The organism is Caballeronia sp. LZ032 (assembly GCF_031451315.1).
Taxonomy (GTDB): domain Bacteria; phylum Pseudomonadota; class Gammaproteobacteria; order Burkholderiales; family Burkholderiaceae; genus Caballeronia.
In genome coordinates this window covers 2,456,665-2,513,425 of sequence record NZ_JARUXP010000001.1, presented here as the reverse complement: position 1 = coordinate 2,513,425, position 56,761 = coordinate 2,456,665, and the positions used below count along the sequence as shown (strand labels likewise).

General features: G+C 66.0%; 49 protein-coding genes and 1 pseudogene (1 of these 50 cut by a window edge). 23 read left to right on the top strand and 27 right to left on the bottom strand.

The genetic code is table 11. The features are described 5' to 3' along the window. Positions 1–120: 120 nt before the first annotated feature. Positions 121–1,554, bottom strand: coding sequence for a multidrug transporter subunit MdtD (mdtD, locus tag QCE69_RS11715; RefSeq protein WP_309918199.1), 1,434 nt, complete (start codon positions 1,552–1,554; stop codon positions 121–123). Between the two features lie 7 nt (positions 1,555–1,561). After that, on the bottom strand, positions 1,562–2,308 hold the full coding sequence (locus QCE69_RS11710) for a GntR family transcriptional regulator (protein WP_309809590.1): 747 nt from the start codon (positions 2,306–2,308) through the stop codon (positions 1,562–1,564). 159 nt (positions 2,309–2,467) lie between these two features. Here QCE69_RS11710 and QCE69_RS39525 point away from each other — a divergent pair. Next, positions 2,468–2,623, top strand: a pseudogene (locus QCE69_RS39525) (DNA-binding protein); the annotation flags it as partial. Positions 2,624–2,712: 89 nt separating this feature from the next. On the opposite strand, the gene QCE69_RS11700 reads toward QCE69_RS39525, so the two are convergent. After that, positions 2,713–3,933 (bottom strand): MFS transporter, encoded by a 1,221-nt coding sequence (locus tag QCE69_RS11700; protein ID WP_309918195.1) that lies wholly within the window; start codon positions 3,931–3,933, stop codon positions 2,713–2,715. 334 nt (positions 3,934–4,267) lie between these two features. On the opposite strand from QCE69_RS11700, the gene xdhA reads away from it, so the two are divergent. Genes xdhA through xdhC form a run of 3 tightly spaced genes read left to right on the top strand, consistent with a single transcriptional unit; the run spans position 4,268 to position 8,673 of the window. After that, complete coding sequence (xdhA, locus tag QCE69_RS11695; protein ID WP_309918192.1) at positions 4,268–5,791, top strand: xanthine dehydrogenase small subunit; 1,524 nt, start codon at positions 4,268–4,270, stop codon at positions 5,789–5,791. A gap of 15 nt (positions 5,792–5,806) precedes the next feature. Then, a complete protein-coding gene (xdhB, locus tag QCE69_RS11690; protein ID WP_309918189.1) occupies positions 5,807–8,170 on the top strand; it encodes a xanthine dehydrogenase molybdopterin binding subunit in 2,364 nt (787 codons plus the stop codon). Next, positions 8,167–8,673, top strand: coding sequence for a xanthine dehydrogenase accessory protein XdhC (gene xdhC, locus QCE69_RS11685; RefSeq protein ID WP_309809582.1), 507 nt, complete (start codon positions 8,167–8,169; stop codon positions 8,671–8,673). Before xdhB ends, xdhC begins: the two co-directional genes overlap by 4 nt. 9 nt (positions 8,674–8,682) lie before the next feature. On the opposite strand, the gene QCE69_RS11680 is transcribed toward xdhC, so the two are convergent. The 4 genes from QCE69_RS11680 to QCE69_RS11665 form a co-directional block, all read right to left on the bottom strand. Then, positions 8,683–9,615, bottom strand: coding sequence for an AraC family transcriptional regulator (locus QCE69_RS11680; protein ID WP_309918186.1), 933 nt, complete (start codon positions 9,613–9,615; stop codon positions 8,683–8,685). A 94-nt stretch (positions 9,616–9,709) separates the two neighbouring features. Next, positions 9,710–10,723 (bottom strand): LysR family transcriptional regulator, encoded by a 1,014-nt coding sequence (locus QCE69_RS11675; protein ID WP_309930812.1) that lies wholly within the window; start codon positions 10,721–10,723, stop codon positions 9,710–9,712. A 250-nt stretch (positions 10,724–10,973) separates the two neighbouring features. Next, a complete protein-coding gene (locus QCE69_RS11670) occupies positions 10,974–11,633 on the bottom strand; it encodes a 2-hydroxychromene-2-carboxylate isomerase (RefSeq protein WP_309930810.1) in 660 nt (219 codons plus the stop codon). Positions 11,634–11,768: 135 nt separating this feature from the next. Then, entirely contained in the window at positions 11,769–13,292 is a 1,524-nt protein-coding gene (locus QCE69_RS11665; RefSeq protein ID WP_309930808.1) for a TAXI family TRAP transporter solute-binding subunit, read from the bottom strand. Positions 13,293–13,899: 607 nt separating this feature from the next. Here QCE69_RS11665 and QCE69_RS11660 point away from each other — a divergent pair. After that, positions 13,900–14,256 (top strand): BON domain-containing protein, encoded by a 357-nt coding sequence (locus QCE69_RS11660; RefSeq protein ID WP_309918174.1) that lies wholly within the window; start codon positions 13,900–13,902, stop codon positions 14,254–14,256. A gap of 257 nt (positions 14,257–14,513) precedes the next feature. Continuing rightward, positions 14,514–16,640 carry a 3-hydroxybutyrate oligomer hydrolase family protein gene (locus QCE69_RS11655; protein WP_309930806.1) on the top strand — a complete coding sequence of 709 codons (2,127 nt, stop codon included), beginning with the start codon at positions 14,514–14,516 and terminating at the stop codon, positions 16,638–16,640. On the opposite strand, the gene QCE69_RS11650 is transcribed toward QCE69_RS11655, so the two are convergent. Together QCE69_RS11650 and QCE69_RS11645 are read right to left on the bottom strand one after the other, a co-directional pair. Next, positions 16,624–17,364, bottom strand: coding sequence for a DUF2242 domain-containing protein (locus QCE69_RS11650; RefSeq protein ID WP_404987315.1), 741 nt, complete (start codon positions 17,362–17,364; stop codon positions 16,624–16,626). The two genes, QCE69_RS11655 and QCE69_RS11650, sit on opposite strands and share 17 nt — an antisense overlap. A 216-nt stretch (positions 17,365–17,580) precedes the next feature. Next, the gene (locus QCE69_RS11645) at positions 17,581–17,919 is read right to left on the bottom strand and encodes a DUF4148 domain-containing protein (protein WP_309918168.1); all 339 of its coding nucleotides are present in this window, start codon (positions 17,917–17,919) and stop codon (positions 17,581–17,583) included. A gap of 463 nt (positions 17,920–18,382) precedes the next feature. Here QCE69_RS11645 and QCE69_RS11640 point away from each other — a divergent pair, with 463 nt between their 5' ends. Both QCE69_RS11640 and groL read left to right on the top strand, forming a co-directional pair. Beyond that, on the top strand, positions 18,383–18,673 hold the full coding sequence (locus tag QCE69_RS11640) for a co-chaperone GroES (RefSeq protein ID WP_006999126.1): 291 nt from the start codon (positions 18,383–18,385) through the stop codon (positions 18,671–18,673). Positions 18,674–18,768: 95 nt separating this feature from the next. Then, positions 18,769–20,409 (top strand): chaperonin GroEL, encoded by a 1,641-nt coding sequence (groL, locus tag QCE69_RS11635; protein WP_309809566.1) that lies wholly within the window; start codon positions 18,769–18,771, stop codon positions 20,407–20,409. A gap of 117 nt (positions 20,410–20,526) precedes the next feature. On the opposite strand, the gene QCE69_RS11630 is transcribed toward groL, so the two are convergent. From QCE69_RS11630 to QCE69_RS11620, 3 genes are read right to left on the bottom strand one after another with little or no spacing between them, the layout of a single operon-like run. Next, positions 20,527–20,958 (bottom strand): hypothetical protein, encoded by a 432-nt coding sequence (locus QCE69_RS11630; protein ID WP_309918166.1) that lies wholly within the window; start codon positions 20,956–20,958, stop codon positions 20,527–20,529. Positions 20,959–20,986: 28 nt separating this feature from the next. Further along, positions 20,987–21,766: a DUF72 domain-containing protein gene (locus QCE69_RS11625; RefSeq protein WP_309918163.1), complete on the bottom strand. Its 780-nt coding sequence runs from the start codon at positions 21,764–21,766 to the stop codon at positions 20,987–20,989. Between the two features lie 54 nt (positions 21,767–21,820). Further along, positions 21,821–22,696, bottom strand: a complete 876-nt coding sequence (locus QCE69_RS11620) for a hydroxymethylpyrimidine/phosphomethylpyrimidine kinase (RefSeq protein ID WP_309931635.1) — start codon at positions 22,694–22,696, stop codon at positions 21,821–21,823. 308 nt (positions 22,697–23,004) lie between these two features. Here QCE69_RS11620 and QCE69_RS11615 point away from each other — a divergent pair, with 308 nt between their 5' ends. Both QCE69_RS11615 and QCE69_RS11610 read left to right on the top strand, forming a co-directional pair. Beyond that, positions 23,005–23,196, top strand: a complete 192-nt coding sequence (locus QCE69_RS11615) for a rubredoxin (RefSeq protein ID WP_309809560.1) — start codon at positions 23,005–23,007, stop codon at positions 23,194–23,196. A 288-nt stretch (positions 23,197–23,484) separates the two neighbouring features. Then, the gene (locus QCE69_RS11610; protein WP_309930804.1) at positions 23,485–24,900 is read left to right on the top strand and encodes a hypothetical protein; all 1,416 of its coding nucleotides are present in this window, start codon (positions 23,485–23,487) and stop codon (positions 24,898–24,900) included. Here the strand turns inward: QCE69_RS11610 and QCE69_RS11605 are convergent. Beyond that, positions 24,897–26,393 (bottom strand): deoxyribodipyrimidine photo-lyase, encoded by a 1,497-nt coding sequence (locus QCE69_RS11605; RefSeq protein ID WP_309930802.1) that lies wholly within the window; start codon positions 26,391–26,393, stop codon positions 24,897–24,899. The genes QCE69_RS11610 and QCE69_RS11605 overlap by 4 nt on opposite strands. Before the next feature lie 30 nt (positions 26,394–26,423). On the opposite strand from QCE69_RS11605, the gene QCE69_RS11600 reads away from it, so the two are divergent. Genes QCE69_RS11600 through QCE69_RS11575 form a run of 6 tightly spaced genes read left to right on the top strand, consistent with a single transcriptional unit; the run spans position 26,424 to position 31,112 of the window. Further along, positions 26,424–27,002, top strand: a complete 579-nt coding sequence (locus QCE69_RS11600) for a YqgE/AlgH family protein (RefSeq protein ID WP_309809555.1) — start codon at positions 26,424–26,426, stop codon at positions 27,000–27,002. Beyond that, entirely contained in the window at positions 26,999–27,445 is a 447-nt protein-coding gene (gene ruvX / locus QCE69_RS11595; protein ID WP_309809553.1) for a Holliday junction resolvase RuvX, read from the top strand. The genes QCE69_RS11600 and ruvX overlap by 4 nt, the downstream gene beginning before the upstream one ends. Continuing rightward, on the top strand, positions 27,432–27,947 hold the full coding sequence (pyrR, locus tag QCE69_RS11590) for a bifunctional pyr operon transcriptional regulator/uracil phosphoribosyltransferase PyrR (protein ID WP_309930800.1): 516 nt from the start codon (positions 27,432–27,434) through the stop codon (positions 27,945–27,947). The genes ruvX and pyrR overlap by 14 nt, the downstream gene beginning before the upstream one ends. A gap of 43 nt (positions 27,948–27,990) precedes the next feature. Next, entirely contained in the window at positions 27,991–29,016 is a 1,026-nt protein-coding gene (locus QCE69_RS11585; RefSeq protein WP_309902624.1) for an aspartate carbamoyltransferase catalytic subunit, read from the top strand. Between the two features lie 9 nt (positions 29,017–29,025). Continuing rightward, positions 29,026–30,303: a dihydroorotase gene (locus QCE69_RS11580; protein WP_309918146.1), complete on the top strand. Its 1,278-nt coding sequence runs from the start codon at positions 29,026–29,028 to the stop codon at positions 30,301–30,303. Positions 30,304–30,305: 2 nt separating this feature from the next. Next, positions 30,306–31,112, top strand: a complete 807-nt coding sequence (locus QCE69_RS11575; protein ID WP_309918143.1) for a lysophospholipid acyltransferase family protein — start codon at positions 30,306–30,308, stop codon at positions 31,110–31,112. Here the strand turns inward: QCE69_RS11575 and QCE69_RS11570 are convergent. From QCE69_RS11570 to QCE69_RS11535, 8 genes are all read right to left on the bottom strand, one after another. Further along, positions 31,081–31,935 carry a symmetrical bis(5'-nucleosyl)-tetraphosphatase gene (locus QCE69_RS11570; protein WP_309930798.1) on the bottom strand — a complete coding sequence of 285 codons (855 nt, stop codon included), beginning with the start codon at positions 31,933–31,935 and terminating at the stop codon, positions 31,081–31,083. The two genes, QCE69_RS11575 and QCE69_RS11570, sit on opposite strands and share 32 nt — an antisense overlap. Positions 31,936–32,007: 72 nt before the next feature. Next, on the bottom strand, positions 32,008–33,195 hold the full coding sequence (locus QCE69_RS11565) for a glycosyl transferase (RefSeq protein ID WP_309930796.1): 1,188 nt from the start codon (positions 33,193–33,195) through the stop codon (positions 32,008–32,010). Further along, complete coding sequence (locus QCE69_RS11560) at positions 33,176–36,970, bottom strand: polysaccharide pyruvyl transferase family protein (RefSeq protein ID WP_309930794.1); 3,795 nt, start codon at positions 36,968–36,970, stop codon at positions 33,176–33,178. Before QCE69_RS11560 ends, QCE69_RS11565 begins: the two co-directional genes overlap by 20 nt. After that, positions 36,967–38,265: an ABC transporter ATP-binding protein gene (locus QCE69_RS11555; protein ID WP_309918132.1), complete on the bottom strand. Its 1,299-nt coding sequence runs from the start codon at positions 38,263–38,265 to the stop codon at positions 36,967–36,969. The genes QCE69_RS11560 and QCE69_RS11555 overlap by 4 nt, the downstream gene beginning before the upstream one ends. Before the next feature lie 87 nt (positions 38,266–38,352). Further along, the gene (locus QCE69_RS11550) at positions 38,353–39,603 is read right to left on the bottom strand and encodes a glycosyltransferase (RefSeq protein WP_309930792.1); all 1,251 of its coding nucleotides are present in this window, start codon (positions 39,601–39,603) and stop codon (positions 38,353–38,355) included. Next, positions 39,590–40,231 (bottom strand): acyltransferase, encoded by a 642-nt coding sequence (locus tag QCE69_RS11545; RefSeq protein WP_309809533.1) that lies wholly within the window; start codon positions 40,229–40,231, stop codon positions 39,590–39,592. Before QCE69_RS11545 ends, QCE69_RS11550 begins: the two co-directional genes overlap by 14 nt. A gap of 54 nt (positions 40,232–40,285) precedes the next feature. Next, positions 40,286–41,707, bottom strand: a complete 1,422-nt coding sequence (locus QCE69_RS11540) for a mannose-1-phosphate guanylyltransferase/mannose-6-phosphate isomerase (RefSeq protein ID WP_309918128.1) — start codon at positions 41,705–41,707, stop codon at positions 40,286–40,288. A 102-nt stretch (positions 41,708–41,809) separates the two neighbouring features. Further along, positions 41,810–42,637, bottom strand: a complete 828-nt coding sequence (locus QCE69_RS11535) for an ABC transporter permease (protein WP_309918125.1) — start codon at positions 42,635–42,637, stop codon at positions 41,810–41,812. A gap of 519 nt (positions 42,638–43,156) precedes the next feature. On the opposite strand from QCE69_RS11535, the gene QCE69_RS11530 reads away from it, so the two are divergent. Together QCE69_RS11530 and QCE69_RS11525 are read left to right on the top strand one after the other, a co-directional pair. Further along, positions 43,157–44,596 carry a hypothetical protein gene (locus QCE69_RS11530; RefSeq protein ID WP_309918123.1) on the top strand — a complete coding sequence of 480 codons (1,440 nt, stop codon included), beginning with the start codon at positions 43,157–43,159 and terminating at the stop codon, positions 44,594–44,596. A gap of 47 nt (positions 44,597–44,643) precedes the next feature. Further along, entirely contained in the window at positions 44,644–45,072 is a 429-nt protein-coding gene (locus QCE69_RS11525) for a GtrA family protein (RefSeq protein ID WP_309918119.1), read from the top strand. Between the two features lie 31 nt (positions 45,073–45,103). Here the strand turns inward: QCE69_RS11525 and QCE69_RS11520 are convergent, their stop codons facing one another. From QCE69_RS11520 to QCE69_RS11510, 3 genes are read right to left on the bottom strand one after another with little or no spacing between them, the layout of a single operon-like run. Further along, the gene (locus QCE69_RS11520; protein WP_309930790.1) at positions 45,104–45,844 is read right to left on the bottom strand and encodes an SDR family oxidoreductase; all 741 of its coding nucleotides are present in this window, start codon (positions 45,842–45,844) and stop codon (positions 45,104–45,106) included. Next, a complete protein-coding gene (locus tag QCE69_RS11515; RefSeq protein WP_309918116.1) occupies positions 45,841–47,157 on the bottom strand; it encodes an FAD-binding oxidoreductase in 1,317 nt (438 codons plus the stop codon). Before QCE69_RS11515 ends, QCE69_RS11520 begins: the two co-directional genes overlap by 4 nt. 3 nt (positions 47,158–47,160) lie before the next feature. Next, positions 47,161–48,582 carry a UbiA family prenyltransferase gene (locus tag QCE69_RS11510; protein ID WP_309930788.1) on the bottom strand — a complete coding sequence of 474 codons (1,422 nt, stop codon included), beginning with the start codon at positions 48,580–48,582 and terminating at the stop codon, positions 47,161–47,163. Between the two features lie 275 nt (positions 48,583–48,857). On the opposite strand from QCE69_RS11510, the gene QCE69_RS11505 reads away from it, so the two are divergent. The 5 genes from QCE69_RS11505 to QCE69_RS11485 all read left to right on the top strand — a co-directional run bounded on the left by QCE69_RS11505 (position 48,858) and on the right by QCE69_RS11485 (position 54,857). After that, positions 48,858–49,721, top strand: a complete 864-nt coding sequence (locus QCE69_RS11505) for a glycosyltransferase family 2 protein (RefSeq protein WP_309930786.1) — start codon at positions 48,858–48,860, stop codon at positions 49,719–49,721. Then, complete coding sequence (locus tag QCE69_RS11500) at positions 49,718–50,686, top strand: NAD-dependent epimerase/dehydratase family protein (protein ID WP_309930784.1); 969 nt, start codon at positions 49,718–49,720, stop codon at positions 50,684–50,686. Before QCE69_RS11505 ends, QCE69_RS11500 begins: the two co-directional genes overlap by 4 nt. Before the next feature lie 162 nt (positions 50,687–50,848). Continuing rightward, the gene (locus QCE69_RS11495) at positions 50,849–51,880 is read left to right on the top strand and encodes a glycosyltransferase family 4 protein (protein WP_309930782.1); all 1,032 of its coding nucleotides are present in this window, start codon (positions 50,849–50,851) and stop codon (positions 51,878–51,880) included. A gap of 10 nt (positions 51,881–51,890) precedes the next feature. Continuing rightward, positions 51,891–53,789 (top strand): nucleoside-diphosphate sugar epimerase/dehydratase, encoded by a 1,899-nt coding sequence (locus QCE69_RS11490; RefSeq protein WP_309918102.1) that lies wholly within the window; start codon positions 51,891–51,893, stop codon positions 53,787–53,789. 18 nt (positions 53,790–53,807) lie between these two features. Then, positions 53,808–54,857, top strand: coding sequence for an ADP-heptose--LPS heptosyltransferase (locus QCE69_RS11485; RefSeq protein WP_309930780.1), 1,050 nt, complete (start codon positions 53,808–53,810; stop codon positions 54,855–54,857). A gap of 4 nt (positions 54,858–54,861) precedes the next feature. Here QCE69_RS11485 and QCE69_RS11480 read toward each other — a convergent pair whose 3' ends face one another. The 3 genes from QCE69_RS11480 to QCE69_RS11470 all read right to left on the bottom strand — a co-directional run. Next, positions 54,862–55,791 carry a LysR family transcriptional regulator gene (locus QCE69_RS11480; RefSeq protein WP_309918097.1) on the bottom strand — a complete coding sequence of 310 codons (930 nt, stop codon included), beginning with the start codon at positions 55,789–55,791 and terminating at the stop codon, positions 54,862–54,864. 171 nt (positions 55,792–55,962) lie between these two features. After that, positions 55,963–56,550, bottom strand: a complete 588-nt coding sequence (locus QCE69_RS11475) for a phosphatase PAP2 family protein (protein WP_309918095.1) — start codon at positions 56,548–56,550, stop codon at positions 55,963–55,965. Positions 56,551–56,617: 67 nt separating this feature from the next. Beyond that, positions 56,618–56,761 carry the 3' portion of a helix-turn-helix domain-containing protein gene (locus QCE69_RS11470; RefSeq protein WP_309918093.1) on the bottom strand. The gene runs 939 nt beyond the window's last position, so only the last 144 of its 1,083 coding nucleotides appear in the window; its start codon lies beyond the right edge, outside the window; it ends in the stop codon at positions 56,618–56,620.

Here is a 56,761-nt window from a genome sequence, read left to right as displayed (position 1 = left end):
GCGGCGCAATGCCCGCGACAATTCGTGTGCAGATACGCGAATCATGCTGCGCGCCCGGGAGCGCACGCCGCGCCGCTGTGCGCGCGGGCACCGGCGCGGTGCGCGGTCCCGGTGCGCAGTCTAGTTGGCTTCCGATGGATCGGGCTTGCGTGGCGCCGAACGCACTTCGGGCGCCAATTGGCCGAAGATCCACGCCGTCGCCGCCGTGATGACGCCGACGCACAGGAACGTCGCGTGAAAGGCCGGCAGCGAATTCGACGCGGTCACCTGCGGCAGCAGACTGGTGAAGGTCGAGAGAATCGCGCCGGCGACGGTCACGCCCAGGCTCATCGAAAGCATTTGCACGAGCGAGAACAGGCTGTTGCCGCTGCTCGCGCCACCCGTGCCGAGATCCTTCAGCGTGAGCGTGTTCATCGCCGTGAACTGCACCGAGTTGACCGCGCCGAACACCGCCAGCTGCACGAGCCGCAGCCACAGCGGCTGATGCGCGCTGGCGAGCGAGAAGCTCGCCATCATCAGCCCGACGAGCACCGTGTTCACCACCAGCACGCGCCGGTAGCCGCGCCGCTCGATCAGCCGCGTCACCACGCGCTTGGACAGCATGCCGGCGGCAGCCACAGGCAGCATCATCATCCCCGCCTGGAACGCCGTGTAGCCGAGACTCACCTGCAGCAGCAGCGGAATCAGATACGGCATCGCGCCGCTGCCGATCCGCGCGAACAGATTGCCGAGCAGCCCGACGCTGAAGGTGTGGATCTTGAACAGATCGAGCGAGAAGATCGGCTGGGCGGCGCGTGTCGCGTGCAGGCCGTAGGCGACGAAGCAGCCGAACGACAGCACCAGCAGCACGATGACAACGGCGTGCTGCAAGCCGAGATCGGCGAGCCCGTCGAGCGAGATCGTGAGCGACACCATGCCGATCGCCAGCAGCAGGTAGCCGGCGAGATCGAAGGGCGCAACGGCGGGATTGCGGCTGTCGGGCATGTACATGTTGGTGGCGATGCAGCCGACGATGCCCACCGGCACGTTGATCAGGAAGATCCAGTGCCACGAGGCGATCTGCACGAGCCAGCCGCCGAGCGTCGGACCAATGAGCGGACCGATCAGCCCCGGAATCGCGACGAAGGCCAGCGCCGACAGATAGCGTTCGGCGGGAAACACGCGCAGCACCGCGAGCCGGCCGACCGGCAGCAGCATCGCGCCGCCGATGCCCTGCACGACGCGGAACGCCACCAGCGCCTGCAGCGACTGGGCCTTGGCGCAGAGCAGGGAGCCGATGGTGAACACGAGGATCGCGCTGAAGAACACGCGCCGCGTGCCGAGCTTGTCCGCGAGCCAGCCGGAGACGGGGATCATCATCGCCATCGTGAGCGAATACCCGATCACGACGCCCTGCATGCGCAGCGGCGCTTCGCCGAGGCTGCGGGCCATCGCGGGGAGCGCGGTGTTGACGATCGTCGAGTCCAGCGTCTGCATGAAGAAGCCCGTCGCGACGATCCACAGCATGACTGAAAGCGAGCGGTCGGACGGCGTGCGTGTGGCGATATCGGTCATGGGGCGCTTATTTGCGGAGTTCCGCGACGAAGTCGTAGTAGTCGTTGCGACAGTAGGTGTCGGTGAGTTCGATGGCGCGCTGGTCCGCCGTATAGCCTACGCGCGTGATGAGCAGCAGCGCGTCGTGCGGCGCGATGCCCATTTGCGCGGCGATCTCCTGGCTCGCATTCACCGCGCGGAAGTGCTGGAGCGCGCGCACGATCGAGAGGCCGCGCGAGTCGAGATAGCTGTAGAGCGAGTCGCCGATGGCCTGCGGCTCGGGAATGCAGGCGGCCGGAAAGGTGGAGTTCTCGACGGCCATGACGATGTCGTCGGCGAGACGCAGGCGCTTCAGGCGCGTCACCGCGGCGGCGGGCGAGAGGCCGAGCTGGATGACCTCTTCGCGATTGGCGGGCTCGATGCTGCGCGAGAGCCACTTGGAACTGGGGGTGAAGCCGCGCCGCCTGAGCATCTCCGAAAAGCTCGACAGACGCGAGAGCGGGTCTTCATAGCGCGGCGTGATGAAGCTGCCCGCGCCTTGCTCGCGCCGGATCAGCCCTTGCTCGACGAGCAGCGCGATGGCCTTGCGCGAGGTGATCCTCGATACGCCGAGTGCATCGGACAGGACGCGTTCGGAGGGCAGTGCCTCGCCTGCGTTCCAGCGATTCTCGTGGATGGCGTTGGCGAGCTTGCGGGCGAGCTGGAGATAGAGCGGGGTGTCGCTGTCCGGGTCCGGGCGCAAGTCGCGCCAACGGTCTTCCGATGTCGAGTTCATAAGCGGACGCAGAGGGGCCAAGCGGCGATTTTAAGACAAACCTCGATGACGAAGGTCGCGCGGATTCTTATCCTGTCTGCGATCACGTGGTTTCGGAGCGGCTTTCGGCACGTCCGTCGGTTCACTCGATCCACACTTCGCCTTCACATGGAGCAGGCAATGACGTCAGGCAGGATCAGGACAAGACCGTGGGAGTCCGCCGGTCATCTGCGTACCGAAGAGGACATCGCCGGGTATTCGGAAGCCTGCCTTCGGGACAGCGGCGACGATCCGGCGTTCATCGCTCATGCGCTGGGCGTCGTTGCCTGTGCGCGGGATCGGAATCGCCCGGGAGGGCCTTGCCGGAATACGGTGATCCCCGCATCGGAATCAGGATTGCAGCCGCTTGCCGATCGCAGAAGCCGTCAAGCCGTCGCCGGCCCGCCCACGCCGCGTCCCGTGCGCACATACAGCGCCACGGAAAGCGCCACCGCCGCGGCCGCCGCCAGCGCGGCGAACAGGAACACCGAGCCGTAGCCGAATTCACCCGCGACATACCCGGCGAGCGGCCCGGTCAGCCCGAGCGACAAATCCAGGAACACCGAATAAGCCGACAATGCCGCGCCCCGGCTCGCCGGCGGCACGAGTCCGACCGCTTCCACGCCGAGCGCTGGAAACACGAGCGCGAAGCCGAAGCCGGTCAGCGCCGCGCCCGCGAGCGCGAAGGTCGGTTCCGCGGCGAGCCACAGCATCAGCAGGCCGGCGCATTCGAACGCGAACGACACGATCGCCACCCGAAAGCCGCCATAGGCCTTGATCGTGTTGGCAAACAGCAGGCGCGCGCCGATGAACATCGTGCCGAACACGGTGAGCGACAGCGCCGCGTTCGGCCAGTTGTGCGCCGCGTAGTACAGCGTGATGAAGGTGGCGATCGAACCGAAGCCCGCCGAACCGAGCGCCAGGCCGAGGCCATGCGGCAGCACGCGAAAGAACACGCTGCGATACGACATGCGCTCGCCATGCACGACCGGTACGCTGGCCATGCGCGTCGCGAGCCAGTAGCCGAAGCCGCCCAGTGCGATCACGAGCAGCCCGAGCACCGCGAACCCCAGCGCATGATCGATCGCCACGCCCAGCGGCGCGCCGATCGCCAGCGCGCCATACGTCGCGATGCCGTTCCACGAGATCACCTTCGCGTTGTTCGTCACGCCCACGCGCCCGATGCCCCACGTGATCGAACCGGTCCCCACCCAGCTTTCGCCGAAGCCGAGCACGAGCCGCGCGATCACCAGCAGCACCAGGCTCGCCACGTGCCATTGCGCCGCGAGCGCCGAGCCCAGCAGCAGCACGCCGCTCACGGCACACGCCGCGAGTCCGTACAGCACGGTCTTCTTGGGACCGAGGGTGTCGGCGGTGCGGCCCGCGAGCGGTCGCGACATCAGGGTGGCCAGATACTGCACGCTGATCGCCGCGCCGGCCATCACCGAGCCATAGCCGAGATCCGTATGCACGAAGCCCGGCAGCACCGCCAGCGGAATGCCGATGGTCAGGTAGCACAGGAACGTGTACAGCACGACAGGCAGGATGCGCAGCGTGACGGCGAAGTCGCTTTGTGACGCGGCGGCGGAGCGGGGCTCGGTGGACATAGGGAAAGTGCGGACTTGTATTCGGCGCGAAGGCGTGATTGTTACATATGTTGCGTCGCAGCGTCGCACCGGTTTTGTAACCAGGTAGGACAAACCGCCTGTCCGAACGATCGGAAGGCATCGGCCGACGCCTTGTCGCGTAAGGCTTTGACGGCATATCGGGACAGGAGTATGCCCACCATGCAATGTCACCTATGGGATGCGGATTTTGGCAGTGATAGCTTTTGAACCATCGAGGCGACAGGACCGGCCCGACCGTTCGTCCCTGTCGCGCATGCCACCGGCTGCGCACCCCGCGCAACCAGCAGAACAGCATCGAAGAGCCCACATCCCCATGAGCCAGCCGATCCGCTTCTATCACCGCAACGCGATCCAGGAAGTGAGCGACGCAGCGACGACGCGCACCGTCCTGCAATACCTGCGCGAAGACGCGCGCTGCACCGGCACCAAGGAAGGCTGCGCGGAAGGCGACTGCGGCGCGTGCACCGTGGTCATCGGCGAGCCGGACGGCCGGGGCGGCGTCGCGTTCAAGGCCGTCAATTCGTGCGTGCAGTTCCTGCCGACGCTCGACGGCCGCGCGCTGTTCACCGTCGAAGACCTGCGCCAGCCCGACGGCACGCTGCATCCGGTGCAGCGCGCCTTGGTGGACTGCCATGGCTCGCAGTGCGGTTTCTGCACCCCGGGTTTTGCCATGTCGATGTTCGCGCTGTACGAAAAGCACGGTCATGCGACCACCGGTTGTGCAGGCGCCTGCGAGAAGTCGAAGCCCTCGCGCCAGGAAATCAGCGACGCGCTGACCGGCAACCTGTGCCGCTGCACGGGCTATCGGCCGATCATCGACGCCGCCGAGCAGATGTTCGATCACGCGCCGCTCGCGCCCGTCAACGTCCCGGCGCTCGCGCGTTCGCTCGACAGCATCCGGCGCACCGATACCTTCCATTACGAACACGCGGGCCGCCGTTTCGACGCGCCCCGCACCGTCGAGGCGCTCGCCGCGCTCAAGGACAGCAATCCGGACGTGCGGATTCTCTCGGGCAGCACGGACGTCGGTCTGTGGGTGACGAAGCAGTTGCGCGATCTCGGCGACATCGCCTATGTCGGGCAGATCGACGCGCTCAAGCGCCTGGAGACGACCGGCGAGTGGATCGAGATCGGCGCGGGCGTGTCGCTCGAACGCGCCTACGCGGAACTCGTCAAGACGTATCCGGAACTCGAGGAAACGCAATTGCGCTTCGCGTCGCTGCCGATCCGCAATGCGGGAACGCTCGGCGGCAACGTCGCCAACGGCTCGCCGATCGGCGATTCGATGCCCGGTCTCATCGCGCTGAACGCGCGCGTCGTGCTGCAGAGCGTGAACGGCACGCGCGAGATGCCGCTCGAAGACCTGTATATCGCGTATCAGAAGAAGGACATGGCGGCGAATGAATTCGTCGCGGCCATCCGGGTGCCGACCCGCGCGGGCCAGCATGCGAAGCGCCAGTTCCGCGCGTACAAGCTCTCGAAGCGCTTCGACTCCGACATTTCCGCCGTCTACGCCGCGTTCTCGTTCATCGCCGATGGCGAATTCATTCGCGAGCCGCGCCTGGCCTACGGCGGCATGGCCGCGACGCCGAAGCGCGCCGCGCACGCCGAAGCCATTCTCGCCGATGCCCAGTGGCACGAAGCCACCGTCCAGGCCGCGATGATCGCATTGAGCAAGGACTACCAGCCGCTCACCGACATGCGCGCGAGCAGCGACTACCGTCTCGACACGGCCAAGAGCCTGTTGTATCGGTTCTGGCTGGAGACGCGTCCGAACGATCCGCTGGACAAGTCGAAGCTGGATGTGCGCGCCATCGAACTGGTCGAAGCGAAGTAAGAAGGGGACACGAACATGAATCAGCAAGCAGAAGCTTTCCTCGCCGAAGCCAAGTCGCTCGCGAACGAAGCGGACGATTTCAAGCAGGTCCACGTGTCGCGTCCGCATGAGTCGGCGCATCTGCACGTGAGCGGGCGCGCCAGCTACACCGACGACATTCCGATCGTCGCGGGCACGCTGCACGCGGCGCTCGGCACGAGTCCGAAGGCGCACGCGAAGATCGTGTCGATGAACTTCGACGCCGTGCGCGCGACGCCGGGCGTTGTCGCCGTCTTCACCGCCGACGACATTCCCGGCGTCAACGACTGCGGCCCGATCATCCACGACGATCCGGTGCTCGCGCAGGGCATCGTGCAGTTCGTCGGCCAGCCGATGTTCATCGTCGTCGCGACGTCGCACGACACCGCGCGTCTCGCCGCGCGCCGCGCGAAGATCGAGTTCGAGGATCTCGTGCCGGTGCTCACGCCGGCCGACGCGCGCAAGGCCGAGTCCTACGTGCTGAACCCGCTGAAGCTCTCCCGTGGCGACGCCGCCGGCCGCATGGCGCAGGCCGCGCATCACGAGCGCGGCGCGATGAAGCTGGGCGGCCAGGAACAGTTCTATCTGGAAGGCCAGATTGCCTACGCCGTGCCGAAGGACGACGACGGCATGCACGTCTACTGCTCGACGCAGCACCCGACGGAAATGCAGCATCTCGTTGCCCACGTGCTGAACGTGCATTCGCACAACGTGCTGGTCGAATGCCGGCGCATGGGCGGCGGCTTCGGCGGCAAGGAATCGCAGTCGGGCATTTTCGCGTGCTGCGCGGCGCTGGCCGCGTGGAAGCTGCTGTGCCCGGTGAAGCTGCGCCCGGACCGCGACGACGACATGATGATCACCGGCAAGCGCCATGACTTCATCTATGACTTCGAAGTCGGTTACGACGACGACGGCAAGATCGAAGGCGTGGCCGTCGACATGACGTCGCGCTGCGGCTTTTCCGCCGACCTGTCCGGCCCCGTGATGACGCGCGCCGTCTGCCACTTCGACAACGCCTACTGGCTGTCGGACGTGAAGATTGAAGGCTATTGCGGCAAGACCAACACGCAGTCGAACACCGCGTTCCGCGGCTTCGGCGGGCCGCAGGGCGCGTTCGCGATCGAATACATCATGGACAACGTCGCGCGTGCGGTCGGCCGCGATTCGCTCGACGTGCGCCGCGCGAATTTCTACGGCAAGACGGACAACAACCAGACGCCGTACGGGCAGACGGTCGAAGACAACGTCATCCACGAACTGATCGCCGAGCTGGAAGAGACGAGCGACTATCGCCGCCGCCGCGAAGCCATCGACGCCTTCAACGCCAGCAACACAATCCTGAAGAAGGGCATGGCGCTGACGCCGGTGAAGTTTGGCATCGCGTTCAACGTGACGCACTTCAACCAGGCCGGCGCGCTGGTTCACATCTATACCGACGGCTCCATGCTCGTGAATCACGGCGGCACGGAAATGGGCCAGGGCTTGAACACGAAGGTTGCGCAGGTGGTCGCGCACGAACTGGGCGTGAACTTCGAACGCGTGCGCGTCACGGCGACGGACACGAGCAAGGTGGCCAACACGTCGGCGACGGCGGCTTCCACCGGCACCGACCTGAACGGCAAGGCCGCGCAGGACGCCGCGCGCCAGTTGCGCGAGCGGCTCGCGAAGTTCGCGGCCGATAAGTTCGGCGGCGGCACGGTGACAGCCGAGGAAGTGCGCTTCGCGAACGACCGCGTGATCGTCGGCGGCGATGCGATTCCATTCGGCGAAGTCGTGCAGAAGGCCTATCTCGCGCGCGTCCAGCTGTGGTCCGACGGCTTCTATGCCACGCCCAAGCTCTACTGGGATCAGGCGACCATGCAGGGGCGCCCGTTCTTCTACTACTCGTACGGCGCGGCGGTATCGGAAGTGGTGATCGACACGCTCACCGGCGAGATGCGCGTGCTGCGCGCGGACGCGCTGCACGACGTAGGCGCGTCGCTCAATCCCGCGCTCGACAAGGGTCAGGTGGAAGGCGCGTTCGTGCAGGGCATGGGCTGGCTGACCACGGAAGAACTGTGGTGGAACGACCAGGGCAAGCTGATGACCCACGCGCCGTCCACCTACAAGATCCCGACCACCAACGACATGCCCGCGGACTTCCGCGTCGAGCTGTTCAACAACCGCAACGTCGAGGACAGCATCCATCGTTCGAAGGCGGTCGGCGAGCCGCCGCTGCTGCTGCCGTTCTCGGTGTTCTTCGCGATCCGCGACGCCGTCTCGGCAGTCGGCGATCACACGGTGAATCCGCCGCTCAACGCGCCCGCGACGGCCGAAGAGATTCTCAAGGCGGTCAACGCGGTCAGGAGCGCACGCTCATGATGCACGTCGTCCTGTTCGGCGCGGGCCATGTGGGTCACGCGCTCGTGAAGGTGCTCGGCACCTTGCCGTGCGTCGTGCAATGGGTGGATGCGCGCGACGAACTGTTCCCCGACGAAGTCCCGGCCAACGTGCAGGTCGAAGCCACCGACCTGCCCGATGCCATCGTCGACGAAGCGCCCGCCGGCGCCTACTTCATCGTGATGACGCACGATCACGCGCTCGATTTCTCGCTCACGCAGCGCATCATGCGGCGCGACGACTTCGCGTATTTCGGGCTGATCGGCTCGAAGACCAAGCGCGTGAAGTTCGAGCGCCGTCTGCTGGAGCGCGGCGTCGCGGCGGACCGGCTGGCGGAGATCACCTGTCCGATCGGCGTGGAAGGCATCGTCGACAAGGCGCCCGGCTCGATCGCGCTGGCAGTCACCGCGCAGCTGCTGCGCGTGCGCGAGATGACCGCGCGCTATGGCGCCGATGCGTGGAAGACCGTCCGCGCAACCGCGTGACGACGACGCTCAAGTAATGCCGTTGGCCTGCCGGAAGCGTCCCGGCGCCACACCGTAGAGCTCCTTGAAACGCTTGCTGAAGGCGGCCTCTGACTGATAGCCGACATCCGCCGCGACGTCCGCAATGCTTTTGCGGGTCCGTGTCAGCATCGTGCTCGCAAGCTGCATGCGGACGTGGCTCAGCAACGCCAGCGGCGAGCTCTCCGAATGCGCGGAGAAGGCGCGCATGAAGGTGGCGCGCGACATCGCCGCTTCCCTGGCCAGCATCTCCAGTGTCCAGGGCTCGGCGGGGCGCTCCAGCATCGCGATGATCGATGCTCCGAGCCGCCGGTTCGACAGCAGGCCGAGCACGCCCGCGAGCGACGGCTGGCTGGCCAGCCACGCGCGCAGCACCATCGTGAAGAGAGCGGTGGAGAGTGCCGTGACGATCGACGGCGCGCCCAGTTGTGCATCCTCGGCTTCGCGCCGCATGGTCTGCACGAGCGGATCGAGATAGGGCGCGGACGTGCGCGAGAACGACACATGCACGACGTCCGGCAGGACATCGACGAGCAAGGCGCGCGGTGCGTACAGAAAGCGGCCGCACAGCAGGTCGACCGCCGGATCGCGCTCGCCGCAATTGCTCTTCACTATCACGGCGCCGTTGTGGCGCTTCTCCACCTCCCCATGAGCTTCAATACGCAAGGCGCCGGCAGCGCGCGCCTCGATGCTCAGCACGTGCGCGTCGCCGCGCGGCAGGACGAAGATATCGCCGGCGCGCAGTTCGAGCGGCGCGTGACCCGGACGCAGGACCGCGCAGGCCCCGTCCAGCACGACGTGATAAACCGCTTCGCCCGCCGGCGCGGGCGCGTGATCGAGTTCGAGCGGTCCGCTCAGCAGGCAGCGCAGATCGAGCGCGCCGGACAGATTCGCCAGCTGGATCAGTTTGTCGAGAGCATCCATGGGAACGGTCGGGGTCGGACGGAGGGCGACGATTCGCTTCGGATACTACCGAAAGTCCAGCCGCCGCGCCGCTCGCGCGCTCGCTTCGGCAGTTTTACTTCGCCAGTTCGCCGAGTTCGGCGCTGTCGTCCGTACCGGATGCGTCGGGTGTGTCGGGCGCGCTGAACGCGGTCGCCGCGCCTTTCCTGCCCGTGAGGGAGGCGGACATCGTCGAAATCAGGGTGCGCAGCCACGCGACGTCGGTGGGTTGATCGGGTTGCGGCAGCGACAGCTGGTAGCACTTGATGCGCGGAAACGGCACCGGCGATTCGAGCACGGCGAGCGGCAGCATCGACGCATAGTGCTGCGCGAAGCGGCGCGGCGCCGTGAAGATCAGGTCTGACTGCAGCAGCACCTGCGGCACCAGGCCGAAGTAGGGGATCGTCGTGACGATGCGCCGCTCGATGCCCGCCCGCGCCAGTCCGATGTCGATCGGATGCCGCCGGCCGCCGCTGTACGGCGTGGGCGCGAGATGCGCGGCGCGTGCATAGCGGTCGATGGTGAGCGGCTCGCGGGCGAGCGGATGGTTCGCGCGCATCAGGCAGACGAAGACGTCGGAGAACAGGTCGCGGCGTTCGAAGCGCGGCTCGGGCTTGGTCCAGTTCGCGACCATCACGTCGATCTCGCCCTGGTCGAGCATGCGCTCGTGATCGCGCATCGGATTCAGGGACTCGATCTCCAGCCGGGCGTGCGGCGCCGCGTCGCGAAAGGCGGCGACGAGCGTCGGCATGAAGAAGTCGTTCAGGTAGTCGGGGGCGGCGAGGCGGAAGGTGCGGCGCGAACTGGCCGGATCGAAATCGCCGTGCGGGGTCGCGACGAATTCCACTTCGCGCAGCGCCCGCTGGGCCGGCGCCAGCAGCGACTCGCCGTATTCGGTTGGCACCATGCCCTGCTTGCCGCGCACCAGGATCGGATCGTTCAGGATCTCGCGCAGGCGGCGCAGCGCCGTGCTGATAGCCGGCTGGGTCTGGTTCAGCCGCTGCGCTGTTTGCGTGACGCTGCGCTCCTGCAACAAGGTGCGCAGCACGCGGATGAGCCAGATATCGAGGGAGTCGGCGGGTTCGTTCATGATCGGGCGATGGGTTCGGTCAGGCCGAGAACGCGCGTCCGTCAGTGTTCGTGTGCGTCCGCGCGCCGCGCGCGACGCTGCCCGGACGTCCGGAAACGCCCAGGTCACCGATATGTCACGCAGCCTGTTCCGAAGTTAACCGCTTATCCCTTTTTGACGCCATAGCGGGAGCGCTATTTATGAGATAGGCGCCGGCGCGGTTCGTCGCGTACGGACGCCTTCCCGGTCTTCCGAGCCTCATCCAGCCGCGTCAGGCGAAATCGGCGTCCCGTGGCGCGGTCGGCAAGGCACTGATGCGCTTCACCTCCTTGCCGTCCAGCCAGTTCGGCGACCGCGCGACATAGAGCACCATCGGCAGCGTGTCCTCGCCCCAGAAGATCTGCTCGTTGACGAGGAAGGTCGGCACCCCGAACACGCCCATCTGGACCGCCCGGTCATTGTTGTCGCGCAGCTTCGCCTTGATGTCCTCGTCTTCCACGCGCGCCACCGCGTCCGGCATGCCGACGTGCTCGCACAGTCCGCGAAAGCCGTCCCTGGTGGCGGGATCGCGCCCTTCGCGCCAGATGTAGCGGAAGATCTCCCGCACGCAGTTGATCTCGCCGTTCGCCAACACTGCGAGCCGCAGCGCCTTGGCGGGATCAAACGGATGGGCGGGAGGCATCTTGAAGGGAATGCCCAGTTGCTCCGCCCGGAACAGCGCATGGCGGTAGGTGAAGACGCGCTTGGAGGGAATCGTCGCGGCGTGCGGCTGGCCCCAGCGTTCGAGCAGCGTCATCAACTGGACGGGCACGAGTTCGAAGGGCATGTCGGGCCATTTCTCGTGCTGCTCGAGCAGCAGGTACGAAAACGGCGAAATGAAATCGAAGAAAAAGTACGGCTGACTGGAATTGCTCGAAAGCGGGGCACTCATGTTGCCTCTCCCTGATTTTCCCTGGCGGTCCCACGCGGCGGACACCCGGGCTGCGTCTGTTATTCGTCGTGCGCGGCGTCCAGCCCGGTTGGCGAGAGCGGAACGGCGCGCTTTGCAACGTCGCTGCTATCGATATTATGTGCTGCGCGGCCCGGTGTCTGCCTGCGTTGCGATGGCCGGGGAATCGGCCTGCGCCACGTCGCCTTCGGGGCTGCCGTCCTTCGCGTCGCCTGCCCCACTGCCGGGCGCCGCCGCCGGTGCATTCGCCAGCCGCTGCCGCACGAAACCGATGTGCTCGCGCAGCACATAGAACTGATCCGCGAAGGCGAGCGGCATCTTCATCCGGTTCACGGCGGTTTCGATCGCGTCGATACGGTCGAGCAACGCATCCCGCTGCGCGAGGTCGGGACCGTTGATCGCTTCCCGCTCTATCGCAATGAGCGCGCCATACCAGCGGTAGATGCGCGATTTCACCCGCCACCGGTACAGCCCCGGCACCAGCCGCAGGCCTGGAATCAGGACCACGATCAGCGGCACCAGCAGCCACACCGCGCGGTCCGCGAGACTGGCGAGCCAGAACGGCAGCGAGCGGTACAGAAAGCTCTTGCCCGATTTGTAATAACGCTCGGCGTTGTCGCTGATGCGGAATTCGTGGACGAGCGGCGCCGGAAACTCGTTCGCGCGTTGCAAGAGATTCGCGCGGCCATGCACTTCGCGCGCCGCCTCGATCAGCAGATCCGACAAGGCCGGATGCAGGCTGTCGCGCGCGACCAGTTCGGCTGTCGGCGCGATCATGTGCACCGGGCGCGGCGGCAGGTTGCGCGCGAAGTCGAACGCGCCCATCGGCAGCTGGATCTCGGTGAGATAGGGGAAGCGGCGCGCATAGGCGTCGGCCTGGGCGAAATCCATGAAGCGGATGCCGGGCGTGCGCAGGAGCTTGGCCATTGTCGGCGGCTGGGCGGAATCGCCCGCGAGGAAGACGGCGTCGACGCGCTCGGCTTCGAGCGCCTGCGCGGCTTCGTCGCCGGCGAGCGGCAGCAGTTCCGTGTCGCCGCCCGGTTCGATGCCGTTCGCCTTCAGCAGCGTGAGCGCCAGCACGCGCGAGCCGCTGCCCTCCGCGCCGATCGCCAGGCGCTTGCCCTTCAGCTCGGACAGCCGGTTGACGACCGTCGGGCTGCGGTAGAACACCGCGAGCGGCACGTACGACACGCTGCCGAGCGATTCCAGGTTGTCGTGCGTCTCGCCCGGCTTGGTCAGGCCGCCCTGCACGAAGCCGACATCGACCTTCGAATCGGGGGCTTCCAGGCGCGTCAGATTGTCGAGCGAGCCCTGGGTTTCCAGCACGTTCAGCGTGACGCGGTTGCGCGCGAGAATCGTCTTGTACTTCTGCGCGGCGTTCCAGAACGAACTGCCCTTCGGGCCGGCCGCGAGGGTCAGCGTGTTCGGCGGCGCGGGCTGGATCAGCCGGACGGCCAGGTAGAGCGCGGCGGCGCAGACCAGCAGGATGGGCCCGAAGGTGAGCGCCAGGTCGCGCCAGGAGATCGCCACGAAGCGGGCGACGATTTTCGGCTGCGGCCGCCGCCGCCGGGACGCGTCCGGTTCGCCGCCCGGTTCGCCGCCCGGATTGCCGCGCGGATCGGGGCCTGTGGATTGAGTCATTTGATGAGTGATCGTGAAACTTCGTGCAAGCGAGCTTACCCGATCGCACCGCGGCTTCCTCTGCGCAGGTTCCGAAAGCACCGGCCTGACGTCGCGGATTGCCGGAAACGGGCGGCGCTTCCTGGCGTGCCCTCATGAACGCCGACTGTGACATCGATGTGTCTTCGCCGCCGCCGATGTTGCTCGCACGGGCCGCGTCGTTAAATGTTTTGCGCTAATGGCCGCGCTGGGCTAAATTGACGATCGCCGCCGCATGTCAGAAGCCTCGCGCGCCGCTGCCCGCAGTTTGGGCCGCAGCGTCACGTTGAGCCGCGCAACGCAGTATCGCGCCATGTGTCAGGACATATTCGAGCCGACGGGCATGCCACCCGATCAACCGGCCACTAATTGTTTCGTTCGCCAGCCTCTCGCAGCACCGTGAGCCGCATCTGCCGGCTTGCCTCCGCCATGCCCTCAAGCCGTTCAGCGCTTCGGGCGAAGCGCGTGGTCACGGGGCAACCGCTCGATGTCGTAGCCAGCCGCCAGCAAGCGCGGCCCGGATTTGAAGTGCAAAACGAGCGAAGTAGCAAACTGTGCGAAGTCAACAAGCGAAACAAAAGGAGAAACCATGAAAGCAGTTGATCTCTTGAAGGCGCTGGGCGTGGTGCTGTGCGTGACCATTGCCTCGAGCGCCTATGCCCAGTCGAGCGACACGTCGGCTGCGCCGACCAAGGCGCAGAAGTCCGCGGTCAAGAAGGAAGACCGCAAGCTCGGCTACGCGGTGCGCCGCGCGCTGTCCAAGGCGCAAGGCTTCGATGTCTCCAACGTCTTCGTACGCGCCCGCGGCGGCGCGGTGACGCTGACCGGCACGGTGCCGGAAGGCGGCCAGATCGCCCAGGCGGAAGAAGTGGCGAAGGGCGTCCAGGGCGTCACATCGGTGAGCAACAAGATCACCCTCGGCGTCCAGAACGGCGGCGGAGGCTGATCCGGGACGCAGGCGGCAGACTTCGGGCGGCGTCGCACCGCCGCCCGGTCTGACGCCATCGCCATGCAACGGGCTCCGGCTTGATCGCCGGAGCCCGTTGTCGTTTACGCCGGGTGTGTCTCTTACGGCCCGTCGCGTTGCAGACAGGGAAACTCAGCAGCGACTGTTTTCAGCTTCCGCGTGATACTGACGGATCGAAAGCGAAGCGTAGCGTGTTCTGAAACAAGGCGTGAAGCACAACAATACGGGAGACGAAAATGAAGCGATTCGCACGTTTTCAGTGTTCGGGAACTTGGCCGCGCACGGCTGTGATCGCGCTGCTGGCAGCCGCGACGCTCGCTGCCTGCCACGGCGGCGATGACGACAACGGCGGCGGCCCGGCGAACAACAGCGTGCCGAAATTCGTCTCCGGCGCGATCAAGTCACAAACCTACGACGGCCAGTCCGACGATCTGCTGACCGCCGGCCTCGGCAAGACCGGGCTCGCTGCGGCGACCGCGCCTTCGATTGCCAACCCGGCGTCGCCGAGCGCCGCCGACCTGCGGCGCCTCGCCATCTGGTCGAATTACCGCGCGCTCGTCGACATGTCGGCGAACGGCGGCTACGGGCGTTTCTGGGGGCCGAATGTCGACCTGAACGGCAACGACACGCTCGGCGAAGGCAAGATCGCGGGCAAGGAATACCTTGCGTTCGCCGACGACGGCAGCGGCACGCAGAACGTTTCGTTGATGGTCCAGGTGCCGGCGAGCTTCAATCCCGATCAGCCGTGCATCGTGACGGCGACGTCGTCGGGATCGCGCGGCGTGTATGGCGCGATCTCGGCGGCGGGCGAGTGGGGCCTGAAGCGCGGCTGCGCGGTGGCCTATACCGACAAGGGCAGCGGCAACGGCGCGCACGAACTGGCGAGCAACCTCATCACGCGCATCGACGGCACGCTCGTCAATGCCGATTTCGCCGGCACCAGCGCGATCTTCAAGGCGAATGCAAGCGCGTCCGCCATCGCATCGTTCAACTCGGCCTTCCCGAACCGCTACGCCTACAAGCACGCGCATTCACAGCAGAATCCCGAGAAGGACTGGGGCGCGAATACCCTGCAGGCGATCCAGTTCGCTTACTGGGCGCTCAACGACATGTTCGGGCCACTGAACGGTTCGAACCATCAGGTGCGCTATGGCAAGGGCAGCATCACGACCATCGCCGCTTCGGTGAGCAACGGCGGCGGCGCGGCGCTCGCGGCAGCCGAGCAGGATACCGACGGCTGGATCACCGCGGTCGTCGTCGGCGAGCCGCAGATCAATCTGAACCTGCCGTCGCAGGTGTCGGTGCGGCAGGGCGGCCTGCCGGTCGGCTCGTTCGGCCGGCCGCTTGCCGACTACATGACGCTCGCCAACCTGCTGCAGCCGTGCGCCGCGCTTGCCCCCGCCGCGGCCGGCGCGCCGTACCTGACGACGCTGCCGCTCGCCACGACCACGGCGATCCGCACCGCGCGCTGCGCGTCGCTGGCGGCGGGCGGACTGATCTCGGGCGCCACGACGATCGCCCAGGCCAACAGCGCGCTCGACCAGCTGCACCAGGCCGGCTACGAAACTGATTCCGATACCTTGCAGGCGCCGATGTGGGATTCGCAGGCGGTGCCGGCGGTGGCGGTCACGTATGCCGACGCCTACATGAAGGCGAGCGTGCTCGACAACCTGTGCAACTTCAGCTTCGGCACGACCAACGCGGTGAGCGGCGCGGCGGGCGTGGCGCCGCTGGTGTCGCCGATGCTCACGGTCTTCGGCAACGGCAATGGCGTGCCGCCGACCAACGGGATCAACCTGGTCTACAACGTGGGGACGGGCGGCGCGGCGGATCATCGCTTTGCCACGCCCGACGCGAGTTATGCGGGCGCGGCCTGCCTGCGCTCGCTGTGGACCATCGGCAACGCGACGATGGCGGCCAGCGTGAATGCGATCCGCGTGAACGCGAACCTGCGCGGCAAGCCGGCGATCATCGTGCAGGGACGCGCGGATGCGCTGGTGCCGATCAACCATGCCGGTCGGCCGTATCTGGGCGCGAATCGCGTGGCGGAGGGCAACAAGAGCCAGCTGTCGCTGTACGAGATCACCAACGGCCAGCATTTCGACGCATTCCTGAGCGTCGCGGGCTTCGACACGCGCTTCATTCCGGTCCACTACTACAACATTCAGGCGCTGAACCTGATGTGGAATCATCTGAAGAACAACGCGACGCTGCCGCCTTCGCAAGTGGTGCGGACGGTTGCGCGTGGCGGCACGGCGGGCTCGGCGCCCGCGCTCACGACCGCAAACCTGCCGGCGATCGCCGCCGATCCCGGCGCCAATGCGATCAGCGTGTCGGGCGGCGCGGTCAACGTGCCGAACTGACGGGCGCCGCTGCTGCCGACGACGCCTGTGAAGCGCTCGCCGCGACCGCCTCCGAAGTCGGGATGGCGGTGGCGGCGGCGGGCGTCTGCACGACGATCGGCGTGGGCGTGAGGTCCGGCGAGTTCACGATCAGCGAGGGCGCGAGCGGCTTGCTCTTCACCTCGTCGGCGGCGACGGGCGCGCTGCGCGGCACCGTGTTCAGATAGTGGCTCATCAGGTTGAAGAAGCGATCGTAGAACTTGCCGGCGGGCACCGTTTCGCTCGAGATCTTGACCATCGCGTCGCTGTTCGAGCGGATCGGCAGCGACAGCGAACCGAGCACGCTCAGTCCCACGCTCGCCGACGTATCGCTTTTCTTGAGCGCATAGCCGTCCTGGACGGCGTTCACATACGCGATGCTCTGATTCGTCGCGTTTTCCCCCGGCGTGCAGACCACATGAAACGACACCACGACGTGGGTTTCGGCGCTCGGCTGGAAGTTCTTGGTGGCGTCGACGGTATCGGGCTGGCCCATGGTCGTCAGGAAACCTTGCGAGAGCAGGGCGCGGCGCGCGGCCTCGCAGGTTTCGTTGACGGTGGCGTCGTAGTTGCGCGCGAACGGGCTCGCGCCGGTGTTGAACAGCTCCTGCTGGTAACTGGGGGTGGTGGCCGAGCGGCCTCCGCAAGCGGTGAGGGCAATCAAACCAAGGAGAACGAGACTTGAGCGCAGCGACGGCATGGACATAAAGCGGCGGATCCGGAGTGTGGGTCAACGGCAGAGACAAATTGTAGTGCCGTCGGACTGGACGATGAAAAAACGCGGTATGCAACCCTCGTCCGATCCGTGACTGACAGCGTGATGAACCGGCGTGCGCTTGAGGTTCATCGGAAGGCGCAAAAACCCGGCGCGGGGCCGGGTTGTCTGCTGCTGGTGCTGCTGCTTATGCTGCGGCCAGCCGGATTACGGACGATTGAAATCGACCGGATTGGCGGCTTCGGGACGCACGACGCGATCCAGGAAGTTCAGCCGATGCGCATGGCCTGCCGCAGAGGCGCCTTCAGCCGCGCCGCCGAAGGCGCTTGCATTGGGCTGGCTGGCGCCGACCCGGGCTTCCGCAGCCTGGATGTCGGCCGGATAGGTGGTTTGATCGCCGACCGGGTTATAGCCGGCGCGCTCGAGCTGGACCAGTTCGGCACGCACCTGGGCACGGGTGACGGGACCGTCTTCGCGGGCCTGGGCAAAACCGGGAGCGGCCAGGACGGCAACGATGGCAAGGGCGGGAACGATGGACTTCAACATGACGACCTCCGAATCTTGATTGGGGAAACGATGCGGCAGTAAGTGGTGGTGCTGCTTGCTGTTGCTTCGTCGTTGAAGGCAGTCTAGTTCGCGGCGATCTAGGTAAAAACCCTGATTCGGATAAATCAGAATTCTCTAATCGACATTAATCGATTCAATCGGGGTCTGAGGTCTCATAGGAGACGTCCTGATTTCACGCCTGAAAATGCGGGCCTTCCGTGAACCTTTTCTTCGCGGACCCGGTCAAGACGAATCCATGCGGTTCTCGCCAACTGGCCGGCAAATTCGAAAAAATTTCACCGCTACGGGATTACCCGCCGTCGTCATCCTTGAAATTGTCAAATCCGGTCCATATAATTGGCACTCACCGCACGCGAGTGCTAACAAGTTTGCCGTCCCGCGGGCATTGCCTTGCAGGACGGGTTTTCCAGCGATTTCAGTCTCAATCAAGAGAGGAGTGTGTATGAACCTTCGTCCTTTGCACGATCGCGTCATCGTCAAGCGTCTGGATCAGGAAACCAAGACCGCATCGGGCATCGTGATCCCGGAAGCCGCGGCAGAAAAGCCGGATCAAGGCGAAGTCCTGGCCATCGGCCCGGGCAAGCGCGATGACAAGGGCGCGCAAATCGCCCTCGACGTGAAGGTCGGTGACCGCGTGCTGTTCGGCAAGTACGCCGGCCAGACCGTCAAGGTGGACGGGCAGGAACTGCTCGTCATGCGCGAAGAAGACATCATGGCCGTCCTGGTCAAGTAAGCATCCTTCCTGCACGTCTGGCTTCGCCCTTTGCAGCAGCCCCTCGGGCGCGCATGGCGAAGCCGGAAAACTGAATCGAATCAAGGAGTCTTGATATGGCAGCTAAAGAAGTTACTTTTGGCGATTCCGCACGCGCCAAGATGGTCGAAGGCGTGAACATTCTGGCCAACGCGGTCAAGGTCACGCTGGGTCCGAAGGGTCGCAATGTCGTGCTCGAGCGTTCGTTCGGCGGCCCGACGGTCACCAAGGACGGTGTCTCGGTCGCGAAGGAAATCGAACTGAAGGACAAGCTCCAGAACATGGGCGCGCAAATGGTCAAGGAAGTGGCTTCCAAGACCAGCGACAACGCCGGCGACGGCACCACGACCGCTACGGTCCTGGCGCAATCCATCGTCCGTGAAGGCATGAAGTATGTTGCCTCGGGCATGAACCCGATGGACCTGAAGCGCGGCATCGACAAGGCCGTTGCTGCCGCCATCGAAGAACTGCGCAAGATCAGCAAGCCTTGCACGACCAACAAGGAAATCGCGCAAGTCGGCTCGATCTCGGCGAACAGCGACACCTCCATCGGTGACCGCATCGCTGAAGCCATGGACAAGGTCGGCAAGGAAGGCGTCATCACCGTCGAAGACGGCAAGTCGCTGGAAGACGAACTCGACGTCGTCGAAGGCATGCAGTTCGACCGCGGCTACCTGTCGCCGTACTTCATCAACAACCCGGACAAGCAAGTCGCCGTCCTCGAAAACCCGTTCGTGCTGCTGCACGACAAGAAGGTTTCGAACATCCGTGACCTGCTGCCGGTGCTGGAACAAGTCGCGAAGGCTGGCCGTCCGCTGCTGATCATCGCTGAAGACGTCGAAGGCGAAGCGCTGGCTACGCTGGTCGTCAACAACATCCGCGGCATCCTGAAGACGGTTGCTGTCAAGGCTCCGGGCTTCGGCGACCGTCGCAAGGCCATGCTGGAAGACATCGCGATCCTGACCGGCGGTCAAGTCGTCGCGGAAGAAACCGGCCTGACGCTCGAAAAGGCAACGCTGGCTGAACTGGGCCAGGCGAAGCGCATCGAAGTGGGCAAGGAAAACACGACGATCATCGACGGCGCTGGCGAAGCCGTGAACATCGAAGCGCGCGTGAAGCAAGTGCGCAAGCAGATCGAAGAAGCGACGTCGGACTACGACCGTGAAAAGCTGCAAGAGCGCGTGGCCAAGCTGGCCGGCGGTGTTGCAGTGATCAAGGTCGGCGCTGCGACCGAAGTCGAAATGAAGGAAAAGAAGGCACGTGTCGAAGACGCACTGCACGCAACCCGTGCAGCTGTGGAAGAAGGCATCGTGGCGGGCGGCGGTGTGGCGCTGATTCGTGCACGTCGTGCGATCGACGGCCTGAAGGGTGCGAACGCCGACCAGGACGCCGGTATCAAGATCGTTCTGCGTGCAATGGAAGAACCGCTGCGCCAGATCGTGACGAATGGCGGCGAAGAAGCGTCGGTCGTGGTGGCAGCGGTTGCTCAAGGTTCGGGCAACTACGGCTACAACGCGGCAACGGGCGAGTACGGCGACCTGGTTGAAGCCGGTGTCGTGGACCCGACGAAGGTCACGCGTACGGCGCTGCAAAACGCGGCATCGGTGGCAGGCCTGCTGCTGACGACCGACGCAGCCGTTGCCGAACTGCCGAAGGAAGATGCTCCGATGCCTGGCGGCATGCCCGGCGGCATGGGCGGCATGGGCATGGACATGTAAATTTGGCTTCACGCCGGACTACATGGGCGCGAGTCTCGAAAGGGGCTCGCGTCATGTCAGAGAAAACCTGCAGCGATGCAGGTTTTTTTTCGTCCGCCTTTTCCTGACACGACACGCCTACTTGTTCATGTCGTCGCGCAGCTTCTGCGCCGCAGCCTTGTAGTCGTAGGTCGGATAGAACTCCGTGCGATATCCGCCCCACGCGGTACTCTCTATCGCGCGATTCACCTCGCGCAGCCGGTCGGCCGGCACGCGCAGCGTTACCACCTGGCCGATGCCCATCATCACGTACCACGACACCACTTCCACGCCCGGCGGCGGGAACTGCTTGAAGTAGCCCTGTTCCTTGAGTTGCTGATTGATCTGCGGAAGCGTCTTCGATTCATCGTGCTTGAGGAAGATCGTCAGCAGGAAAGTGCCGTCGCCGGCGGGTGTGGCGGCGGGTGGCGGCGCTGCGTTCTGCGCTTGCGCGGGAACGCAGAGGCCAAGCAGACCAGCCAGCAGCGCGGCTTCCAGTAAGCGGGTGAGTCGTCCTGCCGGCTTGTGCATCGCGTGAACCTCCGTCGCGTCGAACGCTTCAGACCTTGTGATGAATCCGCAAGCGCTCCATCAGATGCAGCGCGTTGGGCTGGGCATGGCCTTCGGCCGTGTTGTCGAAGACGCACCAGACCTCGGCCGTCTTTTTGGCGCGGGTGTGCAGCGTGCGCGCCAGATCGTCGAGATAGGTGTAGTTGTAGGAACTCTTGTAGAGCTCCGGCGAACCGTGCAGCCGCACATACACCAGTCCGCCATCCGCCCGGTGCCGGATTTCGCAGTCGTCGGGAATCGGGTCGGCGTCGACATAGGCGATGTGATGCGCCTTCAGCAGCGCGGCCGCGTGCGTCGTGAACCAGCCGTGCTCGCGCGCTTCGCAGGCAATCGGCAGATCCGTGCGCGCACGCAGCGTCTTGAAGAAAGGCTCGGCGATGTCGTGATCGAAGGGCAGGCTGGGCGGCAGTTGCACGAGCCAGCAACCCAGCCGGTCGCCCAGTTTGCCGGCGGCGTGCAGGAATTCGTCGAGCAGCGCTTCGCTGTCGACCAGTCGCGCTTCGTGCGTGATGGCCTTCGGCAGCTTGACCGAAAAGCGAAACGAGTCGGGGACGCTCTCCGCCCAGTGCGCGTAGGTTTCCGGCCGATGCGGCTTGTAGAAACTCGTGTTGATTTCGACGCACGTCAGCGTGTGCGCGTAGCGCTCGAGATGCGAGCCTTCGCCGGGGAAGCTGGCTGCGACAGCGCTCGACAGACCCCAGCCCGCGCAGCCGATGCGGATCGCGCCTTGTGGGCCGGGCTTGTGCAGATGGGGCAGTCGGTACGGCATGCGTTCGCGAAGCCTCCCTCTTGGGGTTCACTGCAAGTGGTTCACTGCAAGAACTCAGTGCCGCGCTTCTCCCGGCAGACCGGTGGAATCGTCGGACAGCGAGGACGCCTCGCCTTCCTCGTCCGCGTCATTCGAGCGCGCCCAGAAAAAGCGGTCAGGCAGATAGGCGCCCATGCCCGGTCGAAACGCGGCGCGCGCCGCCTGGAACACATATTCCTGAGCCTCGCGCGCGGCTTCCGCAGGCTCCTGGCCGTTCGCCAGCAAGGCGGCGATGGCCGAACCCATGGTATCCGTCAGACCGACGACGCGATGCACCGCCCGGTCCCATATGTCCTGACGCACTTGTCCCTCTTCGCTGTACAACGTGATCACGTGCCGGTGCGTACCCGCTTCCAGGGCCAGCACGTACTCGCAGCCCTGCGACAGCAGGTGTGAAATCGCCGTGTCCAGCGTGGGCGATTCCGCGTCGCTGTCCGGTTGCGCGAGTTGCAGCAGCGTGGCGTGATCGGCAATCAGCATGGTGGTCTGCGGCACGAGCAGATCGGCCAGCGACTCGCGCAACTCATCCGCGGCGAGCACGTGCTCGTCGTCGAGGGTGAAGTCGGGGGCGAGGATCAGCGGGACGTCATCGTAGTCGGAGACCACTTCGGCGATCGCCGACACGACTTCGGCCCGGGTCGCCGCGCCGATCTTGAACGCGGCTACCGGCATGTCCTCCAGCAACATGCGCGCCTGGGTTGCCACGGTATCGGGATCGAGGCCGGTCACTTCGTCGCAGGACGCGGAGTCGCGCACCGCGTAACCAGTCAGCACCGTGACGCCGTGACAGCCCATGCTCGCGAGCGTCAGCAGGTCGGCCTGCAGGCCGGAGCCGCCGGTGGGATCCGAGAGGCCGAAGGTGAGTACGATCGGTGGGGAGTCGCCGGTCATGGCAAAAGCGGACATTGTGGTATTGGATTGCTTGGATGGACATGGCGGCTCGGAGCGGGTCCGCCCGCGCGTGTTCAACTGTTCGCGCGAAGGAATGCCTGCTCGGACACGCTCCGATTATGCGGCCTAATGCCGTCCGACTGTTCTCTTTGCGCACTTTTTTCCGACGCGCTAGCCTTCGCATGGGAGCGGCACCGGAGCGACAAGATTACAACCCGCCTTGCGGGCGGGACGCTTGCTAGGCATCACTACAGCAACACGGTACCATCTTGTCCTAATTTCAACCGACCAATCGACCTGGCGTCAGTATGGAACAGAGCGAATCTCAACACGAACCGCGCAGCTGGATGTGCCTGATCTGTGGCTGGATCTATGACGAAGCAGCGGGCCTGCCCGAAGAGGGCATCCCGCCGGGAACCCGCTGGGAGGACGTCCCGATCAACTGGACCTGTCCCGAATGCGGAGCCCGCAAGGAAGACTTCGAGATGGTGCAGATCTGACTGACATGTTTTGACGCGCCGCATGACCTCCGTCATGCGGCGCGCGTTTTTTGGCGAGACGCCGACCGAGGTGGAGCACACCGCCGCCGGGCGCAGGGCATGCGGACCTTCCCGATCAGGCGTTGCGCCTTGGCAGCACGTATGCAGCATACACGCAGCATGTGCGCGCAACGGCCGGCCCTCCCGCGACGCCGGCTTCGCATCGACCGAAGACGCAGTGACGCAGTTCAACCGCGTGCGGCGGCCCATCGAGCCACACGCCCGCGCAACGGCTTGTGAGCGCCCGACATGACATCACGTCCCGATCTGCACGTTCCGTTCGAAGCCTTGCCCAATCCGCGCGGCGGATCGGTGCGGCTCGCCGAGATGGCCCTCACCGATGCCCAGCACGCCTTCCAGCGCCAGGGCGAAACCGGCGCGGCGCTGAAACGGGCGATCGCCGCGCTGCATTCGGCCGGCTGGCTGCCGGCGCAGCGCTTTGCGGAGGCACTGGCGCTGGTCGCGCCGCTGGGCGATGAATCCGACGCCAACCGTGCGCGCATCGCGGATGCGATCGCCATCTTCGGCGCCGCGGTGGAACGTCACAATTTGCGCGAGCTGGCCTGCTCGACAGCACTCTTCGATCACTATCGCGGGCTGCATGCGCTGCTGGCGGCGCACACGCGGGTGGCGCCCGTTTCGTACGACGACCTGGCGCTTGCCGGCCGCGCGATCGCTCCGGCGACGCTGCGCGGCTTCGCGCCCGAGCGGCTCGCGCGCGTGCGGGCGCATTACGAGGAAGCGCTGCTCAGGCTGCTGCGCGGACCGGCCGACGAATCCGCCGCTGCCTACGCTCGCCTGGATGCGTGCCTGGCCGATCTGCGCGGCCCGGATCCTTACGATTTCTGGCGGCTGGCGTCGTCGTGTGTCACGTCGTTGCGCGCGCGGGCCGAGCGTGCCGAACCTGACGACAGCGCCCGGCAGAACGCTCATGACGCCGATGCGAGACGTCTGTACGCGCGCTTCAACCTCGTGCTGGCCGATCAGGCGCACGCGCTGACCTACGCCCCGCGCTCGCTGGTGCGCGCGACCCTCGCACTGCTGTGGCGGGATTTCGCGCTGTACGGCGCGGCGCCGGAGGAGGCGGAGCATGTCGACGTGCTGCGCGACTACGGCCTGACGGTCGCGTGGCACGTGGCGTCTACGCTGGCGTCGGAGGCGGCGTGGGAAGAGGGCGCGGCGCAGGCCGGGGAACTTGCCCGCGACGCCGCCACGCGCGATCTCGGCGTGCTGCGCGTGAACGCGTTCGCCTACGAGGATTTTCTGCAGAGCGCGGAGACGGCCATCGAGGCGCTGGTCGAGCGGGGTGCGCAGGCGAGCGAAACCGGCACGGTGGATGAGGCGGCGGCGCTGTCGGCGGCGAATGCTTCGCATCGGCTGGGCGCGGCGGCGTGCGCGCTGGGGCTGGGCCATGTCGCGCTGCTCGCCGATACGCTCGGTCTCGCGTGGCGGCGCGTCGCGTATCACGGCGAAGCCCGCGGCGCAGCGCCTGCAGCACCCGAAGGCGCGACCCGCGGTCTCGACGCCACCGTGCCCGAACGCGCCGCGCACATGCTGCGCTCGATGCTGCATCAGGCGGCGGCGGGGATTGCGCCGTCGGAAGGGCGTGGCTCGATCGTCGCGCTTACCGCGATGATCGAAAAACCGATGCCCGTTACGCGTTAATCGTCATCGCTGGACCGGGGCTCGTCTGGCCGCTTGCCCGGCCCGCGCACCACGTCATAGCGCGCGAGCGTGCGTTTGCGCGCTGCTTCGTGATCCACCACCGGTTGCGGATAGTCCGCGCCGAGCGCGATCTTCGCGGCCTTGAGCGCGTCCGGTTTCGCGCGCCACGGCGCGTGGATGTCGCGATCCGACAGCCCCGCGATCTCCGGCACGTAATGGCGGATGAACTTGCCCGCCGAGTCGAACTTCTGTGACTGCGTGACCGGATTGAAGATGCGGAAATACGGCTGCGCATCGCAGCCACTCGACGCGGCCCACTGCCATCCGCCGTTGTTGTTCGACAGCTCGAAATCGTTCAGCAGCGCTTCGAAATAGGCTTCGCCACGCCGCCAGTCGATGCCGAGATCCTTGGTCAGGAAGCTCGCCACCACCATGCGCAGACGGTTGTGCATATAGCCCGATGTGTTGATCTGCCGCATGGCCGCATCGACGAGCGGATAGCCTGTCTGGCCGGCGCACCACGCGGCGAAGTCGGCCTCGGCGGCGTCGCCGGTTTCCCATTCGATCCGCTCGTACTCCGGCTTGAACGCACGATGTTCCCCCGGCACGCCAACATGCGGGAAATGGTGCAGCACGGAGAAGTAGAACTCACGCCAGATCAGCTCGCCGAGCCAGGTCTCGGCGCCCTTGTCGCCGTGCCGCTGCGCATCGTGCGCGCTGCGGGCAAGCGCGCGAGCGGACACGGTGCCGTGCCGCAAATGCACGCTGAGATAGCTCGGACCCTTCTGCGCGGGAAAGTCGCGCGTGCGGCCGTAGTCGGTCATGCGCTCGCGGAAGTCGTCGAAGAGTTCATACGCGCCGCTCGTGCCGGCGGGAAACGCCGGACCGTTTGCCTCCGCGAAACCGAGTTGCGCGAGCGACGGCATTGCGTGCTTCACATCGGAAGGCGGCTTCGCCAGCGCCTGAAGATGGTCCTCCGACGCATACGGTTTCAGCGCATCAGGCGTGAGCGTCGCGAGCCATTTGCGCTTGTACGGCGTGAACACGGTGTAGGGCTTGTTCGCGCCGGTCAGCACGTCGTCGTGATCGAAGACGGCCTGATCCTTGAAGGTGAAGAACGCGATGTCGTCGCTGGCGAGCCGCTTCGCCACGGCTTCGTCGCGCGCTTTCGCGGACGGCTCGTAGTCGCGGTTGGCGAAGACCGCATTCACGCCGCATGCGCGCGCCAGCGCGGGAATCTCGTGCAGCGGCGCGCCATGGCGCACGATCAGCGCGCCGCCCGCATCGTGCAAGGTGCGATTGAGTTCGACGCAACTGGCATGAATGAACGGCACGCGGCGGTCCTGCCGGGCCAGCGGCGCGAGGATTTCGCGATCGAAAACGAACGCGCACAGCACGCGGCGGCAGCGTGTAAGCGCGTGATAGAGTGCAGCATTGTCTGCCGCGCGCAGGTCCCGCCGAAACCAGACCAATCCCACATCGAAGTCGGCCATCTCGCAGCGCCTTTGTTAAAATCCTGAATTATGTCCAAGACTTCCGATCGCATCAATTTGACGAATCAGTTCCTGATCGCCATGCCGAGCATGGCCGATCCGACGTTCTCAGGAACCGTGGTCTATCTTTGCGATCACACCGAGAAGGGCGCGCTGGGTCTCGTCATCAACCGGCCGACCGACATCGATCTGCAGTCCCTCTTCAACCGCATCGATCTCAAGCTCGAGATCGAGCCGCTGGTTCACTTGCCCGTGTACTTCGGCGGTCCCGTGCAGACCGAGCGCGGCTTCGTGCTGCACGAAGCCGGCGACGGCGAGCCGTATAGCTCATCCATGAGCGTGCCCGGCGGCCTGGCCATGACCACGTCGAAGGACGTGCTCGAAGCCGTCGCAAGCGGCACGGGTCCCGAACGTTTCCTGCTCACGTTGGGTCATGCAGGCTGGGGCGCGGGCCAGCTCGAGGAAGAAATCTCGAAGAACGGCTGGCTCACCGTGGAAGCCGATCCGCGCATCATCTTCGACGTCCCTGCCGAAGACCGTCTCGAAGCCGCGCTCTCGCTGCTCGGCGTGTCGCGCTCGATGTTGTCCGGCGAAGCAGGGCACGCATGAGCCGCGAAGCCACGCTGCTGGCATTCGACTACGGCGAAAAACGTATCGGTGTCGCCGTCGGCAATACGCTCACCCGTCAGGCACGCGCACTTCTCACGCTGGAAAACCGCAACTCGGACTATCGCTTCCTCGAAGTCGGCAAGCTGCTGGATGAATGGAAGCCGAACGCCGTGGTGGTCGGCATGCCGATGCATCCCGACGGTACGCCGCACAAGATGAGCGGGCTGGCCAAGCGCTTCGGCAATCAGGTGAACGGGCGTTTCAACGTGCCCGTGCAATGGGTGGACGAACGTTATTCCTCCGTCGATGCCAAAGCCGACCTGCGCGAACGCGGCGTGCGCACCAATGCGCGCGGCCGCTTCGACGAAATCGATGCCGAAGCCGCCCGCGTCATCCTTCAACAATATCTTGACGAACTAGCCGACGATCATGAGTTCCATTGACGCCGAAGCGCTGTATCGCGCGCTCGTCGAGCAGATTCGCAGCGCTTACGGTCCCTCGCTCGACGCACCCGACGGCGCCGTGCTCGCCGGCATCTACAGCGGCGGCGTGTGGCTGGCCGAACGGCTCGCGCAGGACCTCGGTGCGCCGCATTTCGGCGTGGTGAACGTGGCGCTGCATCGCGACGATTACGCGAAAAAGGGCCTGCACAGCCAGGCGCGCCCGACTGAACTGCCGTTCGACGTGAATGGCCGCCGCATCATCCTGATCGACGACGTGCTGTCCACCGGCCGCACCGTGCGCGCGGCGATCAACGAGCTGTACGACTACGGCCGGCCCGCGTCGATCGACCTCGCGGTGCTCGCGGATCGCGGCGGACGCGAGATGCCGATCGCGGCGCGCTTCACCGGCGGCATGGTCGACGTGCCGGCGGGCGACACCCTCGTGCTGGCGCGCAACGAATCCAACGCGTTCACTTTCACGACGGAACCGCGCGCGCAGTGACGCGCGGCTTCGAGCTTTCTCCAGAGAAACACCCGGGATCATCATGAATACGGCAACCCAGGGCGCGGACAGCGCGGCGAATCCCCCGGCCGAACCCTTCCGCTACGGCTTCCTCAAGGGCAATCCGCAGCTCACGAAGAACGGCGAACTCAAGCATCTGCTGACCATCGAGGGCTTGCCGCGTTCGATCGTCACGCACATCCTCGACACCGCCGAGCAGTTCGTGAGCGTGACCGACCGCGAAGTGAAGAAGGTGCCGCTGCTGCGCGGCAAGTCGGTGTTCAACCTGTTCTTCGAGAACTCCACACGCACGCGCACCACGTTTGAGATCGCGGCCAAGCGCTTGTCGGCGGACGTGCTGAACCTCAACATCAACGCGTCGTCGACGAGCAAGGGCGAATCGCTGCTCGACACGATCAACAATCTCTCGGCGATGCATGCCGACATGTTCGTCGTGCGTCACGCATCGAGCGGCGCGCCGTATCTGATCGCCGAGCATTGCGCGCCGCACGTGCACGTCATCAACGCAGGCGACGGCCGTCACGCGCACCCCACGCAGGGTCTGCTCGACATGTACACGATCCGCCACTACAAGCGCGACTTCACGAAGCTGCGCGTGGCGATCGTCGGCGACATCCTGCATTCGCGCGTCGCGCGTTCGGACATTCATGCGCTGACCACGCTCGGCGTGCCCGAAGTGCGCGCCATCGGTCCGCGCACGCTGTTGCCCGGCAACCTCGAGCAGATGGGCGTGCACGTCTATCACAATCTCGACGAAGGCCTGAAGGGCGTCGACGTCATCATCATGCTGCGCCTGCAGAACGAGCGCATGAGCGGCGCGCTGCTGCCGTCGGCGCAGGAGTACTTCAAGAGCTGGGGTCTCACGCCCGAGCGTCTCGCGCTCGCCGCGCCCGATGCCATCGTGATGCATCCGGGGCCGATGAACCGCGGCGTCGAGATCGACTCGCAGGTGGCCGATGGCCCGCAGTCGGTGATCCTCAACCAGGTGACCTTCGGTATCGCCGTGCGCATGGCGGTCATGGGCATCGTGGCCGGCAACAGTGACTAAGAACGCGACATGAAGATCCAGATTCAAGGCGGCACGATCATCGATCCGGCCGCGGGCACCGAGACACGCCAGGACGTGTTCATTGCGGCGGGCAGGATCGTCGGCGTGGGCGCGGCGCCCGCCGACTTCACGGCGGCGAAGGTGATCGACGCCAATGGGCTGTACGTGGCGCCGGGCTTCGTCGATTTGTCGGCGCGGCTGCGCGAACCGGGCTTCGAACACAAGGCGACGCTCGAATCGGAAATGGCCGCGGCCATGGCGGGCGGCGTGACGAGTCTCGTGTGTCCGCCCGACACCGACCCGACGCTCGACGAACCCGGTCTCGTCGAGATGCTCAAGTTCCGCGCGCAGAAGCTGCATCAGGCGCATGTGTATCCGCTCGGCGCGCTGACGGTGGGACTGAAGGGCGAGACCATCACCGAGATGGTCGAGCTGACCGAAGCGGGCTGCATCGGCTTCTCGCAGGCCGATAACCCGATCGTCGATACGCGCACACTGCAACGCGCGCTGCAATACGCGACCACCTACGGCTATACCGTGTGGCTGCGTCCGCAGGATGCGTACATGTCGAAGGGCGGCGTCGCGGCGAGCGGCCCGGTGGCGTCGCGGCTCGGGCTGTCCGGCGTGCCGGTGTCGGCGGAGACCATCGCGCTGCACACGCTGTTCGAACTGATGCGCGTGACGGGCGCGCGCGTGCACCTGTCGCATCTGTCGTCGGCGGCGGGCATCGCGCTGGTGCGCGCGGCGAAGGCCGAAGGGCTCGCCGTCTCCGCCGACGTGACCATCAATCACGTGCATCTGGTGGACGTGGACATCGGCTATTTCGATTCGCAGTTCCGCCTCGATCCGCCGCTGCGCTCGCAGCGCGACCGCGAGGCGATTCGCGCGGGTCTGGTGGACGGCACCATCGACGCGATCTGTTCCGATCACACGCCGCTCGACGAAGACGAAAAGCTGTTGCCGTTTGCCGAAGCGACACCGGGCGCGACGGGCCTCGAACTGCTGCTGTCGCTGACGGTGAAGTGGGCGCGCGAGGCGGACGTGCCGCTGGCGAAGGCGCTTTCGCGCATCACGTCGGCGCCGGCGGATGCGCTGAAGCTGCCGGCGGGACGCATCGTGACGGGCGCGCTCGCCGATGTCTGCGTGTTCGATGCGAACGCCGACTGGCGCGTCGATCCGCGCAAGCTCAGGAGCCAGGGCCGCAATACGCCGTTCCTGGGCTACGAACTGCCGGCGCGCGTGCGTGCGACGGTGGTCGGCGGCCATCTCGCCTACGAGAGCCGCTGAACATGAGACTGACGCTGCGCAAACTGCGGCTGCTCGTCCACTTGCTGGTGGGCATGGGGATCGTCGCAACGCGGTTTCCGCGTGCTTCCGCGAGCGAGCGCAGCGCGATGAACCGCGTCTGGTCGATCGAGATGCTGCGGCTCGCGGGCATGAAGCTCGTCGTGCACAACGACGAAGCACGGCTCGATGCCGGCGTGCTGGTGGTCGGCAATCACGTGTCGTGGATCGATATTTATGTGATTAACGCGTGGCGTCCGACGCCGTTCGTGTCGAAGGCGGAGATCCGCAAGTGGCCGGTGGTCGGCTGGCTCGCGCAGCAACTGGACACGGTGTTCGTGCAGCGCGAGAAGCGCAGCGACGCGAAGCGCATCATGCACGAACTCGCGCAACGGCTGATGGCGGGCGAGACGATGTGCGTGTTTCCCGAAGGCACCACGAGCGATGGCCGCACGCTGCTGCCGTTCCATGCGAATTTGTTCCAGGCGGCCGTGTCGGCGTCGGTGCCGGTGCAGCCGATCTGCCTGAGGTACGAGGATGCGCAGGGCCGGCAATCGGTGGCGCCTGCGTATATCGGCGACATGTCGCTCAACGATTCGCTCGATGCGCTGTTGCGCGCGGGCGAGATCACCGCGCATCTCTACGTGTGCAATCCGCTTGCGCCGGGCGCGGACCGGCGGCTGCTCGCGAGCGAGGCGCAGGCTGCGGTGAGCGCGGCGCTCGATCAGATGCGCGGCGCGCCGGCTGTCGTCAGCGAGCCGCTGTTGGTCGAGCCGGTCGTCACTTCTTCATCGAACAACTCACCTGCGTGACGACGCGCTGCGCCGGATCGGCCGTGAGCCGCACCGCCGACAGCTTGTTGCCCCACACGCAGCCCGAGTCCAGGCACAGCACGTTGTCGCGGATCATCAGACCGAGCGCGGCCCAGTGGCCGAACACCACCGTCACGTCCTGCGTGCGGCGTCCGGGCACGTCGAACCACGGCAGATAGCCGGGCGGCGCGGCATCCGGGCCGCCGTTGTTGGCGAACTCCATCGCGCCTTCGGGCGTGCAGAAGCGGATGCGCGTCAGCGCGTTGTAGATCACGCGCAGGCGGTCGAGGCCCGTGAGCGTGTCATCCCAGCGATGCGGCTCATTCCCGTACAGGCCCGCCAGCGTCTCCTTCCAGTCCGGTGCGCGCAAGGCGGTTTCGAGTTCATGCGCGAGCGTCATGGTCAGCGCGGCGTCCCATTGCGGCAGCACGCCCGCGTGCACCATCAGCATGCCGTGCTCGAAGTGCGCGACGGGTTTGTGCCGCACCCATTCGATGAGTTCGTCCGCATCGGGGGCGGCGAGGATCTCGTCGAGCGTGTCGCCTTTCTTCGGCTTGCGCAGACCCGCCGCGACCGACAGCAGGTTCAGGTCGTGATTGCCGAGCACGACCGTGGCGCGCGAGCCGAGCGCGATCACTTCGCGCAAGGTCTGCAAGGACTGCGGCCCGCGATTGATCAGGTCGCCCGCGAACCAGAGCGGCACGTCGTCGGCGACGGCCGCCTTTTTGAGCAGGCGCTCGAAGGGCTCGCAGCAGCCTTGCAGGTCGCCGAAGACGAGAGGAGCGAGAGCGGTGTCGAGGCTGGAGGTCAGGGCGTCGGTCATTGAAGAAGAAGCGGGGAAAGGTGGTTCAGCTCATTATGAAACAGCCGGTGAAGACTGTCCGCGCAGCACTGGCTAGTCCAGCACCCCCGCCGCATCAAACCGCGCCGCCCAGCTGTTCTCCACGCGATAAGCCTCGATCTCCGCCGCGCCCGCCTGACTGCGCAACGCGGCTTCCACGGCGCCGCCGAGCTGTTCCGGCGCATCCACCAGAAAGGTCGCGGGCTCGCCGGCGCGCAGCTTCATCTCACCGAACGCCGTCGAGATGACGGGCAGCCCCATCGCCCGATACTCGTAGTACTTGATCGGATCGACACCGTCCGTCAGCTGGTTGCGGATGAACGGAATCAGCCCGATGTCGAACGCGCGCATCGCTTCGAGCGCTTCCGCATGCGCGACCGGCGGCAGCATCTGCACGTTGCCCGGCAGCGCGCCCGGCGGCGCGGAGAACACCGGACCGATCAGCCGGATGGTGTCGGCGGGACGCTGGCGCGCGAGCGCGGTAAGCCACGCCCAGTCGAACCACGGCCCCATCGTGCCGAGATAGCCGATGACCTTCGGCTGGCCGTCGCCGAGCCGCGCGAGCTTCTCCAGGTCGGCGGCGGGCAGGATCGCCGGGTCCAGGCCGTTGTAGACGAGCCGCGCGTCGGGACGAAGCGTCTGCCAGCGGGCGCGCAACGCCGTCGATGACACCAGCAGCCGGTCCACGTCCGTGGCGATGCGCGCCTCGACCCGCGCCAGCGCCGTGCGCGAGATGCCGGTATAGAAGGCCGGAAAATCGTCCATGCTGTCATAGGCCGAACGCGCCGCACGTGCATGACGCAGCAGGTCGAAGGCCAGCGCACTCGGCTTGCCGATGACCAGCAGCGTCTCGCCCTCGGCGCAGAAGCGCGCCACGCGGCCCGCCAGCGACCGCCAGCCCATGCGATTGAGCAGCGTGCCGCCGGGCATCGGTTCGAGCGGCAGCGCGCGCACGCCCTCGACGGTGACCCAGTCAGGACGAGCCACGCTCGCGCCCGAAGCGCCGCTCGAAGGCCGCCGCAGGTCGCGCAAGGCGGGCAGGCGCGTCGCGTAGGGATCGATCCACAAGACACGGCCGCCGGTCGCGGCATGGAACCATTCGACAAACTTGTGCGGGCGCTGCGCGAAGCTGGCCCACGGCAGCGGCGAGAGATAGACGAGTTGCCGCATCAGTGAAGGCTGCTTGCGTGACGAGGCGTGGCGGGCGGCATGCGCGGGTTCCTCACCACGTGTAGTCGACATAGAACTGCGGATAGTCGCGCCACTTTTCCTTGAAGTACTGCGCATTGCGCAGGAACAGCGCGGTGTACTTGTCGCTGCCCGAATTGGCCTGCGTGGTCTGGTGCGGCTGATGCCGGATGCCCGAGAGATCGCGGAACGTCACCTTCATGTCGAGCGCCTTGATCTGGAAGCAGAGATCGGTGTCCTCGAAGCAGGTGGGATCGTAGAAGGTATCGAAGCCATGTGTCGCGTCGAAGGTGCGGCGGCGCATGAAGAAGCCGCTCGTGCCAAGGAAGCCGATGTCGGCGCGATAGCCGTCGCGGATCGCCACGGCGTTCATCGCGCGGTTCGGGCAGTAGTCCGCGATCATCCCGCCCAGGTCGGTGCGGGTCTTGTCGAACCAGCCGGCGTTCCAGCCGATCACGCCCACGCTCGCATCGGTTTCCAGCACGCGCAGCGCCTCGGCGAAGCCCGACGAGCCCGCGAACCACTGGTCGCTGTCGAAGAAGGCGATGTACCGGCCAGTGCTGTGCTCGACGCCGAGATTGCGGCCCGACGAGCAGCCATTCTCCGGATTGCGCACGAGCTTCACTTGCGGGAACTGCTGCTCGACGATCTCCGCGCCGCCATCGACGCTCGCGTTGTCCACCACGACGACATCCGCGAGATAGGGCGAACAATGCGCGAGCAGGGTTTCGAGCGCCCGCGCGATGATCTTCGCGTTGTTGTGGATCAGGATCACGACGCTCACGTCATGGCGCGGTACAGGCGGGCACAGATGTTCGAGGCGGCCGAGCCAGCTGTTCCTCGCGACGAAGGCGTCGTCGGGGCGCGCGGACGGCTCCGCCCGGCCAAGCTCGGCGCAGCGCGCAACGAACGACGCTTCGTCCTCGCAGACATGGAGGTCCGCCGACGGCGTGATGCCGAAATCGAGCGAGGTCACGACCGGCTTGCGCAGATGCAGGCCGGCATAGAGGCCCGCGGTCGCGTCGCCGTCGACGAGCGCGTTGCGCAGCAGCGGGAAGAACAGGAAATGGGCATGCGCGACATAGGCCGGCAGCGCTGCGAGCGGCTCGGCGGCGCGCACGACGACGTTCGCCGGCATGCCCGGCGCGGCCGCACCGGTGCCGATGAAGCAGAAGGTGAGTTCCGGCGCCTGTTCCGCGCTGCGCCGCACGAGCGACCAGTCGATCGCTTCGAGACCGTTCACGCAGAAGCACAGCGCCACGCGGCCGTTCTTCGGCACGAAGCCGGCGGGCGCGTCGTAGGTCTTGTACGGATCGAACACGGTGTGCAGCGCGGCGCCCGGCAGCACTTCCACGGCGTCGCGCTGCTGCCGCACGGCGTCCGCGAGCGCGGGCGTCGCAACGGTGCAGCGGTCGGCCTGCGCGAGCAGCGTCGACAGCATCGCGCGATGCGGCTCGGCGGCGTGGGTCCAGTCGTAGGCGACATCGAACACGGTCTCGACGCCGCGATGCTTCGCGAACAGGAAGAACGGGCTCACGCGCGCGTCCGGCACGCCGATCACGAGGCGCGCGGCTTCGGACACGCGCTCGAACACGTATTCGAGCGTGACGGCGTCGATCGAATGGTGAATCAGGCCGGGGATCTGCAAGGCGTCCGAACGCGGCGCAACGGACGCCTTGTCCTGCGGCGACACGTACAGATAGATCACGCGATGGCCCGCATGCAGCGCCGCCAGCGCCAGCTGCGCATGACGGTGCGTCCCGCCAGCCCAGTCGTAGCGATGCTGCGAGACGATCACCAGCTCGGAACGCTGCAACTGCGCCGATGCCTGGAACCACAGGTCCGGATCCGTTGGCGAGAGCCCATGGCGGGAGGCGTCGAGAATCTCCCGGACCTGCCCGTTCTGCAGCGCCTGGCGCGAGCGAGTGTGACGTTTCGCCGCTGACGCGAGCGCGCGCAGGCCGCCGTTGCGCAGGATGTAGAGCGCGCGTTCCGTATAGGTGCGCGGAGCGGAAAAAAACTTGCGGACAAGCATGTTCGGACCCAGTGATGATGAGGGGACGCTTACGGTCGCGGTCCCGGCCGGCTCGACGTTCGAGGCGTCCGGTGCGGCAGTCGCGGCAGGCGTCATGCCCAGTGTTGGTTCGTGTCGGGTTTGATTCTCGCGAATCTCGCGATTCTCGTGATTGCGGTGATTCTCGAGACTTTTGCGCATCTGGGCGAGTTCGGCTTGCGCGGCGGCCAGCTCGTCCTGCGCGAACGTGAGCGACTCGTAGAGTGCTTCGTTTTTCTGCCGGCTTGCTTCGAGTTCGCGTCGCAGCGTGGCGAGGCCGGCGTCCGCCTCTTGCGCCTCTTCCGCGTTCTGCACGCCGGGAGCCGCGCCCGCGCGTTGCAACGCGTTGAACATCTCGCTCAGCTCCTGCACGCGCTTCTCGTGCTCGGCGGACTGCGCGAGCGCCGCCTGTTCCGCCGCCTTCGCCGAGGCGGCCTGCGCTTCGCTCATCGCGAGCTGGCCGTCGCGAAAGCGCAGGAGTTCGAGGGCTTTCTCGCGCATGCGCTGAGCCGCATTCTTCTGCCAGATGGTCTGTTCGAGCCACGTGCTCATCCAGTCGAAGTCGCGGTTCTGCCAGCTGTCCTTCGGACGGGCGGCCTCGCGTGCGCGCGCCATCGCGGCATCGAGCATGGCGTCATGCGCCCCCGACGACGCCGCCAGTTCCGCCAGCCGCTCCGGTGCGATCGTCCACGCCGGTGCGTCGCCGCCGGTCAGGCGATGCAGCGCGTGGCTGAAACGCGCATTGTTGTCAGTGAGTTGCAAGCGCAGGTCGGCGGGCATGCCGGCCATGTCGTGCGCCAGCGTCATCTTGCGGTCGTATTCGAGCGCGGCCGTCGGGATCTCCGAGGCGATCGTCATGATGCTCGCATGCAGGCGCATCGAGAACGCGGCGTCGCACTGGCGCAGCAGCGTCAGTGCTTCGTCCGGCGTGAGCCGGTCCACGACGATGCCGGGAATGGCGTCGCCCAGCTGGCTCTGCATCGTTTCGAGGAACGCGCGGTCCGAGGTCTGCTCGCGCGCGCTCTCCGACCACTGGAAGCCCACCCACACCACCGACCATTCTGGCGTCAATGTTTCGCGCAAGGCCGTGAGCAGCTTCTCCTCCCAGTCGTGCGAGAACTCCCACAGCCGCGCGATGATCGCGAGCTTCTTGCGTCCGGCAAGCGTCTCGATGCCCGGCGCTTCGAATGCGGCCGGCTCGCGGCTCGCGGCGTCCGCCACATAGCCCCAGCCGGGATCGGCGCCGATCGCGATCTCGCGCGTCACGCCGAGCGAGCGCAGCAGCGCGAGCGAATCGGCATCGCGCAGCGTCACGTCGTCGGCGTGCTCGAAGACGTCTTTCACCACCTCTTGCGCCTGCGGCTGGTTGAGCGGTCCGACGCCGTGTCCCCAGATCGCCGTGCGCACGCCGAACTGGCGCGCCATGTAGAAGACGCGCGCGTAGGCCGCGATGTCGTTCTGCGTCGGGTCGTATAGCGCCTCGAGGTGGAACGGATGATGATCCTGGAAGATCCCGCCGCCGCCGAACACCAGCAGGTCGGCGCCGGCAAGCGCGCGGCCGACTTCGCCGAGATTGAAGTAGTCCACCGCCTCGATGCCGAACGCCTCGCGCGTGTAGGCGGGGTTGTTGCTCAGCGCGACGAGCTCGCCGCCGCGCGCCTGCACCTGCGCGGCGAGCGCGGCGAGCAGCAGTTCATCGCCGATATTGGGCGCGCCGTAATAGCCGACGGCGACCACCCTGATCCGGTCCGACATCACGCGATCCTCCGTGCTCATTGCGAAAAGTCGAAAGCGGGGCAAGGCGCGAGCCAGCCCGAGCCGCCGTCGGCCTGCGGCAGCACGTCGATGTGCCCGGCATAGGGCAGCCGCGCATGACGCTTGTATTCGCCCGACTCGACATCGCCGACGCCGATCGCAACCACATAGCGGTTGCCCGAGAAGTTGGCGCGCAGCGACCACGTGAAGTGATACGTGCCCGGCTCGAGCGCGTCCATCGCAATGTTCATGTGCTGTGTCGTGGTGCTCCACAGCACGATGTCGTCCACGCTCTTCAGCTGCACGCCGAAGCACGGCCGGAGATTCGGCTGCGACACCCGGATCGACACGGTGACGCGGAACGGATCGTCGAACGAGAAAGTGGTGCGTTCGCGGCCGTCTTCGTTGGTGATCTTCACGTCGAGGATCGAGGTCTTGTCGGACTCCACCTTCTTCGTTTCCGCGCCGCTCTCCGACGCCGCGCGCTCGCCTTCGGGCACGTCGATGTCGATCGCCCGGCCGCCTTCCTCATCGACGAGATCGTTCGCATAGAGCTTCACGACGTCGCGGCACGGACCGTCCTTGATCAAGTGGCCGCGCTTCAGGTAGATGGCGCGGTCGCAGTACTCGACCAGCGTGTTGGTGGAGTGCGTGACCAGCAGGATGGTGACGCCCGCCTTCTGCATGTCGCGGATGCGCGTGAGGCACTTGGTCTGGAACGCGGTGTCGCCGACAGCCAGCGCCTCGTCGACGACCAGCAGGTCCGGCGAGACGTGGATTGCCACGGCGAACGCGAGCCGCACGTACATGCCGGACGAATAGGTCTTGACCGGCTGGTCGATGAACTCGCCGATATCGGCAAAGGCTTCGATCTCGTGGAAGCGCGCCGCGATTTCCTCGCCCGACACGCCCATGATGCGCGCCGACAGCAGCACGTTCTCGCGCCCGCTGAATTCCGGATTGAAGCCCGCGCCCAGTTCGAGCAGCGCGGAGATGCGGCCGTTGACGTCGATCTCGCCGCTGGTGGGCGAAAGCGTGCCCGCGATGATCTGCAGCAGCGTGGACTTGCCCGAACCATTGCGTCCGATGATGCCGATGGTCTCGCCACGCTTCACCGAAAACGAGACGTTGTGCAATGCCCAGAAGTTGCGGCCGTACTCGCGCGGGGCGCGGCCCGGCATGCGGATGCGCGAGGCCAGCGACTGGCGCAGGCGGTCGGCGGGCTTGTCGTAGATCCGGAACAGCTTGGAGATGCGCTCGACATTCACGAGCACGTGATCCGCGTTATCCGGCGAGGGGTTCGCGACAGGTGGCATGGACATTTCGATGAACGGCGGGGTCGGCTCAAGTGTGCTGATGAAGGTCTCCGATACGGGGCCGGCCGTGCGGCCGGCCGGCGCGTGCTATGCGGCGTTGATGCCCAGCAGCTTGTTGTAAAGGCGGCGTTTGATGTCGACGCAGGCGTCGAGGTCGTAGCGCGTGCGCAGCAGCTCCTGAGCGTTGCGGGCCATGGCGGCGCGTTGCGCCGGATCCTGCGCGAGGCGGATCATGGCTTCGGCAAAATCGGCGGCGGTGTCGGCGATGACGAGATCGCGGCCGTCCACCGCGCCGAGCCCTTCGCAGCCCTTGGAGGTGCTGAGAATGGGAATGCCGTTGCTCATCGACTCCAGGATCTTCACGCGCACGCCGCTGCCCGACAGGAGCGGCACGAACAGCAGATGCGCTTCGGCGAGAATCGGCTCGATGGAGGGCACGAAGCCATGCACGAAGATGTGCTTGCCGTCATGCAGCGCCTTCAGGTCGTCGGGCGGATTCGCGCCGAGGAATTGCAGCCGGATGTTGTTTTCGGCGAGGCGGTCCTTCACGAGCGGCAGGATCTCGCGCACGAACCACGACACGCCTTCCGCGTTCGGATACCACCAGAAGCCGCCCATCCACAGCAGGTTCACGGCATCCTTCGGCTTCTTGTCGTAGTCGGACGGCTTCACCGGGAAGCACAGCGGAATGTAGTGCTTCTCGACCGGCGCGGTGACGCGCTCCATGTCCTCGCGCGAGATGAAGGTCATCGCGTCGAAATTCCAGGCGTTGTCGATCTCGACCTTCCGCGCGTTGCGGCGGCTGATCTCCGCCACTTTCGACACCGCGAGCTTCTGCCAGCCGCCGAGTCCGCCCGGAATCCAGAACGGGAACAGGTCCGACTCGATGTTGTGGCTCACCAGCACGGCCGGCAACTCGCGCGCGAACTTGCGGAAGAACGCGAGGTGCGTGGTGTGCACTTCGAGCATGTCGATGTGCTGCTCGCGAATGATGCGGCGCGCATTGCGCACGGCGGCGCGGCTGAAATAGCTCGCGTCCATGAACGGCAGGCCGTGCAGCGAATGCACCAGCGAGTGCAGCGCGCGGCCGGCGGTGGTCTTGTCGGACGGCATCGGCGCGCGCGGCTCGACGTGCACCGACTTGAAGTGCCGCTCGTACAGCTCGCGATGCTGCGCCACTTTCTTCTGCTCTTCCTCGCCGCCGATGGTGAACAGATGGAAGTCGTAGTCGTCGACGAGCGGCGCGAGCGTGTTCATCGTATAGATCGCGCCACCGGCGTTGGCCGGCAGCGGCGGCGCCAGGGTGAAGACGAGAACGTTCTTTTTACGCGTGGCCATGAGATTCGTCGAAAACGTCGGTGTCAAAGAAAGGTGAAAAATCGGTCAGGTAGGCGATCTCGCGATTGCGCTCGCCAATCTGTTTTGCGGGCACGCCGCCGACCACCGTGTACGGCGCGACGTCCTTCGTCACGACCGCACCGGCCGCGACCACCGCGCCTTCGCCGATGGTCACGCCCGGCAGCAGGGTGGCACGGGCGCCGAGCCACGCGTGATCGTGAATCTCGACCACGCCGCCGATGGACGCAAAGCCCGGATGATTGTGGTCGTGATGCAGCGAGAGAATGCAGCACTGGAACGAGATGTTGACGTTGTTGCCGATGGTCACGCCGGTGCGGCCGTCGAGATAGATCTCGCGGTTGAGCACGCAGTTGTTCCCGATCGTCACGTTGCAGCGCGAGTGATAGCCCGTGAAGAACTGCCGCATGCTGACGTGCGTGCGCTGGCCGATACGGATGCCCAGCACGCGCCGGTAGTACGCGTTGCGCAGGCGCTCGAACGGCACGCGCGCAATCACGTTGTTGCCGACGTAGTATTTCAGCGCCGCGAGGAAGTAATAGGTCGAGGAGCGCAGGAGCCTCGCCTTGATGCGATGTTTCAGGCTCGGGCGCGCGCTGGCTTGGCTCATGGGTCGTGATGGAGTGAGTGGCTGCCTTGGACGATGCGCAGGACGCGGGCCGCGTCAGCTGCGTCCGTAGTTGTCGTCGAAGCGGACGATATCGTCTTCGCCCAGATATTCGCCGCTCTGCACCTCGATCATCACGAGATCCACGACGCCCGGATTCGTCAGCCGGTGCTTGTGTCCCGCGGGAATGTAGGTCGATTCGTTGGTGCGTACGTAGAACTCGTTCTCGCCGTTGACCACGAGCGCCATGCCGCTCACGACGATCCAGTGCTCGCTGCGATGATGATGCAGTTGCAGGCTGAGGCTCGCGCCGGGCTTCACTTCGATGCGCTTGATCTTGAAGCGCGAGCCTTCCTCGAGCACCGTATAGATGCCCCACGGCCGGTGGACGCTGCGATGCACCTTGTAGGCTTCGTGGCCGCTCGCCTTGAGCGCGGCATACACGTGCCGCACGTCCTGCGCGCGGTGGCGGTTGGCCACCAGCAGGGCGTCCGAGGTATCGACGATCAGCAAATCTTCCACCCCCACCGCGCCCACCAGACGGCTCTCGCTGCGCACGTAGCAGTTCGAGACGTCGTGCAGCAGCGCTTCGCCTTCGACGCGATTGCCGCGTTCGTCGGCGGGCGAGAGTTCGCCCATTGCGTTCCACGAGCCGATGTCGCTCCAGCCGATATCGCAGCGCACGACCGCGACGTTCGAGGAACGCTCCATCAGCGCATAGTCGATCGAGATGTCCGGGGCGCGCGCGAGCGTGTCGGCATCGAGTTCGATCTGCGCGCCGTCCGCACCGGCGGCGCGGCGGGCGGCGTCCAGGCAGGTGCGGGTGGCGTCGAGCACGTCGGGGCAGTGCTGCGCCATCTCGGCGAGCACCGTGCCGGCGCGCAGGCAGAACATGCCGGCATTCCACAGGAAGTTGCCCGAGTCGACGTAGGCTTGCGCGGTCTCGGCATCCGGCTTCTCGACGAAGCGCCGTACCTTCGTGCCGTCCGCCTCGATATAGCCGTAGGCGGTTTCGGGAAAGGTCGGCGCAATGCCGAAGGTGACGAGCGCGCCCGCCTGCGCGAGCTGCACGGCCTGCGTCACCGCTTGCGCGAACGCGGCGTGGTTGCGCACCAGATGGTCTGCCGGCAGCACGAGCAGCAGCGCGTCTTCGCCGAGCGTGGCGGCGACGTGCAGCGCCGCGGCCGCCACGGCGACTGCCGTGTTGCGGCCGAACGGTTCAAGGATGAACGAGGCGGGCAGGGCCGCCGGATTCACTTCGCGATACTCGTCGTTGGTCTTGAAGAACAGGTCACGGTTGGTGACCGTCAGGACCTGGGCGACGCCCGGAAGCTCGGCGCCGCGCTTGAACGCTTTCTGCAGCAGGCTTTCGCCGTCTTCCAGCCGGATGAACGGCTTCGGATGCGATTCGCGCGAGACCGGCCACAGGCGAGATCCGGCGCCGCCGCAAAGAATGGTGGGGACGAGTTGAGCCGACATGTGTTGCTAGCCTCCGGATAACTTCGACAATTCCTGCGCGCGGACCCTGCCGCGCGCGCGATCTCTCAAGTGCCGACAGCCGGAACAGGTCCGCCGTCAAGCTTACAGTACATCGGCGAAGCCTCGGCGGGCGCGCTGGAACCACCAGAAGCCGAACCAGCAGACGAGGATCGAGCCGGCCATGCAGACGAGCCAACTGGTCCAGTCGGGCTGCTTGCCGAAAATGAGCGTATTGCGGCCTTCCTCGATGATGAAGGTCAGCGGATTCAGCCGGATCCAGGTCTGGTACTGCGGCGGCAGGTTCGACACGGGATAGAACACCGGCGAGAGGAACATCAGCACCGAGGTGAGGATGCCCGTGATCTGCGCGATGTCGCGCACGTACACGCCGAACGCCGACAGGAACCACGCGAAGCCCATCGCGCCGATCAGCAGCGGCGCGAGGATCAGCGGGAAGAGCAGCGCGGTCCACGGCAGCGCATGCAGCAGGATCACTTCCGCGATGAGCAGCACCAGCAGGCTGATGGCGCTGTGAAACAGCGCCGAGCCGAGCGCGACGATCGGCAGGATCTCCAGCGGGAAGATCACTTTCTTCACGTAGTTGACGTTGGCGAGGATCAGCGTGGGCGCGCGGTTGATGCATTCGGCGAGCAGGCTGTGCAGGATCAGGCCGACGAACAGGACGACGGCGAACGCGCCCTTGTTGTCGTCGAGCGTGCCCCAGCGCGCCTTGAACACCACCGAGAAGAAGAACGTGTAGACCACCAGCATCAGCACCGGATTGAAGAACGACCAGGCGAGCCCCATCGCCGAACCGCGATAGCGGCCGATCACTTCACGCTGCGTCATCTGGACGATCAATCCGCGGTTGCGCCATACGGTCTTCAGAATCGCGGCGAATGACGCGGGATGCTTCGAATGTGGATTCATCAAGTTTTGCGAATGCTGTTGCAATGGCCGGGCGCGTTTCATCAAGCGCGCAGCACATCACCCCTGCTCGTAGCGCGCGACGGTGATATGGGTGGTCCGCCCGTCGCAGGATGCAAAATTAACCGTTTTCTAGTGCGATCACGCCTTCAGCCGGTAAAAACAGCACGACGTTATCGTATTTCTTGATACGGCTGGGGCGTCGCCGCCTGCTTTGCAGTGGGACGCAGGGGCGGCAAATTATACTGCATGCCCGTTCCGTGCCGCGGCCCGCGGGCTGGTCCAAAGACGGGCATCAGGGCGCGCCAGTGACGCACGCACCACGGCGTAAATAAGAAAGAATCCGAAATGTTCCCCCGCCGGACAACCTGCGGGCAAGTCATCTTTTGATTTGAAACGTCCGTTACACTTGGTCGCTGTCGTGTAACTGCCTTCGCCGGTATCGTCGACCAGGCATTCTCTTCCTTCAGGCCGCAGTTGCAAGCACGCGCGCGCCGCTCATCGATACGTCCCCAGAGGTTCATGCCAGCGTACATCAAGGGCTTCTTCGCATCCCGAACGCTATTCCGCGCCTTCGCGGTGCTGCTGGTCACATTAGGATCACTCCATTTGTTGAGCGGCCTCGCCGACAACATGGACTTCAACCGCAGCATCACGTTCTTCATCGACAGGCCGGCCGGATTCAGTTCGCTGTTTCCGCCGCCAGGCAGCGATGAAGCACATCGGCTATTCCTCTCTTCGTGGCACGACAAATGGGTGTTCGCGCAGAGCTGGTTGCAGCGGCCCGCGCTGTTGACGCTGTCGTCCTACAAGGCCTATGTGTTCGTGCAGTCGCTGTTCGTCAGGCTGATCGACTGCGGGTCGGGCCGGTATTCGCTGATCATCGGCTCGCTGATCTCGCGCGCCATCTACTTCTGCGCGTTCATTGCGCTGTTCATGCGCCTGCGCCGCGCCGAGCATCTGCTGACCACCTGGATATTCATGCTGATTGCCGCGGTACTCGCGCTGTCGGCGGATTTCTCAGCGTATTTCAATACCTTCTTCGAGGATCAGCTGGTCATCGTGTTCCTGCCGGTGATCGCACTGTGCATTTATCGCAGCGAACGGGATGCGCAGCCGGCGCGCGCCCCGCGCTGGTGCGCGCTGCTGCTCGCCACGTTCGTCGGCGCGGCCAAGACGGCCTTCTTCCCGCTGCCGCTGATTGTCGCGCCCTTCGTGATGCCGTTGTTCGACGCACGGCGCGCGCGGCTCAAGACGGCGGCCGTGCTGACGGTCTGCGTCGCCGCGACCTTGCTGCCGGTGTTCTCGGGCGCGTTCAAGAGCATCAACCAATACCATGCGGTCTATGCGGGCGCGTTGAGCGTGCTGTCGCCGCGGGAAATCGCAGGCATCGAGCGCATCGGCGACAAGCCCGTCCTGCGCGAATGCGTCAACGTGATCGCCTATGCGCCCGACGGGCCGTCCTGCATGGAACGCGCGCACGCCCGCTATGCCGATGTGGTGCGCCTCGCCCTCGTCAAGCCGGTGATCGTGCCGCGCATCGCGCAGGCCGTGTTCGACACAGGCAACGAGATTCGCATCGGCTATCTCGGCACGAAGCTCGAGCACGGCGACAATTTCTTCAACCTGCCCGTGTTTTCGTGGTGGCGCGACCTGTATCGGGAGCGGCTCAACTATGCGATGCTCGCGTCGCTCGTCGTGGCGCTCGTGCTCATCGCGCAATACCGCGGCAGCGCGCGGGCAGGGCGGCTCGTGCTGCTGAAGATCGCGTCCTTCCTGGGGCTGTTCGGCTTCGTGGGCTATGCCACGTCCTTCGGCGATGGTCTCGCGGACAATACCCGCCATCTGATCGGCGCGAGCTATGCGCTGTCGCTGTCCGCGGTATTCTTCGTGCCGGGCGTGCTGGCATTGCTGCTGCGCGGACGCGGCGCCGAGCCGGCGGACGCGCAGGAACACGCCTGATTCAGCGCCTTATCCCCGTCGCTCCATCAACCGGATCCGGAATTTCCATGCAGCTCGTGTTGCTCTATTCGTTCTTCGCCGCCATCGCGACGCTCGCCAACATCGGCGCGCAGGATCTCTCGACGCGCATCTACGGCGGTCCGTGGCATATCGTGCTGTCCGTGCTCGTGGGCACGGGCGTCGGGCTGGTCGTGAAGTACGTGCTCGACAAGAAATGGATCTTCCGCTTCAAGGCGGAGAACGCCCGTCACGACGCCACCATGTTCACGCTCTACGTGACGATGGGCCTCGTCACCACCGCGATCTTCTGGGGCGTCGAATTCGCGTTCGAGCATGTCTTCGGGACGGCCACCATGCGCTACGTGGGCGCGTGCATCGGCCTGGCGATCGGCTATGTGATCAAGTACCGGCTCGACAAGCGCTACGTGTTCCGCAGCTTCGGCGGCGAGCAGCCCGCGCTGGCCGCCCGCGACTGATCGCTCGTCCCGCCGGCGCCGTGGCGACACGTCAGAGCGACGCGCGCTTGAAGAGGAAGCGCGGCACGTTGCGGATGATGAGCATGATGCCCCACCAGAACCACGGCGTATAAAGCACGTCCTTCCTGCGCTCGACCGCGCGCACGATGTCCTTCGCGACCTTCTCCGGCGTCGCGACCAGCGGACCCGGCAGCGGCAGCCCTTCGGTCATCGGCGTGGCGACGAAGCCCGGCTTGATGTCCAGCACATGCACGCCGACCTTGAAGAGGCGCGCGCGCAGCCCTTCAAGGAAGGCCTGCAGCGCGGCCTTGGCGCTGCCATACAGATAATTCGACGGCCGCCCGCGATCGCCCGCCACCGACGAGATCACGGCAAGCACGCCGTGCCGCTGCGCTTCGAGCCGGTTGGCGAGCGGCGTGAGCAGCGCGATCAGCGAGAGCGCATTGGTGTGAAATTCGCGCACGGCCACCGCCGGGTCGTTCTGGCAAGCGGCCTGATCGGGCAGGGTGCCGGAGGCGACCAGCACGATATCGATGGAATCCATCTGCGCGGCGCAGGCGGCGAGCATCGCGGCGTGCTCGTCGAGCGTGTCGAGGTCGAGCCGGTACACAGCCGCCGAAGCCGCGCCGCGCGCCGTGAGATCGGCGGCGACCTGCTCCATGCGGTCCTGGTTGCGCGCCACGAGGAAGAAGCGCGCGCCTTTCGCGGCCCATTCGCGGGCACAGGCAATGGCGATGGCGGACGTGGCGCCTACGATGACGATGTTCTTCATGAGGCGATCATTCGTTTCCAGAAGTGCGACAGCATCGCGGGATCGCGAAGCGATTCGAGCTGCTGCCATTGAGGATAAGCGGCGCGGAAATCGGCGGCGGACATGTGCGCGTCCTTCGCCGGATAGATGCGTCCGCCCGCTTCGCGCACGAGGGTGTCGAGCGCGGCGAACAGCGGCGCGTTACGGGCATCGTGCTGCGGGAAGTCGAGTGCGAGCGAGGTGCCTTCCATCGGAAAGGACAGCAGCCCGGGCGACGCAATGTCGCCGCAGCGCTTGAGCACCGCGAGGAACGATCCTGTCCCGCTCGACGAGATGCGATCGAGCATCGCGCGCACCGCATCGCGCGCGGTCGCGGCCGGCACGACGCACTGGTATTGCTGGAAGCCCGCAGGTCCGTAGATGCGGTTCCATTCGAGCAGGCTGTCGAGCGGATAGAAGTAGCCGTCGTAGCCAACGCGCGACACCTCGACCGGCTTGCGCTGCTTGCGGTAGTACAGCTCGTTGAACGCGCGCAGCGTGAGGCCGTTGATGAGCGACACGGGCGGCGTGAACGGCACGCTGCGCTTGCGGCGTTGCTCGACATCGAGCGAGCCGTGGATCGCGTGATCGCCCGCCATGAAGATGCCGCGTCCGAGCGAGGCGCCGCGGCTCGCGCAATCCACCCAGGCGACGCAGTACTCGTGCTTCGCGTCGTACTCTTCCGAGAGATCGAAGAACTCGTCGAGCTTGCCGAAACGGATGCTCGTCACGTCGATCAGGCTCGTGCGGATCGGCATCAGCGCGAACTCGGCCCACAGGATCAGCCCGGTGAGCCCGAGTCCGCCGATGGTTGCCTTGAACCACTCGGGGTTCGTGTCCGGCGAGCATTCGAGCACCGTGCCGTCGCTGCGCGCGAGGCCGAACGCGCGGACGTGACGGCCGAAAGTGCCGCGCACATGATGGTTCTTGCCGTGCACGTCATTGGCGATGGCGCCGCCCAGCGTCACGTATTTCGTGCCCGGCGTGACCGGCAGCATCCAGCCGCGCGGCACCGCGACGGCGAGGATCTGCTCGAAGGTGATGCCGGGCTCGGCGCGCACGATGCCGCGGGTCCAGTCGGCCGAAATGATGCGGTCGAGCGCGAGCGTCTGGAACACGTGATCGGAACTGGCGAGGCAGACATCGCCGTAACTGCGGCCGTTGCCGAAGGCGAGCGTCGTGCCGTGCGTCTCTTGCACCCCGCGCCACTGCGCCTGCGCCTGATCGCGCCAGTGAGCGGCGTGCGGCGTCTGCGGCAGACGGGGATAGCGGCCCCAGGAAAGCAGTTCGCTCATCGGTCAGGTCGCGAGCCAGAAGGCCAGGCCGCACAGCGCGACCACCAGCAGGCTCATGCGGTCGCGCGCGGCGAACACGATGGGATCGTCGTTCATGCCGCCGCGATGCGTGATGATCCAGGTGCGGCTGATCCAGTAGAGCATGACCGGGCAGGCGAGCCAGATGTATTGCGGATGCCGGTACAGCACCGTCGTGCCCCCGTCCTGGATGTACATGGCGAGCACCAGCACCGAGATGTAGCCCGAGGCCGTGCCGAGCGACGATACCATCGAGAGGTCGTCGGACAGATAGCCGCGTCCGCGGGTTTTTTCGCGGCCGGCCTGCACCATCGCGTTCAGTTCGGCGTAACGCTTCACGAACGCGAGGCTCAGGAAGAAGAACATCGAGAAGGCGAGCAGCCAGAAAGTCAGATGCACGCTGATCGCGGCCGCCCCGGCGATGATGCGCGTCGTATAGAGCGCGGCGAGCGTGACCACATCGATCATCACGCGCCGCTTGAGCACGAGCGAATACGCGAGCGTCAGCACGTAATAGCCGAGCAGCACCGCGCTGAAGCGCCATGGCAGGAACGCGGCGGCGATGCCGAAGGCCACGGCGAGCAGCACCGGACACAAGGCCATGCCCCACAGCAGCGGCAGGGTGCCGGCGGCGAGCGGCCGCCTGCGCTTGACCGGATGATGGCGGTCGTCCTCGAGATCGAGCAGGTCGTTCAGCAGATAGACGCTCGACGCGCACAGGCCGAACGATACGAACGCGAGCACGGCATGCCCGAGCAGAGCCAGGTTGGCGAGATGATGTCCGGCGAGCAGCGGCACCAGGATCAGCAGATTCTTGAGCCACTGGTGCAGGCGCAGCGCCTTGGCCCAGACCTTGAACTGTGGCGGACGGTTTTCGAACACCTGCTCGACGTTGGCGCCGCGATTCGCGGCGCGCATCACGCCCGCATGCGGATTCACGACATAGGCACGGTCGGCCGATTGCCAGACGGCGATGTCGTCGTGCGAATTGCCGACGTAGTCGAAGCCCTTCTCGCCGTATTCGGCGACCAGCCGCTCACGCTTGCGATGCGACGAAAGATTGACGCGCTCGTCGCTGGCGAAGACGCGGACGAAGAGGCCGAGATGTTCGGCGATGCGCTTGGCGAACGACTCGTGGCTTGCCGTGGCCAGCACGAGCTCGCGGCCCGCCGCGCGCATCTCCGTCAGCCAGTTGATGACCTGGAGGTTGTACGGCAGGGTGGTCACGTCGATCGACACGTGCTCCGCGAGCCCCGCCTTGAGCGCGGGCTTGCCGCCGCTCGCGAGCCATTGCAGCGGCTGGAAGAACTTCTGCGGAAACGATCTCAGGAAGGCGAATCCGCTCTCGACGAGAATGTCGGAGCGAATCAACGTACCGTCGAGATCGACGACGATGGGCTTGCTCATTCAGTTCACGATAAGGTGATCAGGGTAAGCCCACTGCGAGGGTCCGGTCGGAGCCGAAGCAACAGCAGGGGCCGATTCGGATAGGGCATGGTCACTGCGAGTGGGCGGAATTTAGCACAAACCCAAGCTCAAAATTTTACAAATCTTCCCGGCCGCGGCTTTTCCGGAGGCTCGTGCGGTTGCCGAAAAGGGTGACTTTGAGCACAATCGGTGCGGTTTCCACTTCATGACGCGGTCCGTATTCCTTTCGTGGCGCGGACACCTCTCCTTGTCCGATGAACGCGATCCCACCGCAAGGCCGGAGCACCTCAAGGCCGGAGCGAACCGGCGATGATTGCCCGCTCAGCATCTCCATCGTGGTCTATCGGCCGGATGCGGCGCTGCTCGCACGCACGGTCGAAACACTCGACGCCGCGCTGGGCCAGCTGCACGACGTGGCCGGACATACGCAGCTTTACCTGATCGACAACGGCAATCCCGGCGAGTTCGCCGATCTTCCGGCGCCATCCGACGAAGGCCTCGAGACCGTCGTGATCCGGGGGCATGGCAATGTCGGCTACGGACGTGGCCACAATCTCGCGATCGAGCGGACCCGCAGCCGCTTTCATCTGATCCTCAATCCCGATGTCGAGCTGAACGCCGACGGCCTGCGCCGCGCACTCGCCTTTCTTCAGGCGGAGCCCGATGCCGGATTGCTCGCGCCGTGGATCGGCGGCGAAGACGGTGCGCAGCAGTTCCTGTGCCGCCGCTACCCGACCGTCCTCGATTTGTTCGCGCGCGGCTTCCTGCCCGCGTCGCTGCGCAAGTTGTTCGCGCGGCGCCTGGCGCGTTATGAAATGCGCGATGTCATCGGCGAGCGGGACATCGTATGGGATCCGCCCATCGTGAGCGGCTGCTTCATGCTGTTCCGGACCGGCGTGCTCAAATCGCTCGGCGGTTTCGATCCGCGTTATTTCCTCTACTTCGAAGACTACGATCTGAGCCTGCGTACGCGAAACTTCGCGCGCGTCGTGTATGTGCCGTCGGTGCGCATCCTGCATCACGGCGGCGGCGCGGCACGCAAGGGTTCGACGCATGTGAAGCTGTTCGTCACGTCGGCGTTCCGCTTCTTCAACCGCTTCGGCTGGAAGTGGCTGTGAGCGCGCCGGGCCAACGCATCGCGGTGACCGGCGCGAACGGGTTCGTCGGCCGGGCGGTGAGCCGGGCGCTGCTCGCACGCGGCATCGCGGCGACGGGTCTCGTGCGCGCCGGCGCGGCGTGCGGGCCGGACGTCGAGGTGCGTGTGGTCGAAGGACTCGACGCGCTCGGTCCCGAAGCCTTCGCGGGTTGCGAAGCGGTGATCCATCTCGCCGCGCGCGTGCATGTGATGGGTGAGGCTGCCTCACAAGCCGAGGCGGTGCTCGAAGCCTACCGGGCGGTCAACGTGGCGGGCGCGCTCGGCGCCGCCGAGGCCGCGCGCCGCGCGGGCGCGACCCGCTTCGTGCTGATGAGCAGCATCAAGGCGCTGGGGGAACACGACCCGGGCCGTCCCTTCAGCGAGGACGACGAGCGCCGTCCGCCGGACGCGTACGGCGCCTCGAAGGCGGAAGCCGAGGTCCGGCTGCTCGAATTCGGCAGCCGCACTGGTATGGAAGTAGTGGTGGTGCGCCCGCCGCTCGTGTACGGTCCCGGCGTGCGCGCCAACTTTCTCGCGATGATGAACGCGGTCGCGCGCGGCGTGCCGCTGCCGCTCGGCGCGATCGACGCGCGCCGCAGCCTCGTGTCGGTGGACAACCTCGCGAGCGCGACGGTCGAATGCGCGCTGCATCCCGCCGCCGCGGGCCGCGTGTTCCACGTGACGGACGGCGAAGACCCGGGCGTCGCGGAACTCGTGCGCAAGCTGGGCGAGCATCTTGGCAGGCCGGCGCGGCTGGTCCCGGTGCCGCCGGGATGGCTGCGCGGCATGGCGCGGCTGGCAGGCAAGACCGCGCAGATCGAACGCCTGACGAACAGCTTGCGGGTGGATTCCAGCCGGATTCGCGAGACGCTGGGCTGGCGGGCGCCGCAGACGCTCGATCAGGGACTGGCCGTGACAGCCGAGTGGTATCGCTCGAAGCAACGTTGACCTGCGCGCGCCAGACGCAGCAACGAAGCGGCGCGCGACCGGCTGTATTCGTCTGATTTTAAAAACCGGAGCCGCCGGACAATCGCGTATCCTTTGGGGTTTTGCCAAGCGAAACTCGCCCTTCGGCGGGCGCTCTTCGCCTGGATAATCCAATAACCCTGCATGCCGCTTTCGTTATCTGACAACTCGCCGTTCATCGCCGCGATCATCGTCGCGGTGCTGGCCTTCGTCGCGTGCGTGCTGATCCTCCAGACGCTGCTGCGCACCGGCCTCGCCTGGCGCCTCGCCACCGATATCCCCAACGAACGCTCGCTGCACGAGCGGCCCACGCCGCGCGTCGGCGGCTGGGGCATCGTGCCGGCGGCTGCCGCCGCGCTGCTGGTCTGCGCGCCGTCCATGTGGCTGATCGCCGTCTGCGTGCTGTTCCTTGCCGCCGTCTCGCTGATCGACGACCGCCGCGGCCTGCCCGCACGCGTGCGCTTCGCCGCGCACTTCATCGCCGTGATCGCGGTGATCGTCACGCATCCGGCGGCGGTGCCGTGGTGGGCGCTCGTGGTGATCGGCTTCCTGATGCTCTGGCTCGTCAATCTCTACAACTTCATGGACGGCTCGGACGGCCTCGCCGGCGGCATGGCGCTGTTCGGTTTCGCGGGCTACGCCGCCGCCGCGCTCGCCGGGCCCGCGCCTGCGCCGGCATTCGGCCTGGGTCTGGCAAGCATCGGCATTGCCGGCGCGGCCGCCGGCTTCCTGACCCTGAATTTTCATCCGGCCCGGATTTTTCTCGGCGATGCCGGGTCTATTTCCCTGGGTTTCCTCGCTGGCGCACTGGGGTACTGGGGTTGGCAGCACGGTGTGTGGCCCATCTGGTTCCCGGCGCTGGTATTCGCGCCGTTCATCGCCGACGCCTCGGTCACGCTGGTCCGGCGGCTCGCGCGCGGCGAAAAATTTTGGCGAGCACATCGCGAGCATTACTATCAACGAATGGTGCGTATGGGTTTCGGACACGCGCGCACGGCGCTTGTCTGGTATCTGTTCATGGCGGCGGGCATAATTCTCGCCAATGGGGCGCTGCATTGTTCCCTCTCCATGCAGTGGCTGGCGGTAGCGGGCTGGGCAGTCGTGGTTGTGGCCGCGGGCGCGGTGGTCGACGCGCGTTGGCGGCGGCATGAAACGCGCCGTTCCGAACAACTTTGAGGTCCTGCTGATGAATCGAATCAAAGCTTCGTGGCTATCGGCGGGCGCATTCTTCTTCGATCTGGTCGCGGTCGCCGGTTCCTGGGTTGCCGCCTACGTCATTCGCTTCAACGGCAGTGTGCCGCCTACGTTCCGCGAGAACGCGCTCGGCGCGCTCGTCTGGGTGCTGCCGGTCTACGGCATCGTGTTCCGCGTGTTCGGCCTGTATCGCGGCATGTGGGTGTTCGCGAGCCTGCCGGACCTGATGCGCATCTCGAAGTCGGTCGTGGTGGGCGCGCTGCTCGTGATGATCGGCGCCGTGATGTGGCAGCCGCTGCCTGTCATCCCGCGTTCCGTGCTCATCGTCTCCCCGCTGCTGCTGTTCCTCACCATGGGCGGCGCGCGCGCGCTGTATCGCGCGGGCAAGGAGTTCTATCTTTACGGCGGCCTGGTCGGACAGGGCAAGCCCGTGATCGTGCTCGGCGCGGGCACGGCCGGCGCGATGCTGGCGCGCGAACTGGCGCGCTCCAGCGAATGGCGTCTCGTCGGCCTGCTCGATGACGATCCGGCCAAGCAGGGCCGCGAAGTCCTCGGGCACAAGGTGCTCGGCAAGTTCGGCGACCTGCCGAAGTTCGCGGAGCAGTACAAGACCGATTACGCGATCATCGCGATCCCGTCGGCCTCCGTCGACGAGCAGCGGCGCGTCGCCACGCTGTGCGTGCGCGCCGGCGTCAAGGTGATGGTGCTGCCGGCGCTGAGCCAGCTGACGGCGGGCGAGGGCAATTTCCTGTCGCGCGTGCGGCAGATCGACCTCGAAGACCTGCTGGGCCGCGAACCGGTGAAGATCGACATGCCGCACGTCGAGCGCCTGCTGCACGGGCGCGTCGTGATGGTGACGGGCGCGGGCGGCTCGATCGGCTCGGAGCTGTGCCGGCAGATCCTGCGCTTTTCGCCCGCGCAACTGGTGGCCTACGACCTCAGCGAATACGCGATGTACCGGCTCATCGAGGAGCTGCACGAGAAGTTTCCGGATTGCTCGGTGATTCCGGTCGTGGGCGACGCGAAGGACTCGCTGCTGCTCGACCAGACCATGGCGCGCTTCACGCCGCACATCGTCTTCCACGCGGCGGCCTACAAGCATGTGCCGCTGATGGAAGAACAGAACGCTTGGCAGGCCGTGCGCAACAACGTGCTCGGCACGCTGCGGGTGGCGCGTTCGGCGATCCGTCATGACGTGCGTCACTTCGTGCTGATTTCCACCGACAAGGCCGTCAACCCGACCAACGTGATGGGCGCCTCCAAGCGCCTCGCCGAGATGGCGTGCCAGGCCTTGCAGCAATCCGCGCCGCGCACGCAGTTCGAGACGGTGCGCTTCGGCAACGTGCTCGGCAGTGCGGGCAGCGTGATTCCGAAATTCCAGCAGCAGATTTCGAAGGGCGGTCCGGTCACGGTCACGCATCCGGAGATCACGCGCTTCTTCATGACCATTCCCGAGGCGGCGCAGCTGGTGCTGCAGGCATCCAGCATGGGGCGCGGCGGCGAGATCTTCATTCTCGACATGGGTCAGCCGGTGAAGATCGTCGATCTCGCGCGCGACCTGATCCGCCTGTACGGCTATTCGGAAGAGCAGATCCGCATCGTGTTCACGGGCTTGCGGCCGGGCGAGAAGCTCTACGAGGAACTGCTCGCCGACGACGAAACCACCACGCGCACGCCGCATCCGAAGCTCCGCATTGCGCAGGCGCGGGGCGTGCCGGACGATTTCATCGACGAGCTGCTGCCGTGGCTGATGCAGCATCGCGTGCTGTCCGACGAAGAGGTGCGCCGCGACCTGCGCCGCTGGGTGCCGGAATATCAGACCACGATGCTGCCGGTGTTGCAGAGCGTGCCGGTCGTGAAGGCGGCGAACGAGCGCAACGCGGGGCGTTGAGACACAGCGAGGCGACGCATGAAGGCGACGCTCGACGACGTACAGGCGCTGACCCACGCGGGCTCGCTGTTGTCGGGCGAGGGCATGATCGTCGCGCCGTACGACCTCGAAATCTCGGGCGGCGACGCTGCCGGGCATCGGCCGCTGGGCGCATGCGCCGGCATCCTGCACGCGGGGCGGGCGCCGTTCCAGGCAGACTATGCGAACGCACAGCGCGTGCATCTCATCAACGCGTTCGGCGTGACGCTGGGCGATTCGATCATCGGGCTGACGGCGCTGTTCGCGCTCAAGCGCCGCCATCCTCATCTGAGCTTCACGATCTACCGGCCGTCGCGCGCGCCGCGTTACGTGCAGCGGCTCTATGAACTGGCCGCGCCGCAGTTCGGCGAGCTTGCCGCGCTGCCGGTGCCGTTCGCGACGCTCCCGGAAGCCGACCTGAAAATCGATCTCGGCAATCAATTGTTCTGGCCGCCGTTCGCCACGCTGCCGATGATCGATTTCTTCCTGTGGGCGCTCGGGCTCGAACCGGCGAGCATCGCCGCGCACGACAAGTGCAATCGCTGGCTCGCGGACCTGCCGCTGGCGCCGTTCGAGCACGCGCCCTATGCGTTGTTCGGTCCGGGCGCGAGCACGCCGGTGCGCAGCATCAGCGCGTCGGCGCATGCCAGCATCGTCGAGCGTCTCGCCGATGCAACCGGGCTCGACGTGCTGGGCTTCGGCCCCGTCGATCACCCGCGTTACCGCGATATCGCGCCGCTGTCGGTCGATACCGAGGCCTTCCTTGCTTGGGTCGGGCACGCGCGCTGCCTGGTGACGGCGGATTCGGCGGCGCTGCATGTCGCAGCGGGTTTCAACGTGCCGACCACCGCGTTCTTCACGACGATTCCCGCCAACCTGCGGGCGCGCGATTACGCGAACTGCGTTGCTGTCGAGATGGACGTGCCCGGTCTGCGCGGCATGCATGCGAGCGCCCGCGCCACTGACCTGCTGCAACTGGAGCGCGCGTTCCGCGACTACGACTGGCGCACCATGCCGCTCGTGCAACCATTAACCGCGAACGCCGCCTGACCACTCAGTCCGGCTTGCCGGCGCTGCGCACCTGGAAGGTGGGCAGGCGGCTGTAGAGTTCCGCGACCCAGTCGATGAACACGCGCACGCGCCTCGGCTGATGCCGGTTGGCCGCATACAGCACCGACACCACGCGCGGATACGACGGATACTCCTGCAGGATTTCCTTGAGCGCGCCGCTTTTCAGCAGCGGGTCGAGCGTATAGCTGGAGGCCTGGATCAGCCCGAGTCCCGCGACGCCGGCGGCGATGTACGAATCGCCGTCGTTGACCGCGATCTGGTGTTTCATGGTGAAGCTGCGCGTCTCGCCGTTGACGCCGAATTCCCAGTTGCGCACCCGTCCCGAGTGGTTCAGCACGTAGCCGATGGCCAGGTGCTGTTCGAGATCGTCGAGCGTCTGCGGTTCGCCGTGCGCCTCGATGTACTTCGGTGCGGCGCAGGTGATCTGCGTATAGGCGCCGATGCGCTTCGCCACGAGTCCGACGTCGCCGACCGCGCCCACGCGCACGACGCAATCCACGGCTTCCTCGACGAGATCCACCTGCCGGTCGGTCAGCAGCAGCTCGACGCCGATGTCCGGATACGCCGCGAAGAATTCCGGCAGCGCGGGGATGATGGTGCTCTTGGCCATCACCTGCGGCAGGCTGATCTTGATGTGTCCTTTGGGATTGGTCTTCGAATGCGTGAGCGACGCTTCCATGTCGTCCACTTCGCCCAGCACGCGCACGCAGCGCTCGTAATAGGCTTCGCCGTCCTCGGTGATGCTGATGCTGCGCGTGGTGCGGTTGATGAGGCGCGCGCCGAGATGCGCTTCGAGCGCCTGGAGCGTGCGTGACACGCTGGCGGGAGGCAGGCGCAGGGCGTCGGCGGCTTTGGAGAAACTGCCCGCCTCGACGACCCGCGCGAAGACTTTCATTGCAAGGAAGCGATCCATGCTCGGGGTCCGGAAACGTGTCGGCGCGGCCGCGGGGTCGCGTGGTCGCGCGCGAAGACTCAGCATGCCGGCGGCCTGCTTTTTTTCAAGCGACGATCATACTGAAGATCGCACCGGCGCGCGCCAAACGTGAACGGGACGCCGTGACGCGTGAACCGGGCAAGCCGCGCGTCAGAGTCCGAGTCCCTGGCAGAGCCACCACGAGTAGTGTTCGATCATCCGCTGGAACGGCGCGTGATGGCCGTAGGCGATCGAGGAGACGGCGAGCAGGCCGACGCCCGCGGCGAGCGCGCGCGGCATCTTGCGCGGCTGGTCGAAGACGCGCGTGAGCAGAAGACCCGCCACCAATGCGCCGAGCAGCCAGCCGGCCACGACTTCGGCCGGCGTGTGCGCATCCTGGATGATGCGGCTCGCGCCGATGGCCGCCGCGAGCGCGAGCCCGCCCAGCGCACCCAGCCGGTACCACGCGCCGCCCAGGCCGCCGAACAGCAGTCCGCCGGCCACGGTATAGATCGAGGCGGCGAGCATCGTATGGCCGCTGATCATGCGCAGCTGGATGGCGGAGATTTCGACGCCGCAGCCGGCATACAGCACCTTGGAGAGCCCGACGAGTCCCATGCCGAGTGTGAGCAGCACGGCCCAGCGGATCGCGAGGCGCAGGTCCACCGAGCGCAGCCAGAGCGCGCAGACGAGCGCGAGCGGTAGCAGGAGCGCCGCGTCGCCGAGATTCGAGAGAGTCCAGAGTACCCTTGTTTCCATGCGTATTCGTTCCAGGTAACTTCACGGGCGCCGACGAAAAGGTCAACGAACGTGACGGCGCATGCGCCTATGTACTTCCGGCATCGGCCTCCTTGCGGCGGCCCGCCAGACGGTATTCGGTCGGCGAAATCGACAGCCGCTTGCGGAAGATCTTCGCGAGACCGTCGCCGCTGCCGGCGCCGCAACGCCGCGCGATCTTGTCCACCGGCAG

Coding starts and splice junctions, on each gene's coding strand:
- mdtD (WP_309918199.1), bottom strand. CDS start 1,554: ATGACCGATATCGCCACACGCACGCCGTCCGACCGCTCGCTTTCAGTC.
- QCE69_RS11710 (WP_309809590.1), bottom strand. CDS start 2,308: ATGAACTCGACATCGGAAGACCGTTGGCGCGACTTGCGCCCGGACCCG.
- QCE69_RS11700 (WP_309918195.1), bottom strand. CDS start 3,933: ATGTCCACCGAGCCCCGCTCCGCCGCCGCGTCACAAAGCGACTTCGCC.
- xdhA (WP_309918192.1), top strand. CDS start 4,268: ATGAGCCAGCCGATCCGCTTCTATCACCGCAACGCGATCCAGGAAGTG.
- xdhB (WP_309918189.1), top strand. CDS start 5,807: ATGAATCAGCAAGCAGAAGCTTTCCTCGCCGAAGCCAAGTCGCTCGCG.
- xdhC (WP_309809582.1), top strand. CDS start 8,167: ATGATGCACGTCGTCCTGTTCGGCGCGGGCCATGTGGGTCACGCGCTC.
- QCE69_RS11680 (WP_309918186.1), bottom strand. CDS start 9,615: ATGGATGCTCTCGACAAACTGATCCAGCTGGCGAATCTGTCCGGCGCG.
- QCE69_RS11675 (WP_309930812.1), bottom strand. CDS start 10,723: ATGAACGAACCCGCCGACTCCCTCGATATCTGGCTCATCCGCGTGCTG.
- QCE69_RS11670 (WP_309930810.1), bottom strand. CDS start 11,633: ATGAGTGCCCCGCTTTCGAGCAATTCCAGTCAGCCGTACTTTTTCTTC.
- QCE69_RS11665 (WP_309930808.1), bottom strand. CDS start 13,292: ATGACTCAATCCACAGGCCCCGATCCGCGCGGCAATCCGGGCGGCGAA.
- QCE69_RS11660 (WP_309918174.1), top strand. CDS start 13,900: ATGAAAGCAGTTGATCTCTTGAAGGCGCTGGGCGTGGTGCTGTGCGTG.
- QCE69_RS11655 (WP_309930806.1), top strand. CDS start 14,514: ATGAAGCGATTCGCACGTTTTCAGTGTTCGGGAACTTGGCCGCGCACG.
- QCE69_RS11650 (WP_404987315.1), bottom strand. CDS start 17,364: ATGTCCATGCCGTCGCTGCGCTCAAGTCTCGTTCTCCTTGGTTTGATT.
- QCE69_RS11645 (WP_309918168.1), bottom strand. CDS start 17,919: ATGTTGAAGTCCATCGTTCCCGCCCTTGCCATCGTTGCCGTCCTGGCC.
- QCE69_RS11640 (WP_006999126.1), top strand. CDS start 18,383: ATGAACCTTCGTCCTTTGCACGATCGCGTCATCGTCAAGCGTCTGGAT.
- groL (WP_309809566.1), top strand. CDS start 18,769: ATGGCAGCTAAAGAAGTTACTTTTGGCGATTCCGCACGCGCCAAGATG.
- QCE69_RS11630 (WP_309918166.1), bottom strand. CDS start 20,958: ATGCACAAGCCGGCAGGACGACTCACCCGCTTACTGGAAGCCGCGCTG.
- QCE69_RS11625 (WP_309918163.1), bottom strand. CDS start 21,766: ATGCCGTACCGACTGCCCCATCTGCACAAGCCCGGCCCACAAGGCGCG.
- QCE69_RS11620 (WP_309931635.1), bottom strand. CDS start 22,696: ATGACCGGCGACTCCCCACCGATCGTACTCACCTTCGGCCTCTCGGAT.
- QCE69_RS11615 (WP_309809560.1), top strand. CDS start 23,005: ATGGAACAGAGCGAATCTCAACACGAACCGCGCAGCTGGATGTGCCTG.
- QCE69_RS11610 (WP_309930804.1), top strand. CDS start 23,485: ATGACATCACGTCCCGATCTGCACGTTCCGTTCGAAGCCTTGCCCAAT.
- QCE69_RS11605 (WP_309930802.1), bottom strand. CDS start 26,393: ATGGCCGACTTCGATGTGGGATTGGTCTGGTTTCGGCGGGACCTGCGC.
- QCE69_RS11600 (WP_309809555.1), top strand. CDS start 26,424: ATGTCCAAGACTTCCGATCGCATCAATTTGACGAATCAGTTCCTGATC.
- ruvX (WP_309809553.1), top strand. CDS start 26,999: ATGAGCCGCGAAGCCACGCTGCTGGCATTCGACTACGGCGAAAAACGT.
- pyrR (WP_309930800.1), top strand. CDS start 27,432: ATGAGTTCCATTGACGCCGAAGCGCTGTATCGCGCGCTCGTCGAGCAG.
- QCE69_RS11585 (WP_309902624.1), top strand. CDS start 27,991: ATGAATACGGCAACCCAGGGCGCGGACAGCGCGGCGAATCCCCCGGCC.
- QCE69_RS11580 (WP_309918146.1), top strand. CDS start 29,026: ATGAAGATCCAGATTCAAGGCGGCACGATCATCGATCCGGCCGCGGGC.
- QCE69_RS11575 (WP_309918143.1), top strand. CDS start 30,306: ATGAGACTGACGCTGCGCAAACTGCGGCTGCTCGTCCACTTGCTGGTG.
- QCE69_RS11570 (WP_309930798.1), bottom strand. CDS start 31,935: ATGACCGACGCCCTGACCTCCAGCCTCGACACCGCTCTCGCTCCTCTC.
- QCE69_RS11565 (WP_309930796.1), bottom strand. CDS start 33,195: ATGTCGACTACACGTGGTGAGGAACCCGCGCATGCCGCCCGCCACGCC.
- QCE69_RS11560 (WP_309930794.1), bottom strand. CDS start 36,970: ATGAGCACGGAGGATCGCGTGATGTCGGACCGGATCAGGGTGGTCGCC.
- QCE69_RS11555 (WP_309918132.1), bottom strand. CDS start 38,265: ATGCCACCTGTCGCGAACCCCTCGCCGGATAACGCGGATCACGTGCTC.
- QCE69_RS11550 (WP_309930792.1), bottom strand. CDS start 39,603: ATGGCCACGCGTAAAAAGAACGTTCTCGTCTTCACCCTGGCGCCGCCG.
- QCE69_RS11545 (WP_309809533.1), bottom strand. CDS start 40,231: ATGAGCCAAGCCAGCGCGCGCCCGAGCCTGAAACATCGCATCAAGGCG.
- QCE69_RS11540 (WP_309918128.1), bottom strand. CDS start 41,707: ATGTCGGCTCAACTCGTCCCCACCATTCTTTGCGGCGGCGCCGGATCT.
- QCE69_RS11535 (WP_309918125.1), bottom strand. CDS start 42,637: ATGAATCCACATTCGAAGCATCCCGCGTCATTCGCCGCGATTCTGAAG.
- QCE69_RS11530 (WP_309918123.1), top strand. CDS start 43,157: ATGCCAGCGTACATCAAGGGCTTCTTCGCATCCCGAACGCTATTCCGC.
- QCE69_RS11525 (WP_309918119.1), top strand. CDS start 44,644: ATGCAGCTCGTGTTGCTCTATTCGTTCTTCGCCGCCATCGCGACGCTC.
- QCE69_RS11520 (WP_309930790.1), bottom strand. CDS start 45,844: ATGAAGAACATCGTCATCGTAGGCGCCACGTCCGCCATCGCCATTGCC.
- QCE69_RS11515 (WP_309918116.1), bottom strand. CDS start 47,157: ATGAGCGAACTGCTTTCCTGGGGCCGCTATCCCCGTCTGCCGCAGACG.
- QCE69_RS11510 (WP_309930788.1), bottom strand. CDS start 48,582: ATGAGCAAGCCCATCGTCGTCGATCTCGACGGTACGTTGATTCGCTCC.
- QCE69_RS11505 (WP_309930786.1), top strand. CDS start 48,858: ATGAACGCGATCCCACCGCAAGGCCGGAGCACCTCAAGGCCGGAGCGA.
- QCE69_RS11495 (WP_309930782.1), top strand. CDS start 50,849: ATGCCGCTTTCGTTATCTGACAACTCGCCGTTCATCGCCGCGATCATC.
- QCE69_RS11490 (WP_309918102.1), top strand. CDS start 51,891: ATGAATCGAATCAAAGCTTCGTGGCTATCGGCGGGCGCATTCTTCTTC.
- QCE69_RS11485 (WP_309930780.1), top strand. CDS start 53,808: ATGAAGGCGACGCTCGACGACGTACAGGCGCTGACCCACGCGGGCTCG.
- QCE69_RS11480 (WP_309918097.1), bottom strand. CDS start 55,791: ATGGATCGCTTCCTTGCAATGAAAGTCTTCGCGCGGGTCGTCGAGGCG.
- QCE69_RS11475 (WP_309918095.1), bottom strand. CDS start 56,550: ATGGAAACAAGGGTACTCTGGACTCTCTCGAATCTCGGCGACGCGGCG.